This is a genomic window from Arthrobacter sp. TJ-254 (assembly GCF_058269175.1).
Map to the genome: position 1 here is coordinate 1 of NZ_JBZCNF010000005.1, position 57,671 is coordinate 57,671.

Sequence of the window (57,671 nt, forward strand, 5' to 3'; positions counted from 1 at the left end):
GTGCATGCTTCGCCCCAGATTCCCGTACCCGAGGATTCCTACAGATGCGCGGTGCAGCAGGACCGCGTCGGTGTTGGACTCGCTGACGTACTTCTCGTTTCCGGCGCGCATCGCGCCGTCCTGGTTGCTGATGCCGCGGGCGAGGTCGATCGCCAGCCCCAGAGAATATTCGGCGACCGCCTGTGAGTAGGCGGATCCGCTGCCCAGCACGCGCACGCCCTGGGCGAAGGCGGCGGGATAATCCACGTTCGGGAAGAAATTGCCCTCCACGTTGATCAGCGCCTTGAGCCGCCGTGCCTTGCCCAGCCTCCCCGCGTCCAGATCGGGCTGCCCGATGATCGCAAAGGCGTCCGGCAGGTACTTCTCGAATGCCTCGTCATCCTGCGCGTCTTCAAAATCGATCACGGTGAACAGGTCATTGAGGGCTGCGAGGGCTTCTGCGGTGAAGATGCGGTCACGCTTTTGGGGCGCTGGTTGAAGTAGAACAACTGGCTTTGTGGGAGTCGTCATCATTGTGTCCTTGCCACGTGCGGATTCGAGCGGTTCACAGGTGAGTTGTCAGATCTGCGACTAGGGCTGCCCGCGGGTTATGGGAGTGCCGCACGCCGACCGTGAAAGCACCCAGCTCCTGCCCGAGCGCCAGATAGGTGTCGCTGTCTTCCAGCACAACGCATGGGGGAACGCAGAGATCACGGAAGAGTGCTTCCTTGTCACGTCCCGGAGTCCGGCGGGCGACCTCGACGAACGGCTCGAGGTTCCACCCGGCAAGCAGGGCGGCGATCAGGTCCCGGTCGCCATTGGAAACAACGACCTGCTCGTCGGCGACCCCATCGAGCGCGGGCATCAGGCGGGCTGCCAGCCAGGAGGGCTCCAGGCTGCGCAGAGCGACTGCAGCAACAGCGGCTCCCCGCTCCGCGTGAAGATCCTGGATTTCGGCCATGGCGGCGGGGAACCCCTGCGAGATGAGACGCTCCCAGATCCACTGCTCGGTGTGACCCACAAGATCGCCGAAGAAGTCCGGAGCGAACCCGTAGCTTCGACGCTCCGCTAATTCGCGGTAACTGGCCTCGTGCAGGGGCTCAGTGTGGCCGACCACACCGTCAAAGTCCCAAATGACCCGCGCTCCGGCCGCTTTTTCGAGCAACGCCGTGATCAAGGATTCTGCTTCTTCCTCGTCGTCGAGCATGTTCGACCCTCTGCTGGCTTCTTGAGCGTGGACAAATCCGGCGGCGCCTGGCTTCAAGCCATCGTATGGTTCTCTCAACCACTGACGCCAACCGGCATTCGTTTCCTGCGGCGGCTGAATTGCGTGCAGGGGGGCAGCCTCCTCTCCCAGCTTCCCGCCTGAACCCGGTGGCCACGCTCCCTCCGTCTGATCCGCGCAACGAAACTTCGAGCGCGCTGACACTGGCCGTTTCAACGCGGCTTGGTAGTCAATCTACTTCTGCACCAACAGAGGGATCCCCCAGTGACGGGGTCGAAGGGTCTGCCCCCTGGGTCCCACGTGGCCGCTTTCTATGTCTCTGTAGCCGCCCGCGAGCGAACTGAGGTCGCCGCAGGCTAAGTCTGCTCGTGGTGATGGTGCTCATGAGTCATCAACACCAGCTCAAAAACCCTCACCACAGTCATGTACCTAAACCACCGCTACCCCATGAAGTAGAAGAGAGCCCAAACCGGGCTTCGCGACAGAAAGGAACCACCCCGGCCCAGAAGAACTCAAACCCAGCTACCCGAACCGGCACCCGGACCGCAGAATTGCGCCGGCTGTCCACAGTCAGAGAGCAAAAGCACCTCTGACTAGGGGAAACATGTGCCCGAAGTGGGAATCGAACCGGACTCCAGCCCCTGCGAACACTGGACTCCTGAGGAAACATGCGGAATCCAGCCTAGTCCGGCCGATGTACGACCCGATCCGAAGCCCCAAGTGTGGACGCTGTCCACACCCCCACTTCTCCCCGCCAAAGGCCCTCCCCCAGACTGCCGCACGCCGCACTGAAAGGGTCCGGTGCTTCTATGCGGTGACATATTCGATCCTGCTGGAGGGATTCAACCGCGGCCGTGACCGGGTGGTGTTCGCACTTGTTGCCCAATCTCGGGCACGCCGCTTGGCCGATGTGTGGTCTTCGCCGCAGTGCTGCCCGTGTGCATCTAAACCCGGCCCAAAGCGTCGATATCCTCCAGGAATTGCTCGTGGACCTCCTGACTCACCGTGGTCCGGGTCTCGCCGATGGCATCGAGGTAATCTTGGGAAGAGGGCCCTTTCCTGACCGCATCACGGACTGCGGGCTGATCTTTTGAGGCCGAACCGCCGTCGTAAACTGCTTTCTCCAAGGCTCGCTGGGAGGCGCTGCGGGCCGCGTACTCGATGTCGGCTGGGGAGAATCCCTCTGTGCGGTCCACGAGGAGTTCCACGTCTACGGCGTCGACGACGGGCGCCGGGATGAAGCGTACCCAGATAGCCTCGCGGGCCTGACGGTCGGGCAAACCGATGGGAATGACGTAGTCAAACCGGCCATGACGCAGGAACGCGGTGTCCAAGGCGCGGATGAAGTTCGTCGCACATACCAGCAGCCGGCCTTGCTGTTCCCGGAAGGCCGGGATGATTTTGAGCAGCTCATTCGTGACACCCTGCAGCGGCGAGGGCGGTTCACCTGAGCGCTGCGAGGCGATTTCCTCGACCTCGTCGATGAACACTACGGCGTGCTCCAATTCGGCGATGTCCAAGAAGGTCTCACGCAGGGCTCCAGCCAGACCCTGTGGATCCGCCGCGAGCCGGGACGGAAACACTTCCACGAACGGCCACTCCAGCCGGGATGCGATGGCTTTGGCGAAAGTGGTCTTGCCAGTCCCGGGAGGACCGAAGAGTACGACGGCGCGTGGCGGCACGACGCCGAATTCGTCTGCGAGATCGGCCTCGGCGAGTGGCAGGACCAGACGACGCTCGAGGAGTTCCTTCTCACTGCGCATCCCGGCGACCTTCTCCCAAAGGTCCCGGGCCAGAATCCGCCCACCGAGCTGACCCAATGCATCCAGTTCCTGGCGTTGAACGGGAATGGTCCGCTCGAAGTAGCGCAGGTTCTTTTTCAGCACAAAACCACGGCCGAGGAATGCCTCCACCCGCGTTTCGGACTCCGGCATCAACGCGGAGAGTTTGTTCAGCCCGTGAGGGGCCATCCGGTTCTCGACGGCGGCTAACAGAGAAGTGCCTATCCCCCTGCCTCGATACTCTGGAAGGGTCGCCAGGAAAACGATCCATCCTTGGTCATGCGCGGCCCGTCCAATAGCGGCGCCGACCACCGTGTCGCCCTGTACGGCCACTACAGCGTGGTCCTTCTCACTGGATGCGAGGACTTCCGAAAGTGCGTAAACCGGCTCGACGTTATGGGACTTGAGGGTCTCCCAGAGGTGCAGGATTCCGTCCAGGTCTGCCGGATGGAAGTCCCTGATTCGCCAGCCGGTCATGTCGTCTCCTCGGTTGATCGTGCGTAGTGGTTGAGCTGACTGTATGCCTGCCGGGTGGCCTGTTCCCCGTGTGTATCCGTTTCCTGCGTCCAGATGGCCCCGTCTGGGGTCATTCAGGAGAGACCGAAATGTATTGGCACTCCCCTCGCACGTCTGTTTCGCCCGGGCGTGGGCGGCGCGCCGGGGTCGTCAGAGCCGGGCACGGCAGTAATTGTCTCGGTGGTCGCGCATTGGTGCTGCGATGGAGACCCTGGCTTCACCTCGCGGGGCCTTGGACCCGGACGGATGACTCCATCTGTGAGAAACGTTTCAGTGCGGTTTCTGAAACGTGGGTTGTGGTGGTGCGGGGCGCCGAAGTGGACTGCAGAGGATCCGCTTACCCGTGCACGGGAGGGACGGCCAGCACTATGTGTTGCTGGCCGTCCCTCCCGGCCTGGCCCCGAAGCACAGTCGGCTTCAGGAACCCGTCCTAGGTCATGGCTGGTGAAAGAAGTCGCCCAGCGCGTCGGATCTCACGGGACCCGGACTGTCTCGCCTTCGGTGCGGAAGTGACGTTCCAGCTCTTCCAAGGAATGACCCTTCGTCTCTGGGACGTACCTGTGCACGAATGCCAGGGAGATGATGTTCACGACGACGAAGAGGCTGAAGGTGCCGGTGGAGCCGAGGTTCTCGTTGACGATGGGGAAAAGGAAGGAAATGGCCGCGTTGACTGTCCATAGTGCGAAGACAGCCAGGCCCATGGCGAAGCCACGGATGGCCATCGGGAAAATCTCTGACAGCAGGAGCCACACGCAGGTGCCAATGAAGCACTGCACGAACGCGACGAATAGCATCATGGCGACCAGAATCGTGTAACTGACGATGTCCGAGGGGGGCAGGAGGAAAACGACTGCCAGCACTGCCTGGGAGGCAGCCACACCTGCGAACCCGGTCAGGAGCATGCGGCGCCGCCCGACGAACCCGAGGAGCCAGATGCCCAGGATGGTCGTCACCACCGACGTCACGCCCACAGCGATGGTTGCCACCAGGGATGCACTGACACCGAGGCCGCTCTGTTCGAGGATCGTCGGTGCATAGTAGTTGACGGTGTTGATTCCTGTTGCCTGCTGGACGATGGCCAGTCCGATACCGATCCACAACAGCCGGCGCATCCAGGGGTTGTCCCTCAGATCCCGCCACACCTGGCCCCGCTCCTTGCGGGCGACCATCGAGGCGTCGACTATCTCCTGGAATTCACGCTCGGCTTCGACCGGATTCCGGCTCTTTTCAAGGATCCTGCGGGTATCGGTAAGCCTGTCCCGCAGCGCGTACCAGCGCGGGGATTCCGGCAGCAGCAGCATGCCGATCAGGAGTGCGACGGCCGGCACGGAGGCGACGCCGAGCATCAGCCGCCAGACCTGGGGATCATCCAGCAAGGCGTCGAGGAGTGCATTGATGGCAAAGGCGAGCATCTGACCCGTTACGATCATCAGCTCATTGATGGTCACCATCCGGCCGCGCAGATGTGAAGGGGCCATCTCCGCCAGGTAGAGAGGGCAGGTCACGGCAGCCGCACCGACGCCGAGTCCAAGGACGATTCGGGCCACGATCATGAATCCGACGGACGGCGCAAGAGCGCAGCCCAGTGCCCCGATGAGGAACAGGACGGCACAGACCAGCAGCGTGCCTCGTCGTCCGATTTTGTCCGCCAGACGGCCACCTGTCAGGGCTCCGAGTGCCGCCCCTGGGAAAAGGAGGGAACTGACCACCGAAGCTTCTTCGACCGCGTTCATGTTGAAGGAATCATTCATGTAGAGCAGGGCGCCGGAGATTACTCCGGTGTCATAACCAAAAAGAAGTCCGCCCAGTGTGGAGATGGCAGTAAGCCGAATGAGGTACCCGCGGTGATTGACACCGTCTGCCGAAGCAGCGGGCTGTGCAGGACGCAACGACATTGTTGTCTCGTTTCGAAGGAGGGAGCCGGAGGCCGTCCGGCGTTAGGGACGTGCGTAAGCAGGGGCCGGACCCGGCACCCATGGACGTTCTCCGCACGCTGCTCGGCCGCATGAGAAGAAATGGAAAGGCTGGCAATGTATGGCCGGCTAGTGGATCATCACTGTGCCGTGGCTCACATTGTGCCAACTGTAGATCTACGCCGTGATGCACGTCAATAGTTTGACCTAATGACAGGACAAATAGGCCTGCTAGGGCGCATGTCCGTTCGCCGGTTGGATTCCCGGGCCCTAGAAGGGCCTGCGTCTGAATTTCATGTCCAACGCTCCGGGGCGGGGACGATGGGGTATCGTTCACAGGATAGAATGTCCTATGAAAGTTATGGGTTTCGCCGCCGTACGCCTGGTTTCAGCATTCGCGTGCCGGGAGGCCGGAAGCCGCCCATGACCGGAAGGCCCGAAGGATGAGGGGATGAACGCGCTGCGTCTAGACATCGACCGGACCTCACCTGTGCCGCTCTATCACCAGGTGGCTCAGGGGATCGAGGCCGCAATCCGTAGCGGAAAACTCGCTCCCGGAAGCAAGCTGGATAATGAGATCGCCCTTGCTGCGCAGCTGAAACTGTCCCGTCCCACAATGCGCAAGGCCATGGATGAGCTAGTGCGGTCCGGGCTGCTAGTGCGTAAGCGCGGAGTCGGAACCCAGGTCGTTGCCAGCCAGGTCAAACGCCATCTCGAGCTTTCCAGCCTCTTCGATGATCTGCAGGGCTCAGGCAGCAAACCCAGCAGCGATATCCTCTCGTTCGCCCACGTTGTGGCCGATGAGACGATGCGTGAGGGCCTTCATCTGAGCCTGGGCGCCCGGGTGTACCACCTGGTGCGTCTGCGGATGATGGACGGCGAACCCCTGGCGCTGATGGAAAACTGGGTCCGCGACGACGTTGTCGACCTGGAGGAGAGGATGCTGAAGGATCGGGGACTCTACGAGATCCTCCGGAATGCTGGAGTGAATTTCCGCCTCGCCCAGCAACGTATCGGTGCGCGGACCTGTGATGACTACGAGGCCGGTCTATTGAAGATCGCACCGGGCTCTGCGCTGGTGACGATGGACCGCACCGCAGTGGATGACATTGGACGCAACATCGAAGTAGGACATCACGTGTACCGCGCTGATTCATACAGCTTCGAGATGACCCTGGTGAACCGATAGTTCCTGACAGCGACGAGAGAAGGACGCACGATGACCGATTGGGTTTACCCCCTGGGGACGGCGGCGGACGGTGTATGGGATGTCGCCCTGGGTGCTGCGGGATCGGCGGTGAACGTCCCCGGGTGGAAGCATACGGGTATCCGCGTTGCCACCCTCGCCGCCGGCGCTGCCGTGCACCTGCCAGCCGCGGAGGAGGAACGCATAGTGGTGCCGCTGAGCGGGTCTTTCGCCGTCGGTGTGCAGGACAGCAGGTACCTTCTTCGGGGCCGCGAGTCGGTCTTCCATGGTCCGTCGGATATCCTCTACACCGGCGGCAGGGATGTGGAGATTTTTTCGGAGGCCGGAGGCCGGGTGGCTGTCGCAACGGCTCCGGCCCGGGCCGACTACCCGGTCAGGCTTGTTACTGCCGCGGACATCCCCGTGGAGCTGCGTGGGGCCGGGAACTGTTCCCGTCAGGTTCACAACTTCGGGACGCCGGCCGCACTGGAAGCGGACCGTTTTATTGTCTGTGAAGTCCTCACCCCGGCCGGCAACTGGTCGTCCTACCCTCCGCACAAGCACGACGAGGAAAAGGACGGGGAGACGAATCTCGAGGAGATCTACTATTTCGAGACCCGCCGCTCCCCCGGTGGCGGGCCGGACGGTGACACGGATCCTATGGGCTATCAGCGCGTCTACGCCTCTGATGAGCGCCCTATCGATGTGGCAGCGGAAGTCCGGACCGGGGACGTGGTGCTGGTGCCCTACGGCTGGCATGGACCCGCCATGGCTGCACCCGGGTATGACCTGTACTACCTCAACGTCATGGCCGGCCCGGGCCCGGTGCGGGAGTGGCTGATCAGTGACGATCCGCATCACGGGTGGGTTCGGTCCACCTGGGAGGGCCAGGAGGTCGACCCCCGGCTACCGTTCAGCCGGTAGGCACGCACACACGAAGGGCCCGTCCGGATCCGGGCGGGCCCTTCGTGTGGAGGGTGGGGAATCAGGCGCCGACGCGCCCCTTGAATTCCTGCTCGAGCTCTTCGAGGGATTTCCCGCGTGTCTCGGGAATGAACTTGTAGGCGAACAGGATGGCCCCGATGCCGAGCGCCACGAACACGAAGAACGTGTTCGAGATGGTGATGGCGCTGACGAGGATCGGGAAGGTGAAGCTGACGGCGAAGTTGACCATCCACAGGACGAAGACGGAGATTCCCATGCCCATGCCGCGGATCTTCAGCGGGAAGATCTCCGAGAGCATCAGCCAGGTGACCGGTGAAATAGCGCCCTGCTGGAAGGCGAGGAAGGTCACGGTGAAAGCGAGGATCACGAACCCGCGGGCCGTCCCCTCGGGCAGGATCAGCGAGAAGACGCCGATCGCCAGCAGAGCCGCCGTCGTCCCGAGCTGGCCGACCATCAGCATGGGCCGGCGGCCAACCCGCCCTAGGAGCCAGATACCCAGGAAGGTCGCTGCCACGGAGATCACGCCGTTGGCGATGTTCGCCGTCAGCGCCGCCTGCGCACCGAATCCCGCATTCGTGAGGATCTGCGTGCCGTAATACATGATCGAGTTGACCCCGGTGATCTGCTGGATCACCGCGAGCCCCAATCCCACGACGAAGACCCTCTTCAGCCACGGCTCGCTCAGGTCCTTGAACGTGCCCATCTTGGCCTTATAGTCCTCGACGGCGAGCCTCTGCACCTCCTCGAACTCCTGCCGCGCGGCTTCCCTCTCGCGGATCTGCTGGAGAACGGACAGGGTTGCGCCGAAGTTACCGGTGGACGCCAGCCACCGCGGGCTTTCCGGTACGAAGTTCATGCCGATCCACAGCCCGATCGCCGGGATCGTGGCAATGACCAGCATCCAGCGCCATACGCCGCCGGACTCCCCGAAGGTGTTGCCGATGACCGCGTTCGTGGTGAAGGCCATCAGCTGCCCGGTGACGATCATGAGTTCATTGCGCGTCACCATCTGCCCGCGTCGCGCTGCAGGTGACAGTTCAGCGAGGTAGATGGGCACCATGACGGACGCACCGCCAACGGCCAGACCCAGGACGAGGCGTGAGATCACCATGACGGTGATGTTCGGGGCGAAGGAGGCGCCCAACGTTCCCGCAAGGAAGATCATGGCCAGGACGATGATCATCCGCTTACGGCCGTAGCGGTCCGCGAGCCTGCCTCCGGTTACGGCGCCGAAGGCGGCACCGAAGACCAGGGAACTTGCCACCAGGCCCTCCGTGAAGGGAGTCAGACCGAGGTCCTCCTCCATGAAGGGCAGTGCCCCGTTGATGACTCCGGTATCGAACCCGAAGAGTAGACCGCCGAGGGTGGCGATCCACGTCACGCGGCGGAGGAATTTGTCCTGGCTGCCACTGGGGCTCACCGCCCCTGGTGTTACCGATGCGGGCACGGACGATGACGACGTCACGATGAACCCTTCCTCTGTTGCCCGGCGCCCCCGGTCATGCCCGGGCCCGCGCGATCGAAGCCGTGATGGTCTCCAATTGAAAGCGTGAGACCTCATCGGCGCGCTCGTTCTCCGCGAAGACGCTGGAGACTACGACGGAGTCCGCGCGGTCGTAGAAGCCGGTCTCACCGAGTTGCCCGAAGAACATGTCCCAGTCGACATCACCATCACCCATCCGGAGGTGCTGGTGAACCCTGACCGGGTTTCCCGGCGGATTGGTGATGTACCGCAGGCCGTGGGAAGCGGTGTGGTCCATGGTGTCCGAGACGTGCACCAGGCGGAGCTTGTCGCCCGCGGCCTGCATGATCTCCTCGGTGGAGTGGCCCATATGGAAGGTGTGCGAGGCGACGAAGACGAAGCCGATGTTGTCCGAGTTCAGGCCCCGGATCACACGCAGGGCCTCAAGCCCGTCCTCCACGAAGTCATCCGGGTGCGGGTCGATCCGGACGTCGATGCCCTCCCGCTCGATGATGGGCAGCAGCTCCTCCATGGAACGGTAGAACGCGTCCTCTGACTTCTCTGCCTGCTCCGGACGGCCCGAAAACTCGGTATTCATGACCTTGACACCGAGGCCGACGGTCAGCTCGATGGCTCGCTTCCATTTACGGACCGCCGCCTGGCGCTGCTCCTCATCCGGGGAGGCCCACCGGAGCACGGGCAGCACCGATGCGATGCCGACACCTGCCTCAGTGCATGCCTTCCGAAGGTCCGCTACGAGGCCGTCGTCGGCCTTTGGATGGCGGAAAAACGGCAGGAAATCGGGGTGAGGGGTGAGCTGGAGGTATTCATACCCGAGGTCCGCTGCCACACGGGGGAACTCGAGCAATCGGTGCGTTGCATGAAACGGGGTGGGATCGAGTGCAATCTTCATTGATTCTCCAAAATCTTATGGACAGAAGCACACCGCTTTCCCGGAACACGGGCCCCGGGAAGCAGCCGTGTCAGCTGTAGATGGCGGGCTTCTGCTCCAGCTTCACGGTCGCCCGGCCACCGGTCCGCTGGGCTTCGACACCGGCCTCGCAGCAGGCCGCCGTGGCGTAGCCGTCCCATGCGGATGGTCCGCCGAGGCCACCGGCGATTGCGGCGTCGACCCAGGCTTGGACCTCGACGTCGTAGGCCGCACCGAACCGCTCCTCGAACCCGGGGGTGACAGCGCCGCCCCACTTGCCTGCGCTGCGTACGTACGCTCCAGTGTCGCCGCCGATGTCGACAATGCCGTCCTCGAAGGACGCCTGCGTGGTCACCTGGTACCCGAACTTCGCATTGACGAAGATTTCGACATCAGCCAACACCCCCGACTCGGTCTCGATGAGGACCTGCTGGGGGTCGTGCTGGCCTGGGTGGGCGTTTTTCGTTGCCTTGCCCAGGCGGACCTGCACGGAGGTGATCTCCTCGCCGGTGAGGAACCGGATGGCATCGAATTCGTGGACGACCGCATCATTGATGATCATCTCGTTCGTGAAACTGGCGGGGGTTGCGGGGTTGCGATGGGCGCAGTGCAGCAGGAGCAGTTCGCCCAGCTCACCCGAGCGTACGAGGTTCCCGAGGGTGCGGTACTGGGCGTCGAAGCGGCGCATGAAGCCGACCTGGATGCGCGGATGGCCAAGTTCGACTTCGGCTTGGACGATGCGCCAGGAGGACTCGGCATCCTGCGTGAGCGGCTTCTCGCACAGGATCGGCAGGTCCTTGGCGACGGCCTTGAGCAGGATCTCCTCGTGCAGGAAACCTGGGGTGGCGATCAGGACGGCGTCGACGTCCGGACGCTCGAGGGCCTCGTCAGCACTGGTGAGGGCGACCGCGCCGTGGATTCCGGCGACCGCGGCCTCGGCGCGCGCGAGGTCGACGTCGACGACTGCTGCCACGCGGGCACCGGTGATGCGCCGGTTGATACGCTCGATGTGGTCGGCACCCATACGCCCGGCACCGATCACTGCTATTCCAAGGTTCGTGGTCATGGTGAAATTTGCCTTCTATTCGTCGGGGGCGTCAGCTGACGCGGGTGCGGGAACCGCAGGAGAGCAGGTAGTCGCGGGTCCTCGTGGCGATGGGAAGCGGCACGTCGAAGGCGACCGGATACATGTCCTGCTCCACGATGCCGAAGATCGGACGGTTCAGGGCCTCGACCGCCTCGATCACTGCCCGCAAATCCGGCAGCCCGTTCGGAGGTTCAGTCATGACGCCGGCGAGATTCGCTGCCGCCCAGGTCATGTTTTCCGCGTTGACCTTCGCCAGGATCTCGGGGTTGATCTGCTTGAGGTGCAGGTACCCGATCCGCTCGGGGTGCTCCTGAATGAGCTGCAGGCTGGACGCACCGCAGTACTCGGCGTGGCCGGTGTCAAGGCACAGGTTCAGCAGTGCCGGGTCGGTGTTGGCGAGCAGCTTCTCGATGTCCTGCTGGGCGCCGACGTGGGTATCGGCGTGGGAGTGGAACTGCTGGTGCAGCCCGAAGTCCTCCAGCAGGACCTTTCCCAGACGGTTGTGCCCCTCGAAGAGATCGCTCCACTGCCGGTCACCGAGCGTCCCGGCTTCGACGGGCTCACCCGTGACATCATCCCGCCACATGGCAGGGATGACCACGATGTGCTTGCCGCCCATCGCTGCTGTCAGCTCTGCTACTTCCCGGGCAGGCTTCCATGCGGAGTCCCACTGGTCCAGGCCGCGGTGGAATGCCGTGAAGACCGTTCCGGCGGAGATGGTCAGGTTGCGCTGGCGCAGCTCGTCGGCCAGGCGGGTCGGATCGGTCGGCAGATACCCGTAGGGGCCCAGTTCGATGCAGGAGTACCCGGCTTCGACGACCTCATCGAGGAAACGCTGCCACGGTGTCTGCTTCGGGTCATCCGGGAACCAGACACCCCAGGAGTCCGGCGCCGTGCCAATAATGAGCTTGTTCTCTACTTCAGTCATAACGGCGTTTCTTTCTGGTCTGGAGTCATGAGTGATCGGGTGTGGCAGGGGAGATCAGTCACGCTGGTTCCGCCCCGTCGTAGCGTCGTCCGCACGGCCCGGAACTGCCTCTTCACCCTGCCCCAACTGGTCAGGAAGCCCCTGGACGATCCCATCCTGACGCACGGCGTGGTCGTCGGCGTGGGAGGGGAAGTTGAACGAAGCTCCGGAGGCTGCAGATGGTTCGGGCCAGCGGGAGGTGACGACCTTGCCGCGGGTGTAGAAGGAGACACCCTCAGGCCCGTAGATGTGCTTGTCGCCGAACAGTGAGGCCTTCCAGCCACCGAAGGAGTGGTAGGCGACGGGCACGGGCAGGGGTACGTTGATGCCGATCATGCCCACGGTTACGGAGCGCTGGAAGGTGCGGGCGTGGGCGCCCGACGAGGTGAAGATCGCGGTGCCATTGCCGTAGGGATTCGCGTTGATGAGCTTGATGCCGTTGTCCAGGCTGTCGACCCGGACCACGACGAGGACGGGGCCGAAGATCTCCTCGGTGTACGCGGTCATCCCGGTCTTCACATGGTCGATCACGGTGGGTCCGACCCAGAAGCCTTCTTCGTGGCCGGGGACGACGAGGTCGCGCCCGTCGACCACCATGGCCGCGCCGGCTGCTTCTGCTTCGGTGACGATCGTCTTGATCCGGTCCCTGGAGGCGGGCGTGATCACCGGGCCCATCTCCGAATCGGAGGCGGTGCCGTTGCCGACCTTCACGGCCAGAGCGCGCTCCTCGACGTTCTTCACGAGCAGGTCGGCGGCATCGCCGACGGCCACGGCGACCGAGATGGCCATGCAGCGCTCACCGGCGGAACCGAAGGCAGCTGCAGCCAGGTGGTCGGCCGCGTTCTCGAGGTCGGCGTCGGGCATGATGATGGCGTGGTTCTTCGCGCCGCCCAGCGCCTGGACCCGTTTGCCGTGCGCGGTCGCGGTCTCATGGACGTACTTCGCGATGGGCGTGGAGCCGACGAACGAGATGCCGTCCACATCGGGGTGGGTCAGCAGCCCGGTGACTGTTTCCTTGTCCCCGTGCAGCACCTGGAAGACGCCGTCGGGCAGGCCTGCGTCCTTCCAGAGCTTGGCCAGGAGCATGGACGCGGAAGGGTCCCGCTCCGAAGGCTTGAGGATGAAGGCGTTACCGGTGGCAATGGCCATGGGTGCCATCCACAGGGGCACCATGACCGGGAAATTGAACGGCGTGATACCCGCGACGACGCCGAGGGGTTCACGGAAGGAGAAGACGTCGATGCCGGTGGAGACCTGGTCCGAGTAGTCACCCTTGAGCAGTTGCGGGATGCCGCAGGCGAACTCGACGACCTCGAGGCCGCGGCCGATCTCACCCTTGGCATCCGAGAGGACCTTGCCGTGCTCGGCGGTGATCAGCTGGGCCAGTTCGTCGACGTGGGATGAGACGAGTTCGCGGAACTTGAACAGCACCGCGGTGCGCTTCGCCAGGGAGATGTCACCCCAGGTGTCTGCAGCCTTACGAGCGGAGGCGACAGTGGCGTCCAGGTCTTCCCGGTTGGCGAGCCGCAGCTCACCGCTGACCGCTCCGGTGGCCGGGTTGTAGACGGAGGCGGTGCGGTTGCCGGATCCGGCCGCTTCGGCGCCGTTGATGAAGTGGTTGATGGTGTTCATAATGAGTTTTCCTCGTCTCAGCCCAACAACGGGCGCTGGCGGGCTTTGTGGTTTGAGTAGGTGGTGTAGGCGGACTGCGTCGAGTCGAGGTCGGCCACCCCTGTCACGGGGACGTCCCACCAGGATTCCGATGACGGAGCGTCGAGCAGCGGATCGGATTCGATATGGATGAGAATGGGCCCTCCATCTTCGGGAGCGGATCGCGCCCGGCGGACCGCATCCTCCAGATCGGCAATCACGGTGTCGCCAGGCGGGACCCGGAACACCGTGACACCCAGGCTCTCGGCGTTCATGGCGAGGTCGATGGGCAGCCGTTCGCCCTCGTCGAAGCTGTGGGCTTCGACGTCGAGGAAGCGGTACTGCGTGCCGTAGCGCTGGGAGCCCAGCGATTCGGACAGCGCCCCGATGGAGGCGTAGCCGTGGTTCTGGATGAGCACCACGATGAGCTTGATCCGCTCGGCGACCGCGGTGACCAGTTCGGTGTGCATCATCAGATATGAACCGTCCCCGACCATGACGACGACGTCCCGCTGCGCTCCGCCCGCCGCACGTTCGGCGAGTGTTGCCCGCTTCACGCCCAGGCCGCCCGCGATTTCGTAGCCCATGCAGGAGAACGCGTACTCGACGTGGTAGCCATGGGTGTCCTTGATGCGCCACATCTTGTGGAGGTCACCGGGAAGGGAACCCGCGGCACAGACGACGACGTCCTTTCCGCCCATGGCGCGGTTGGTGGCGCCGATGATCTCGTTCTGCGAGGGCAGGGGCGTGTGGCGTGTGTCGAAGACCGCGTCGACGGTTTCGTTCCACCGCTGCTTCTCGGTCTCGACCTGCCCGAGTAAATCGGCTCCCACCCGGTACCCGCCGAGTGCCTGTGTCAGCTTGATCAGACCCTTCCGGGCGTCGGCGACGATCGGCAGGGAAGTGCCGTGCTTGTAAGCGTCGATTGGGGCTATGTTGATGTTCACGAACCGGACCGAGTTGTTCTGGAAGGCGGTGCGGGAGGCTGTGGTGAAGTCCTCGTATCGCGTACCGATGCCGATCACGAGATCGGCCTCTGCCGCAAAAGAGTTAGCAGCGGTCGTGCCGGTGGAACCGATGGCACCCAGGCACAATGGGTGGTCCCAGGGCATGGACCCTACACCTGCCTGGGTGTATCCCACGGGTATGCCGGTGGCCTCGGCGAAGGCACGCAGTTCCCCCGTAGCCAGCGAGTACAAAATCCCGCCGCCGGCGATGATGAGCGGGCGCCTGGCACCCGCGATGACGGATGCCGCACGGCGGATGTCCTCCTCCTCGGGCTCCGGCCGGCGGATCCGCCACTCGCGGTCCTCGAGGAACTCCAAGGGAACGTCGATCGCTTCGGCCTGGACGTCCTGGGGAAGGGCGATCGTCACAGCGCCCGTCTCGGCGGGGTCGGTGAGCACCCGCAGTCCGTTGAGCAGGGCCGAGTACAGCTGCTCCGGCCGGGACACGCGGTCGAAGTACTTCGACAGCGGCCGGAACGCGTCATTCACGGAGATGTCGTAGGCGTATGGCTGCTCCAGCTGCTGCAGGACCGGGTCCGCTGCACGGGTGGCGAACGTGTCGCTGGGAAGCAGCAGCACGGGCAGTCGGTTGGTCGTCGCTAGCGCGGCTCCGGTGAGCATGTTCGTGGATCCGGGTCCTACCGAGGCGCTGACCGCGAACGTCGCTCGACGCCGGGTGTGGCGGGCGTAGCCCACGGCCTGGTGCACCTGGGCCTGCTCATTACGGCCCTGGTAGTAGGGCATCCTGGACGGGTCGGCGGCCTGCGCCTGCTTCAGCGCCTGACCGATACCGGCTACATTGCCATGACCGAAGATGCCGAACATGCCGGGGATCAGGCGCTCATGGTAGTCCTCGCTACCCACCCGGTCCACGGTGTACTGGTGGCTGAGAAACTTGACGACGGCCTGCGCCACGCTCATCCTGTGTGTCTGCATCAGTTGGTTCCCCCCGTGCTGGTCGAACGCGTACCGGCGGGTGCGGCGAGAAGCGACGCCGCGGTCTGGACCGCGACCTCGACGTTGCCATCCGGCGGGTAGAGAAGGGTCCGGCCGACTGTCAGGCCCTGAACGCCAGGCAGACGCAGAGCGGCCTGCCAGCTGGCAAAGACCTCGTCGGGGGCTCCCGTCGGGTCCCCGCCGAGGAGGACGGTCGGCAGGGTAGTCGATGCCATGACCTTTTCCATGTCAGCCACGACGGGCAGTTTCATCCACGTGTAGGCGCTACTCGCGCCGAGGGCCTCGGCGATGACGACGGACTTGATCACGGCTTCCGCGCTCAGGTCGTTGCGGACACGGCCCTCGTCCCAGACCGAAAGGAAGGGCTCTACCATGGCGATGAGTTTCTGCTCGGCGAGGCTGTCGATAGCGCGCGCCGTCGCCTCGAGGACCGATGCCGTCGCAGGGTCCCCCAGGCAGATCCGTGTCAGCATCTTCCCGCCGCTGGCCCCGAGGGCTTTCAGCGCAGCAGCGGTATGACCGGTGAAGCGGTCGTCGATCTCGTTGACGAGACCTGAGAGGCCTCCGCGGTTCATCGACCCGAAGATCAGCTTGCCTTCCAGGGCGCCGAGGAGCAGCAGGTCGTCGAGGATGTCGGGAGACGCCAAGACGCCGTCCACGGCGGGATTCGCCAGAGCGATGAGGAGCCGGTCGAGCAGCTCCCGGCGGTCTCCCATCGCGGTCACGTCGCCCCGGACGGAGAGCGCACCGCGGGCGGGGTGATCGGCGGCGAGGATGAAGTTCTGCGACCCCGCGGCGAGGCCCGGGTGAGGCCTGCGGGCAGCAGCGGCACGAGCCACGGCTTCGGGGTCCTCGAGCCGGATCGCTGTCAGGTGCTGGTAGCGGGCCGGGTTGGCTGTATCGATGTCAGTCACAGGGAGACCTCTTCGGGTAAGGCGCGGCCGCGCTCGGCCAGCAGGGAGAATACCTCCGCGGACGTAGGCATTGCATCGGCGCAGGAGAGCCGTGAGGCGACGATGGCGCCGGCGGCGTTCGCGAAATCGAGGACCTGCTGCAGGGGCCAACGTGCGAGCAGACCGTGGCAGAAGGCTCCCCCGAAGGCATCGCCTGCACCGAGCCCGTTGAGGGTCTCTACGGGCACTGGAGCGGAGACCACGCGCTCGGTGGCCGTCTTCGCCATGACGCCATCAGGACCGAGCTTGACAACGGCGATCCTGACACCGGCGGCGAGCAGACGGTCGGCCTGCTCATCGGGCGTACCCGCTCCGACAGCGACCGAGCATTCCTGGTCGTTGCCGATAGCAATGGTCACGTGACGGAGGACCTTCTGGACCTGCTCCCGGGCCTCCTCCTCGGAAGCCCAGAACATGGGCCGGTAGTCGAGGTCGAGGATCGTGTGCTGTCCGTCGCGCAACTGTTCAACGGGCCGGGTCTCGAAAGCCGCGAAATGGGCGCTCCTGCTCGGATCCTGCGAGAGCCCGGTGACGGTGGACCAGTAGACCTGTGCGTCACGGACGGCACCAAACGGCACCTCCGCGGCGTCGATCTGAAGATCCGGTGCCGTCGGCGTGCGGTAAAAGTACAGCGGGAAGTCGTTCGGCGGCTTGATCGCGCAGAACGTCACCGGGGTGGGCAGGGTTTGAACCGGGGTCACGTAACGGTCATCCACACCGAACCGCTGGAGCTGCTGGTGGAGGTAGTTGCCGAATGGGTCCTCCCCGGTGCGTGTGATCAACGCTGCGCGACGCCCGTGCGTCGCGGCCGCCACCGCGACGTTGGAGGGCGATCCGCCCAGATACTTGCCGAAGGAGGTAACCTCCTCCAGATCCACACCGATGTCGTTCGGATAGATATCAACGCTGATGCGTCCGATCGTCAATACTTCGTGAGTCTCCATCAACCCTGACCTTTCATTTCTCTACGTCGTGGCGAACGCCGAGACACGTCACCCTCGGTTTGTTAGAACATTGAAGTTTTGGTGCGGGCTCGTTGCTCAGTGGCTGGGAACGGCGAGTTCACCGTTCATGTACTGACTGCGTCCAAAGCCGAACGACCAATCCCCTGGCCCGTTTTCCACGTAGCCGATGAAAACGTTGGCACCTTCGACGCCCACTTCTTCGAGTGCCTCCGCGATGCGGGCGAACAGGGCGGTTTTGGCCTCCTGGGAGCGGCCCCGCTGCGTGAAGATCTGGATCATCACCACATCATCCGTACGTTCGAAGCCGAGCCCCGCGTCCTGCGCGCGGATTTCACCCTCGCCGTGTTGGGTGACGATGTGGAATAGGTCGCGTTCCGGAATACGGTACTCCGCGAGGATTGCCTGATGTATGGCGTCGCTGATCTGGCGACGCTGCTCGGCTGTTCTACCGTGATTGACATCGATACGGACGAGTGGCACTGTTCCTCCTTGAAAAGTTTGTCCTAACATACTCTCCAACTGCGACGAGTACAACAACCTTCGGAAGCGGGAGTCGACGCCGCGTACTCGTCCGGGCGCCGATAAGGTACGGAGGAACCTCGCACTGACATCGGAGCAGTCAGTACAGGGGCAATAACGATGCGCTTCGTCCTGGAAGGGCGCGGCTCACCTTCCATCCAGCCCTCTGGGCCCCAACCTGTTCCCATCACCCCGATTCCACCCAGACGAGAGGAACGATTTGTTACTCCATGGAAGCTCCGAAGGAGACTCGGCATGACCGGTTGGCGGATCAGGGACTTCCACTTGGCGGACCTGGGGTTGAGGAGATCGCTTCCCACCGGTCCGGCGAGCCGCCCTCGCCCCTGCAGGGTGTCACGAACGAACTCCTCAAGATCATCCCAGCCGTCCGAGAGCAGCCCGGGGGCTGCTGGTATGTGCCACCAATTTCATCCGAGCCTTGGACACGGCGTTCTTACGGCACGGCCGATCCGACTGGCCACATGAACTTCGGGGTCCTTGCAGCAACTGCGGGTCTGGCAGTCCTGCTGCCCGTGCTGCCCTTCGCGCTCGAGATGCTGGCGCTACGCCGCATGACCGCCACATCCTTCGGAACCCTCATGTTGCTGGAGCCTGCCATGGGGCTCCTGCTCGGACTGATCGTTCATCATCAGCAGCCCTCCCCCATCCAGTTCGTAGGGATCCTGCTGGTCGTCCTTGCCGGCGTGGCAGCCCAGAGCGGAGGCCGCCGAACCCCATCCTTCGAACCAGCACGCAGCACACCCGAACTCGGCCCCACCCCCTAGGCATGTACCACACAGGACCTGCCACGCGTCCTGCACCCCGCCCGCATCTCACTTCCCGGAGTCATCACATGTTCACTGGGCTCAGCGCCTTTCCCCTCACACCCCTTCACCAGGACGCCCTCGACGAAGAATCCTTTGCCCGTCTGGTCGACCGACTCGCGGCGGCCGAGGTTGATTCGATCACGGCACTCGGATCGACCGGGTCCTACGCATATCTCACCACCGGGGAACGACACCGCGTCTCCGAACTAACTGTTAAGCATGCCGCCGGGATCCCGGTCTTCGTCGGCATCGGAGCATTACGGACCTCCCACGTCCTGGCCAACGCGGTTAACGCGGAGAAGGCCGGCGCATCAGGCCTGCTGTTGGCGCCGATGACGTACCAGCCGCTCACCCCTGACGATGTGTTCGAGCTGTTCCGGACCGTCACCGAACACTCGTCGCTGCCCGTCATCGTGTATGACAACCCCGGCACCACGCACTTCACGTTCACCCCTGAGCTCTACGGTCGCATCGCCGAGCTGCCCGGCATCGCATCCCTCAAGATCCCTGCCGTACCGGCGGACCCCGGGCAGGCACAGGCCCACATCGAGAGCATCAGGGCTGTCCTCCCCGACCACGTGAGCATCGGCATCTCCGGGGACGCCAGCGCTGTTGCCGGTCTGGCCGCCGGATGCGACACCTGGTACTCGGTCATCGGCGGGACCCTGCCGGTCCTCGCCTCCAGAATCACCCGGGCAGCCCGGGAGGGGCGGATGTCCGACGCCGCAGCCCAATCGCACCGGCTCGCCCCCTTGTGGGAACTGTTCACCGAGTTCGGAGGAAGCATCAGGGTCGTGGCCGCCATCGCAGAACATTTGGGGCTGGTGCCCACCGCGAGCCTGCCACTACCCATTCAGGGACTGACCGAGGATCAGCGTCACCGGGTCGCCGGGGTCATTGATGAGCTCGGCCTTGACCAGTAGGCACGGGCCTGCCGCCCCGGGTAAGACGGGTGATGAGATGAGTCAGCGACGCGGCGCGCTTAGCCGGTACGTCTTCGCCGCGACGCTGGTACGCAGCGCCGACGGCGGTGCGGTCGTCGCCATCGTGCTCCTGGCGCATGCTGTCGGTCTGCCGGGCTGGGTCGCCGGGCTCCTCGGTGCGTCCATCACCGCACCCCATCTCCTCGGGCCCTTTATCGCCCGCCGCCTGGACACCGCCCGGGACGGACGCAAAGTCATTGCCGTGTCCGCGGTCCTCCATGGGGTCCTGCTCGGTGCCGCAGCACTGCTCATGCCGATCACCTGGGCGCTCTGGCCCGCCCTCCTGCTGTTCGTCTCCGGGGTCTTCGGGCCGATGCTCACCGGCGGCGTCAGCAGCCGCCTGCCCTCCATCGCCGGACCCGATCAACGCGCCCAGCGCCGTGCTCAGAGCTGGGACGTGGCCACGTACGGTTTCAGCGGCACGCTCGGACCGGCCGCGGTGGCATGGATCGCGGCAGTAGCGCACCCCTTGACCGCAACCCTTGTCCTGGCCGCAGCAGCCATCCTCGGCGCGGCGGCAGTGCTCGCACTCCCCCGCCAGGAAGCACCCGACCCGGCGATCAATGTTCCGTCGCCCATTCAGACTCTGGCGAGTATCTGGCGGCACGGCCCACTCCGGCGCACCCTGGGTCTGACCGTCACGGTCGCGTTCTCGGTCGCGGCGCTACCGATTTACGCGGTCACGGTCGCCCCCGCGATGGGCGGCGCGTCAGTGGCCGGCCTGCTGGTTGCCGCGTACGGCGTCGGTAACCTGCTGGGATCAGCGGGCCTGATGCTCCGACCGCTGCGCGGTGACGCCGATCGGCTGATGACGTCCCTGTCTGTTCTCGTCGCGGTAACGTTGATCCTGGTCGTCCTCGGCCCGAACCTTCCGGTATCGCTGGTCGCGTTTGGTCTGGCCGGAATCGCGAACGCGTTGTTCTTCGCAGCGACGTTGGCGGCTCGCAGTGAGTATGCGCCTCGCGCCGCGCGCGGCCAGGTGTTCATCTGGGTGGGAGCCCTTAAAATCGCGGCGGGGTCAGCCGGTACCGCAGTCGCCGGCGCGACCATAGGTTTTGCCAGCTGGTCAGCGCTCGTTTTCGCGACAGTGTTCACCGTCCTGGCCGGTGCCGCCAGTGCCGTTGGGCGGGCCCGTGGTCGTTCACCCCGATCCGGTTAGTCGATTTCTGCGCCGGCGCAGAAAGCTCAAGCGCCTGAGAATCGAGACGATGCCAGGCAAGGAACGGTCGCCCACACAGGGCAATCACGATGATGAGTGGTGGCGTTTTGCTGCGTTAGGTGGCGGTGGCGCACTTGGTGCGTGCCTTCTGCCCGGGTCAGGACGCGCCGGTCGCCGTCGGCATGCTGAGATAGCGGTACACCGTGGCCCGGCTGGCCCCAGTGATCTTCCCGATATCAGCCTTTGCGCACCACCGCCGCGCATCTAAACTCCTGCATCCTCAGTGGTATGCCCATTCATCCCGAGCACAGGTATGAAGCCCGCTTCGTCGCGGTAGAGTATCCGCGAATGCGGCACTTGCCGTACTCACTGCGTTGTGGCGCTACAGCTCTTTCGGAATCCGCTCTCGACGCCGGCGCCTTAGGTGGTAGGTGATCATGGACCACAGCATGAAACACGACTTACCGCTTGTTCACCGGTTGGTCGGCTCAATCATGACGCCGGTACGGCTGGACGAAGGGCACGACGTCACGGTGGCGTCCCGGCGTGGCCAGCGCTCCGGGAGGTACCCTGCCATGAACGCAGTGCGTGGCTCTCCTCAACTTCGGCGGTGGGAGGTCAGAGGTAGGTGGAGCCGGAGAGGATAACTTCGGCCCGTCCTCCAACCCACTGTTTGCCGTCGTCGGTGCTGATGTGGATTCGGCTTTGTCGGCCCATTGCGGTTCCCTGGGCGGCAACATAGTTAGCTGGGGCGCGGCCCGAGGCGATGAGCCATTCGGCCGCCGCTGCGTTCAGGCTCCCTGTCACAGGGTCCTCCCGCAGGGGCTCGGCGCCTTCGGTGAAGAACGTTCTGAGCTCGAACGCGGCTTCGAAGCCTTGTTCGTGAGGTCCGATGACGCCGATGTCCCAGCGGCCGGGAAATGCTGACGCGTCAGGGCGCAGGCTGAGGACTGTGTGCGCGCTGTCGAGGAGTAGCCCTACCCATCCTGGTCCGTTGTCGAGCCATTCGGCAGCGGTGACGCGCCGCCGGTCGACCCCAAAAATCTTAATCAGGGCAGTCAGGGTCTGACCATCAGCTGGGCCTGATCGCTGCCTCAGCGGCGCGGTGAAGGCGAGCCGTTCGCCATCAATGCGCACAGGCACCCGGCCTGCGCCGCATTACTGCATTACTGCATTACGACGCATGCAGTCTTCGGGATGCCCCCGGCGTCCCGCCAGGCGCACGTGGTGCCCAGAGTAGGATGCCCGGTGAAGGGCAGTCCGATACTGAGGCTGAAAATGCGCACGCGGTAGTCCGCCCTTGGAGCCTCTGGCCGCAGCACAAAGGTGCATTCCGACAGATTTGACCACACCGAGAACCGGCACAGCGTTTCGTCATCGAGTCCCTCCACCTCCAGCAACACGGCCACCGGGTTACCCAAGCACGACTCACTACCGAACACATCAACCTGTCGAAACGCACGATTCATAAATCGAGCTATATACATTCCACCGCAGTGCAGTCGCTGTCCCTCGCATCCCTCCTAGTCCCACGGTCGTTTGTTCATAATCGGGGTCCATGAAACGGCAGGTGAAGATCCACTTGCGGATAAGAATTCACCGTTTGTCTGGGGGGGGTAGCTACCGGGCTAGGGTGGGTGCATGGATCCAGCGACCGCGGTGATGCAATTTCTGATGACGAAGGAAAACGCAGGGTTGGTGATGGACTTCGACGGTGTTCTCTCCCGAATCACCGACGACCCGGATGCTAGCGAGCTGCTGCCCGGTACCGAAAACATCTTGGCGAGCCTGGCGACCAAGCTTTCTATCGTCGCCCTCCTCTCGGGACGGCCGGCCAGCTTCCTCGCTGACCGGGCCGCCATTCCAGGAGTGGACCTCTATGGTTCCTACGGTCTTGAACACCTCACCGGCAACGGCATCGAAGCCCTTCCGGAAGCCCAGCGGTGGATGAGCGCCGTTCAGCAAGCCACCAAGCTTTTGCACCGGGAGCTGGACGATGTCGACGGTATATACGTCGAGGACAAGTCCCTCGCCGTCGCCGTCCACTGGCGGCGCGCACCCGACCCTGACGGCGTGACGATGCTTATCGCTCCGCTCATCCGGGAAGTGATGGAGATTCACGGATTGCGCCGGGAGCCAGGGAAGTTCGTGGAGGAACTCCGGATGCCTTTAGATCAGGACAAGGGCACCGCTCTTCGAAGAATCATCAGCACAAGCAATCTTCAGGCGGTCGCGTATGCGGGTGATGACCGTGGTGACCTGCCGGCCTTCGAAGCGGCAATAGCCGCCGGCGGTCACACACTGGTCATCAACGGCCCTGACATCGCCCCGGAAGTGAGCAGAATATCTGGCGCCCACTTCGATGGACCCGAGCAGTTCCAGTCCTGGCTGCAGCAGCTGAACGACGCCATGCGCTAACCAGACGCGTTGCGGTAAGGGATCGGCTTAGGGAACGGGAGGCAGTGGGTGACGGGTGTGCTGATGAGGAGTCGGGCGCGTTAGCTGCAGGCGAACCGGGGAACCGGAATTGCGAGTGATCTTCCCGAACTTCAGAGCTCCGGCGACATGGTGAATCGAGAGACCTGCGTGACGGTTTACGGAAGCGGCCCACTGCTCGAACGGGTTTGTCTGAACACTTTTAGCCGATTCTTTATGGAACCTGGGGCTTAGAGCTGATCTGCGACGGCTGGGTCCAGCCCGCCGTTGTCACAACTCGCGGCCCAGTGTCATTGCCTGCGGTAGGTCTGGATCACCTGGGAGTCATCCCTCATCTCCCAGCCGGCCTCTTTGGCTGCCCGGTATTTCGCCTGTGCTGCTGTGATCATCGGTGCGTCGAATTCGATGTCGTCGGCGATCTCCTTCACCAAGGTGGAGTCTTTCACGAAGATGCCGATTGTGCTTGTCACCTCAGCTTCAAGGCCTTGCAACATGCGCGGGCCACGGTCGGAGAGCATCCACGATCCCCCCGCGCCGCCGGAAACGGCAGAAAGCACCTTCTTTGGATCCAGGCCCAGTTCCTCTGAGAGGGCTAGTGCTTCGGCCGCCGCTGCGATGTGCACTGAGCACAGCAGCTGGTTGACCGCCTTGTACGACTGGCCCTGGCCAACCTCCGAACCGCAGTCGATGATTGTTCCCAGCGCTTCGAGGACCGGCCATACGTCCTCGATCGCTGTCGGGGAACCCGAGGCGAACATTATGAGTTCCCCGCTGACGGCCCGGGCGACGCCCCCGGTGACGGGGACGTCGAGCATGCGCACGGCCGGCGGGGCTTCCTTAGCCACCTCGCGTACCGCGCGGGGTCCGACGGTGCTCATCACTACCAGGACGCTACCGTCCTGCATGTGTTGGAGGACTCCGTGCTCGCCCAGTGTCGCCGCTCGTAGTTGCTCTGGTGTGGCTACCATGCATATGACGACATCCGCATCCGCCGCGGACGTCGGTGTCTGTTCGGCGCGCAGTCCTCGCCCGGTCGCCTTCTCCCGTTGGTCGGCGAACGGGTCGACGCCGGTGACGTCGAATCCCGCTCCGAGGAGTTGCTCTGCCATCGGCAGGCCGATGGCACCGATACCGATAAAGGTGATGCGGCGTGGTGGAACAGGTGACATGACGCTTTCCTGACGGTGTCTGGGACTGGTGCTGGTATCAGAGGAAAAGCTCGAGCAGGAGGCACACGGCCAGCCCAATGACGGCGAAGGTGGACTGCGCCAGGGTGTAGATCTTGAACGTTCCCTTGGTCGTGAATCCAAGCATTTGCTTGAAGATCCAGAACGTGTTGTCGGTGACGTGCGCCCCGAACGCCGCGCCGGTACCGGCGGCCAACCAGATCAGAATCGGTAGGGCATCGATTGAGCCCAGAATGGGGGCAAGCAAGGTAGCTGCGGTGATCGCGGCTACCGATGCCGATCCCTGAGCGATGCGCAGGACCGCGGCCACGGTCCAGGTGAGCAGGATCGGTATCGCGGCGTTGGCCTCGAACAGGGCTGCCAGCATGTTGCCGACACCAACCTCGGTGATCACCTGCCCCAGGGACCCGGCAACGCCGGTGAAAAGGAGGATCGAACCAGAGGTCTGGGCGCCTCGGGTGAGCAGGTCATCAATGCCATCACGCTTGACCACGGGAATCGCGAAGGCGATGCCGACGATCAGGCCGATGAGTAGGGCAACGACGGGGCTGCCGAGGAAACCGAGTACGGCGATTTCCTGACCCAGCAGGCCTGTGATGGTGTCCAGGATGATGAGCATGATCGGCACGATGACGGGAAGCATCGCGATGACCAACGGCAGCTGGCGGGCTGGTGTGGTCAGGACTACTGGGCCCGCCGAGCTGCCGGCGACCTCGGTGGTGCCCTTCGTGGTGAGACCAGTCTCGCGCTGAACTTCGAGGCGGGCGCGCTCCTGCTCGATCGATTCTCCGAAAATGGAGTCGTCGAAATTGGGGTCCCGGTCCGTCGCCGGATTGAACATCCTCCGCATCATCTGATCGTGCACAAAGATGCTGGAGATGATGAAGAAGATGCCCAACGGGACGCCCCACAGCAACATCGTGCCAATCTCGACGCCGAGAGGTCCGGCGACTGCGATCGCCGCAACGCCGGGAACGACGATGAGTAGGCCGACCTCTAGACCGATTGCCAGCGAGCCGGCCAGGGTCGCGATGCTCTTGCCGGTTCGCTTGGCGATAGCGCCGGCGATCGGCGCAAGGATCACTAGGGCGACGTCGAAGTAGATCGACGGGAAGATGATGCCCGAAGTGAGGCCCAAGACGTAGGGCGACCGCTTCGGTCCGACGAGTTTCAGCAGGCCGTCGACGACGCGCTGCATCGTGCCGGTCGCCGACAGCGTGGTGCCTATCATTACGCCGAAGCCGATGATCAGGCCCACTTCTGCCATGAGATTTCCGAAACCGACATTGACGGCTGCTACTGACTCGTCAAAGCCGAGCCCGGCCGCAACACCGAGATACAGCGCGCCGACGACAAGAGCGACGACGGGATTGATCTTCACCCAGACGATCATCAGTACGATACCGATGACCGCGACAGCGAGATGGACCAGGACGATCGTGTCCATATCTTCTCCATTACAGGTAGCGCCGGATGTGCCGGCGGACGTTGGTCGGGCAGGGCAGGGAGCGGCCGCTCAGGCGACAGGGTCCTCAGCGGGTGAAAGCTAAGCCTGTTCTGCGCCTTCTCGTCCGGAGCCCCTGTGCTCATTGAGACGATCGGCCAGCGGGAAACACTTGGCGATGGAACCCGACCTGTGGATAAGAAGGAGTGCCCATCCGTGGTCCAGTCATATTCCTAAACGGCTGGGATTGCACGTTGACCGTTGACAGTTAACGATCTGCTTCGTGAAGTGTGTCACATCATCCGTCGGTGATGCAAGAGTGTGCGACAATCCCTTCAACACCTCCTCTCAACCCGGATCGGTGCCCCGTTTGAGTATTTCCGCAGAGATGTTGCGAATGGACCTAGGTTTAGCTACGCCCGATCCATGGAGCTGTCAATGTGGGAGCACAGACCGGTTACGACGAAACTGAGTGCCCCAGATGGCGCGTTGATCCATCGCCGGAGCATCCATGAGGACGATTATCAGGGACACTGTTCGGCGTAGATCCCCACCGGCGGCGGTCCAACGTGGCGTCGGTGTTAGTTGAGTTGTTCCCTGACGGCGTGGTAAATCGCGAGATGGCCTGCGCTGTCAGGATGTAGTCCATCCATAAGCTGATCCAGGTGATCGTCGAACTGGTTCCACAGATGTACCCGCGGTACGGCCAGTTCTTTGCATACGTCAGCCAGGCGCGTCTCGAGTTCCAGTGCCGAACTGTAGTCGAAGTAGGCTCCCAGGAGCGGCATTGTGCGGGATGTGTCCGGGCTGATCAGTCCGATCGTCTGCACCTCGCTACCCAGTGATCTGATGTCTTCAATATTGGCAGTGAAGAGCTCGACGCACTGGTCCATGGGCATAGGTAACGGCCCGGACCGCGACCCTATCCGCCTTGTGTCATTGATGCCGTAAGCCAACAGCACAAGGTCGGGGTTTCGAAGGGGAACTTCCAGCTGAATGATTCTGCGCACTTCAGCCGACCCGATGCCAGGTATCGACAGATTGTAGTAGTGGTTGTTTTCAGGGTCCTCAAGAAAGTGCTCCCGCTGCAGCAGTCCGCTCCAGCCCACACTTCGTTCGACTCCATAGCCGTAAGCGATACTGTCTCCGACCAGGACGATTTGCTGAGCCCGCATGTCAGCCATCATCCGTTGCTGCTCGGACTGGACCTTCAAAGGGTGGCAGGTCTTGAGGTGATACTTCAACTCCTTCATTGATCCATGCATGATTCCACACGGAATTCTGACTACCCATCCGTGGTCCGAGGCAACTGTTCCTGCTGCTCGTAAGGGGTCATCCACCCTCCGGTGTGATTTCGAGGAGGAGGTCTCCGCCTTCGACCTGCCGGGCGCCTTGGGCCGAAACCCGCTTGACGGTGCCGGCGACCGGTGTGGTGATGTTCGCTTCCATCTTCATCGCCTCGATGGTTGCCACTGTGTCGCCTGCACCGACCGCGGCGCCTTCCTCAACGGTGACCGTCACGGCGCCCGCAAAGGGAGCGGCAATGTGGCCGGTGTTGGAAGGGTCGGCCTTCTCGGCGGCCTTGACGTCGCTGGCGATGCTGCGGTCGCGCACGGGCACCGGGCGCATCTGCCCGTTGAGGGTGCACATGACTGTGCGCACACCTTTTTCGTCGGCGTCGGAGGCGGCCTCGAGGGTGGCGATGAGCCGAACGCCCTTCTCGAGCTCAATGACGTGCTCCCCGCCCTGCTGGAGCCCGTAGAGGTAGTCGGCGGTGCTCAGCACCGAGACATCCCCGTAGGTTTCGCGGATCCTGGTGAACTCGGCGGCCGGGCCGGCGAACAGCAGCCGGTTGAGGGTGGCACGGCGCTGGGCGGAGTCCCCGGCGAGGCGTTCCTCGTCCGCGGCGTCGAGGTCGACGGTCCGCGGCTTGACGGCCCTGCCCTGCAGGGCCTTGGTGCGGAAGGGCTCGGGCCAGCCCCCGGGCGGGTCACCGAGTTCCCCGTTGAGGAAGCCGATGACCGAGTCGGGGATGTCGTAGTTCTGCGGGTTGGCTTCAAACTCGGCCGGATCCGCGTTGGAGCCCACGAGCTGGAGCGCCAGGTCCCCGACCACCTTCGACGACGGAGTCACCTTCACCAGCCGGCCGAGAATCCGGTCGGCGGCCGTGTACATGTCCTCGATCGCCTCGAAGCGTTCCCCGAGCCCCAGGGCGATGGCCTGCTGTTTCAGGTTGGAGAGCTGCCCGCCGGGGATCTCATGCCGGTACACCCGCCCGGTCGGCCCGGGCAGCCCGGCTTCGAAGGGCGAGTATGTCCGACGCACCGCCTCCCAGTACGGCTCAAGCGAGCTGACCGCGTCGAGGTCGATCCCTGTGTCCCGGGGGGTGTGGGCGAGCGCGGCAACAAGGGCCGAGGCGGAGGGCTGGCTGGTGGTGCCCGCCAGCGGAGCGCTCGCGACGTCCACGGCGTCCACGCCGGCGTCGACGGCGGCAAGGAGCGTCGCGAGCTGCCCGCCGGCGGTGTCGTGCGTGTGGAGGTGCACCGGCAGGTCGAAGCGTTCCCGCAGGGCGGTGACGAGCTTCGCGGCCGCTGCAGGACGCAGCAGCCCCGCCATGTCCTTGATCGCGAGGATGTGCGCCCCCGCGTCGACCATCCGCTGCGCCAGCCTGAGGTAGTACTCAAGCGTGTAGAGCGTCTCCTTGGGATCGAGCATGTCGGCGGTGTAGCACAGGGCGACCTCGGCCACCGCTGTTCCGGTGGCCCGCACGGCCCGGATCGCCGGCTCCATCTGGGAGACGTCATTGAGCGCATCGAAGATCCGGAAGATGTCGATGCCCGAGGCTGCGGCCTCCTTCACGAAGGCCTCGGTCACCGCCTCAGGGTACGGGGTGTAGCCGACGGTATTGCGCCCGCGCAGCAGCATCTGCAGGCAGATATTGGGGATCTCGCGGCGCAGCGTATCGAGCCTGTCCCACGGGTCCTCGCCGAGGAAGCGCAGCCCGACGTCGTAGGTCGCCCCGCCCCAGGCCTCCACCGACAGCAGGCCCGGGGTGAGCCGGGACACCGGGGCACCGGCCGCTGCCAGGTCCCGGGTGCGCACCCGGGTCGCGAGCAGGGACTGGTGGGCGTCGCGGAAGGTCGTGTCGGTGACCGCGACGGCTTCCTGGGCGCGCAGGCGCGCGGCGAAGCCCTCGGGTCCGAGTTCCTGCAGGAGCTGGCGGGAGCCGGCCGGCAGCTCCTTGTCCTTGGCGTCGTCCGGGATGGTCGGGAGTTTTTCCCGCGGATCCAGGTGCGCGGGCCGCTCTCCGTGGGGCTTGTTCACCGTCACGTCGGCGAGCCAGCTCAGCAGCTTGGTGCCGCGGTCCGCCGGCACGCGCGCGGTGAGCAGTTCGGGGCGTTCATCGATGAAAGACGTCGCGACATTGCCGGCGATGAAGTCCGGGTCATCGAGCACCGCCTGAAGGAAGGAGATATTCGTGGAGACCCCGCGGACCCGGAACTCGGCAAGGGCCCGCCGGGCCCGGGTTACGGCCGTGGGGTAATCCCGTCCCCGGCAGGTGAGCTTGACCAGCATCGAGTCGAAGTGCGGGCTGATCTCGGCACCGGCGTAGACAGTTCCGCCGTCCAGGCGCACCCCTGCGCCGCCTGCCGAACGGTAGGCGGTGATCCTGCCGACGTCGGGCCGGAAACCGTTGGCCGGGTCCTCGGTGGTGATCCGCGACTGCAGTGCCGCCCCGCGCACGTACACGGTGTCCTGGCTCAGCCCGAGGTCGGCGAGAGTCTCCCCCGCGGCGATCCGGAGCTGGGACTGCACCAGGTCGACGTCGGTGACCTCCTCGGTGACCGTGTGCTCGACCTGGATGCGCGGGTTCATCTCGATGAACACGTGCTGGCCGGCCCGCTCCCCTACCGTATCGACGAGGAACTCCACGGTTCCGGCGTTCACATAGCCCAGGGCGGTGGCGAACTTCACGGCATCGCGGTGCAGCGCCTGCCGGATCGAATCGTCAAGGTTCGGAGCCGGGGCGATCTCGATGACCTTCTGGTGGCGCCGCTGCAGGGAGCAGTCACGCTCGAACAGGTGCATCACGTTGCCTTCGGCATCCGCGAGGATCTGCACTTCGATGTGCCGCGGGCGCAGCACCGCCTGCTCGAGGAACATTGTGGGATCCCCGAAAGCGGACTCGGCCTCACGCATTGCCGCCTCGAGGGCCGCGGGCAGCGCCTCCCGCGTATCGACCCTGCGCATCCCCCTGCCGCCGCCGCCGGCGACGGCCTTGGCGAAGACCGGGAACCCGATCTCGTCGGCGGCCGCCGTCAGCTCCGCGACGTCCGCGCTGGGCCGTGAGGACTTCAGGACCGGAATGCCTGCCTGCCGGGCGGCGTCAAGGGCCTTGACCTTGTTGCCGGCAAGTTCGAGCACGTCCGCCGGCGGTCCCACGAAGGTGATGCCCGCCTCGGCCGCCGCCCGCGCCAGCTCGGGGTTCTCGGAGAGGAACCCGTACCCGGGGTAGATGGCGTCACACCCTGATTCCTTCGCGACCCGAACCACCTCGGCGACGTCGAGGTACGCCCGCACCGGGTGTCCCTCCTCCCCGATCAGGTACGCTTCATCGGCCTTCTGCCGGTGGATCGAGTTGCGGTCCTCATACGGGAACACCGCAACGGTCTTCGCACCGGCCTCATGGCCTGCACGAAAAGCGCGGATGGCGATTTCACCGCGGTTTGCTACAAGAATCCTCGAGAACATGCCGTACTCCTTTGTTGATGCCGGTCTTCTGTGTCGGGGCCGACCGGCAGGTAACAGGAGTTACATGTTGGCGCCGATCAGAGTCTGTGTTGTGTCGCGCATGTGCTCCTCAACCGCGCGCATGGCCTCGATTGAATTTCCGGTTTTGATGGCTTCCACAATGCCTACGTGCCGGTGGGCACTCATGTTGCTCAGAGCCTGGTCAACTCCGGCATACATGATGCTCATCCGGATGGATCCTTCGAGCGATTTCCACGAGTGCAGCAGTGTGTCGTTGCCGGTAAGTGTGCAGAGCGTCTGGTGGAAATGCAGGTCCGCTTCGATACGCTCCTCAAGATCACCGTCGGCGGATGCCTCCATCCGTCGGATTCCTCGTTCCAGTTCCTTGATTGCCGCGTCCCGGTTGCTTTGGTCGGAGAGCAACCGGGCGGCCAATGCTTCCAGTGCTGCGCGGACCTGGAAGATGTCATGTACGTCACCCGAGTCGAGGCGACGGACAGCAAGTCTTCCCCGGGCCCCGGCTGAAATCAGACCTTCCTGCTGCAACTGCCGCATGGCTTCCCGGAGCGTTCCCCGGCTGATTTGCAGTTTGTCCGATAGATCGGTTTCGACCAGGTGGGTTCCCGGGGTGAGCTCCCCTGTCGTAATGGCCCGCCGCAGCGCTGCCAGGGCTTGCTCACGTAGGTTGCTTCTTTCCAGTCCGCCCAGAAGTGATGCAGGTGGTGTCGTCATAACGTGCTGAGTCCTTCATTGTTGAAAACTGTCGACTTTTAGCTGTCAACAACGATCTTACGGAAGGAATCCTCTTGGTAAAGGGCTGAGCCCCCGGGAAGGGGCTCGGCCGGGAAACGTTATGAAAGTTCGCGTAGAACTTTCTGCACGATCTGGTCGGTCGAGAGCCCGTACTTCTCATGGAGGGTCGGCAGCGCGCCGGCATCAAGGAAACGGTCCGGAAGCGCGATGGGAACGATCCGTCGGCCGACTCCGTGCCGAACAGCGACGCCGGCCACGGTTTCGAATAGACCGCCGATCTCGGTGTGGTTCTCGAGAGTGATGACCAGGCGGTCCTGGCCCAGTTCCTTGAGAATGGTTTCACTGTCGAAGGGCTTGATGGTGGGCGAATGAATCACGGCGACATCCACGTGGTGGGAAGCCAGTTCCTGGGCTCCCTGCAAGGCCCTCATCGTCATCAGGCCGCTGGAGATGAACAGGACGTCCCGGCCCGGGCGCAGCTCTTTGGCCTTGCCAAGTTCGAACGTGTAGTCGTACTCATCAAGAACAGTCGGCACGTTGCCTCGGAGCAGCCGCAGGTAGGTCGGTCCCTCTGATGCTGCCAGCTGGGGAACGGCTTGTTCAATGTCGAGTGAGTCGCACGGGTCGACGATGGTGAGATTAGGCATCCCGCGGAAGATCGTCATGTCCTCGGTCGCCTGGTGGCTGGGCCCGTACCCGGTGGTCAGGCCCGGAAGCCCACCAACGATGTTGACGTTCAGGTTGGGCTCGGCGATGTCCAGGCAGAGGAAGTCGTAGGCCCGGCGGGCAGCGAACACTGCATAGGTGGAGGCAAAGGGCACCATCCCGGTTTCGGCCATTCCTGCAGCTGACCCGAAGAGAAGCTGCTCGGCCATTCCCATCTGGAAGAATCGTTCGGGGAACGCCTTGGCGAAGATGTGCATGTCAGTGTACTTGCCAAGATCCGCGGTCAACCCGACGATTCGCGGATCTGCCTCGGCAGCCTTGACCAATGCATGGCCGAACGGTGCGGAGGCGGTTTTCTGGCCCGGATCGGCGAAGGAGGCGATCATTGCCGAGGTCTTCAACTTCGGTTTCGTGGCTGTTGTGGTGTCGGGAGCCTCGCTGGTGTTGCTCATGCTGGAGCCTTTCCTTCGTATCCTGCGGTCAGTTGCTCGCGGCAGATCTGCCACTCGTGTTCCTCGATGCGCATGAAGTGCGCCTTCTCCCTCTGCTCCAGAAGCGGAACGCCATTGCCGACCTTCGTGTCACACAGGATGACCGAAGGCCGCCCGGCAGGGCTGGCTTCACGGGCAATATTGTCCAGCGCTTCCAGGAGCGCTGCGGCATCATTGCCGTCCACCCGCTGGGTGAACCAGCCGAAGGACGCCCATTTGTCGGCTGCTGGCTCAATGTTCAGCACGGTCTTCGTGGCGCCGTCGGCCTGAAGCGCGTTCATGTCCACCAAAGCGGTCAAATGGCCCAGCTGGTGGTGGTGGGCGCCCATGGCCGCCTCCCAGGTCGAGCCTTCATCGAGTTCCCCGTCCGAGAGGAAGTTGAAGATCCGGGCGGACGAGCCCTGCAGCCGCAGCCCCAGGGCCATCCCGACGGCAACGGTCAGGCCGTGCCCTAACGACCCGCCGGAAATCTCCATGCCCGGCGTGTACGAGGCCATCCCCGACATCGGCAGCCGCGACTCATCCGAACCATAGGTACCAAGTTCACTGACAGGAACGATCCCCGCCTCAGCGAGAGCGGCGTAGTGACCGATGGCGTAATGCCCGGTCGAGAGCAGGAACCGATCCCGCTCGCCCCAGTGTGGGTCTTCCGGTCGGTACCGCAGCTGGTCCGCATAGACGGAGGCAAACATCTCCGCCGACCCAAGGGCCTGGCCAACATAGCCCTGCCCCTGAACCTCACCCATATCTAAGGCGTGGTGGCGGGCCCGGTAGGCGGATTCCCGCACTTTGTTCACCCGAGCAGTGAACTGAGCGGGAGACGTGGTGGCACTCGATGTATTGGATTTTGTCAAACTCATAGCTCACTCTTTCTGGAGAAGATTGACCGAACAGTTACGGCTAGGCGATCACTGGCACGGGTGCGAATTTGGCTGTTTGATTGGCCAGCCGGCATTCATCACCTGAGGCCCGGCGTTTGTCTGGAGAAGCTCGGTGGATCATGAGCCGTGGGCGCCTGCGAGGTAGTGCTGGCACATCGCGTAGGAGATGGCGATCGCCTTGGTGATAGGGATAAGCGGGCCCCTGCTGGTGAGCAGGGACATGGATGCCAAATAGGGCCTCGCATCTGCCGAGCGACGGTGCTCACTGGAAGTCCTTACGGGGAGATGGTTCGTTGCTGTTGACAGTCAGCAGAGTACTTCCGCTATTGTGATCCAGTGCACACATCATTGTCAACAGTCGACAGGATTGCACGAGGTGGTTGGTGAAGGCTCCTACCACCTCCGGTCTCGACGTCAATAAGCTGCATCTAAGGAGCATCATGCGTGTCACCCAACGCACAGCAGTCATCACCGGGGCTACTTCCGAGCGGGGAATTGGAGTCACCACAGCCCGTCGGTACGCCAGGGAAGGATGGGCTGTGGTCATCCTGGATCTCGATCAGAACAAGTCCGTCGAGACGGCGGCGGTCATAGGACGCGAATTCAACGTTCCGGTCTTCGGTCATGCCGTTGATGTGGCCGATGAAGCATCAGTTGAACGCGCCCATCAGGCCGTGTCGGCACAGGTATCCGCTGGAGAACTCCCCCCTGTGGGTGTGTTGGCGAATATCGCCGGCATCACCTCGCCGGTGCCCTTCCTCGAAACGACACTGGAGCTGTGGAACAAGGTGATGGCCGTCAACGCGACCGGCACCTACCTCGTAACCAGGGCGTTCCTGCCCGAAATGTTGGAGAACAAGTGGGGACGAATCGTGAACATGTCTTCCGTATCCGCCCAGCGCGGTGGTGGCGTATTCGGCAAAGTACCCTACTCCGCCGCCAAAGCAGCGATCCTGGGTTTCACCAAGGCCCTCGCCCGCGAACTGGGTGACAGCGGAGTCACCGTCAATGCCGTAACCCCCGGAGCCGTAGACACCAACATCCGCGTAGGCAGTACCTCCGATCAGGAAGCAGCGCTTGCCAAAGACATCCCCCTGGGAAGAACAGCAACCACCGAAGAAGTAGCTGCCGTCATCACTTTCCTGTCCTCGGATGACGCCGCATACCTCACCGGCACCACCATCGACATCAACGGCGGAAGCCACCTGCACTAACTTCCCATTCAGGTTCCTCCCCTCCAATCCGATTAGCCTACGCATCCCGTTGCGCCATGGCATCCAGGGTGCTCAACAGGCCACATCGCTGCGCCCTGCGCCGACTCGGCCACCCTTGGGCCCGGTTGGAGTGGCGCCTTCATAACAGGTGCCACGGTAACAACGAAACATTGAGTAGAGGTCAGCATCACGACGCCGATAGCGGCCCCGTACAGGGCGTTGCGTTCTCCGGCATCGGACCCAGCCAGGGATACGACCAACTCCTCGTTATCCGGCCCACCCAGTACCAGCCGATGACCGACTTAGGAAGGGACTGCACTGAATAATGCAGCAACGCATACGGCGACGAGTAAGGCCCGGCCCACCATCGCAGCCCATCTTCCGCCCACGGCGCACGGAACAATTGGATTGATCTACTGCCGCCCGACCGGCTGATCGTGCAGGAAGGAAAGGGAAGGCCCTACAAGGCCGTCATCGATGTGATGACAGACGACGCGACCGTGATTTGGGTGCTACCACTGACCCATGGAGACCGCCGTGCCTTCCACTGCAGGGACGACGTCGAAATCACCATGTCCTGTGCGACGCTGTGGGAATGACTGCTGGGTTCGAGGCACGCTTCAAAATGACGGTGGAAGATGCCTTCCTGCGCGTCCGCTATGCACCAGGAGCCACCATTTACGGTCGTCGCCTGCGGGCCACCATTAGTGCCGTCGATGCTGTGTCCACGGCACGGAAACGGCCGCTGCTGGTCCATATCGGATCAGTCCCGCGGATCACTCCTACCGCGCGGCACTTGCTCATCGACGACACCGGCTCCTGCCTGACCGCCGTCCTGGGCATGGATCCCATGGCATGGTGATCACCACATTCGCCTACACCTCAGCTACGCCCATCCAGTACTTCACCTCAGAGCCCGACGCGATGAGCTGGCTCCTGGAAAGCATCCACTAAACAGGCACACACCCAAGCCAGTGCTCTCACAGTGGTCATCCCAGACAGTTCAGAACGGTGCCTTCCCCATCGGCACGATACTCGGCGCCTCCCCGCATCGGTCTACAGATACTCATATAAGTTGCGCGGCAAGAAGCTTTGAGTATGTCAACGCTATTCAGGACCACTAGGACGGCCTGGCTCAAGACCACCCTGCGACTCGTCGGTACCGAGCAGAGTTGCCTCCTGCCCACCTGGGCACGGCACAACCTCCCCAACGCTTCGCTGCCCGTCCCGCACACACCTGGCCACCATAAACCAGTAGACCGCCTTCACGTACCCACCTAAGTCACCCGACATGCTCATCATGGAGATGCTCAACTGCGGCCGCAACATGCCTGCCGTCCATATCTGAACCAACACACGGTCTCCAAAGGATCACGCCGCTGCCGCGGTGGACCCACGCACAGAAGCGCGCGCTAAGGGCTTCATCACGTAAGCCATCGGCATGATCAAGATCCTCCCATGAGCCCACGCTCGCTAGGTTAGGAGTCAAAACCGGGGGCAGTCCCTGTTGTCGAAAGCCCAGCAATACTCATCGACGTCATGCCGCGCCACTTAGAACCACCCATGAACGAACAATTGCATCTCCGCAGTATGTCATTCTGATACCCATCATCGCTGGGCGGGCCCTTCGCGCAACCAGGGCGCACTGCGCCGGTTTCCATCCAAAAGTTGCACTCGGCGCTCCTTCGTCGCTTGTTTCCTCGCGAACTTTTGAATCGCTCCCGGTTCCCCAAGTTGCACTCCGGCCCCTCATACCCAGCGGCGATTCCTCTATCAGAACGACGCCCAAATGTGACAGGCGCGGCCGGCGTCCGCCGGTCGCTGAAGGAGAAGGACCATGGAAAGGTTCACGATCGAAACGCCTGCAGACGTACTCAGCTTCATCGGACACACCCTGGGGTTTTGGCCCCACGAAAGCCTCGTTTGCATCACCCTCGTCGACAACCACGTCGGGGCCACCCTGCGCGTCGACTAGCCGAAGCTCGGAACAGAAATCAGCTACGCACGAACCATCATTGAATACTTGGCACACGACGGTGAGGCCGCGAGCAAACCGACCAGGGGTCGCCGCAGCCTATATTTACTCGTGGTGAAGGTGCGCACAGGACTCGCCGACTCCAGGCAGCGACTTAGCCTGAGTTGCTCAGCGAGGACGATGACCGGGTCAACACCCTCACAAAGTCATGTACCTACCCCACCACTCCCCCATGAAGTAGTAAGAGAGCCCGAACCGGGCTTCGCGAAAGAAAGGAGGCACCGAGCCCCTCGAAACCCCTACCCAGCCACCGAAACCGGCACCTGGACCGCAGAATTGGGCCGGCTGTCCACAGTCAGAGAGCAAAAGGGCCTCTGACTAGGGGAAACATGTGCCCGAAGTGGGACTCGAACCCACACACCTTTCGATACTGCATTTTGAGTGCAGCGCGTCTGCCAATTCCGCCATTCGGGCCCTCGGCGCGCCCGGCAGGTGTGGATGAAGCAGTCACAATGCTGCCGGTGCGCGAAACTACTCTACATGCCGATAGGCTGTTTTAGAGAACCGGTGGGTGCCTCCGACCGGCGTAGGAAGTAGTGATCGAGGAGCAAGTAGTGTCTGAATCCAAGGAATCCCCCGCCCGTCCAGCCAAGCGGGTCATTGTCGCTGAGGATGAGACCCTGATCAGGCTGGACATCGTCGAAATTCTTCAGGGCGAGGGCTACGAAGTGGTTGCTGAGGCCGACAACGGGGAGAAAGCAGTTGAGCTGGCGCAGCAGCACAAACCCGATCTCGTGCTCATGGATGTCAAGATGCCGGTCATGGACGGCATTTCCGCCGCCGAGCAGATCGTCAAGGCGCGCATCGCCCCCGTGGTGCTCCTGACCGCGTTCAGCCAGAAGGAACTTGTGGAGCGCGCGCGCGACGCCGGAGCGATGGCGTATGTGGTGAAACCTTTCACTCCGGCGGACCTGATGCCGGCGATCGAGATCGCGATGTCCCGCCACGAAGAGATCAAGGCCCTTGAAAGCGAGGTGTCGGATCTCAAGGAGCAGTTCGCAACCCGGAAGCTCGTTGAGCGTGCCAAGAGCCTGCTGACCACCAAAATGGGGCTGACGGAGCCCGAGGCGTTCCGCTGGATCCAAAAGACCTCGATGGACCGCAGGCTCAGCATGCGTGAAGTGGCCGAGACGATTATCAACCAGGTAAACTGACCGGACCTGCTTCACCGACACAACCCGCCGCACGACCTTAACGAGGAAGGACCCCGCCCACCGGGCGGGGTCCTTCCGTATTTCAGTCTCTGCAGCGGTGCGCCGAGGGCTACTTCCTGCCCTTGACCGGCCAGGGACCGACCTTTTCCCTGTTCGGTGACGTGTGCTCGTCGGGGCGCTGACCGGCGTCGGTGATGTCACCGACGCGGTGCACCTTGATCGAGTTCGTCGAGCCGGCCTGCCCGGGAGGCGACCCGGCTGCGATCACCACGAGGTCGTCCACCTCGACGAGGCCCGAATCGAAGAGCGTGCGGTCGACCTGCGCCGTCATCTCATCGGTGTGCGCAACGAACTCCACAAGCAGCGGCTGGATGCCCCAGATCAGCGACATCGTATTGAGCGTCGACTGGACGGGGGTGAAGGCGAACAGCGGCTTCTTGGGGCGCAGGCGGGAAAGCCGGCGCGCCGAGTCGCCCGACTGCGTAAAGGTGCAGATGTACTTGGCGTCGAGCTGGTCGGCGATCTCCACGGCCGCCCGGGTGATGGCTCCGCCGCGGGTCTTCGGCTTGCTGCCCAGCGGAGGAACCCGCTCCAGTCCGTGCTTCTCGGTGGATTCGATGATGTCGGCCATGGTGCGCACGGTCTCGATCGGGTACTTGCCCACGCTCGTCTCGCCGGAAAGCATGACGGCATCCGCGCCGTCGAGAACGGCGTTGGCGCAGTCGGAGGCTTCGGCGCGGGTGGGTCGGGGGTTGTCGATCATCGACTCGAGCACCTGCGTTGCCACAATGACCGGCTTCGCCCAGCGGCGGGCCAGCTCGACCGCGCGCTTCTGCACGATCGGGACGTCCTGCAGGGGCAATTCAACGCCAAGGTCCCCGCGGGCAACCATGATGGCGTCGAACGCGTCGATGATTTCCTCGAGCGCCTCGACGGCCTGGGGCTTCTCGATCTTCGCGATGACCGGAACGCGGCGTCCTTCCTCGTCCATGATCTCGTGGACCCGGTCGACGTCGGAGGCGTTGCGCACGAAGGAAAGCGCCACCATGTCGACGCCGATCTTGATGGCCCAGCGGAGGTCTTCCTCGTCCTTGTCGCTCAGCGCGGGCACGTTCACAGCAACGCCGGGCAGGTTGATGCCCTTGTTGTTGGAGACCATGCCGCCGACGACGACCTCGGTGACGACCTTTACGTCATCGACGGCCGTTGCCCGGAGGGAGACCTTGCCGTCGTCGATGAGCAGCAGGTCGCCGACCTTGACGTCCTGGGGCAGCCCCTTGAAGGTGGTGGAGCTGATCTCCTGGGTGCCCTGGATGTCCTCGGTGGTGATAGTGAACACGTCGCCGCGGGACAGTGCGTGAGGTCCGTCTGCGAACCTGCCCAGGCGGATCTTGGGTCCCTGCAGGTCGGCGAAGATGCCGACGGGGCGTCCCAGCTCGGCCGACGCCTTGCGGACATTCTCGTACGTCTGGGCGTGGACCTTGTAATCCCCGTGGCTCATGTTCATCCTGGCCACGTCGACACCGGCCTCAAGCACAGCCAGAGTGTTCTCATAGCTGGCGATCGCCGGTCCGAATGTTGCAACAATTTTCGCGCGTCTCATAAACCTAGCCTAGTCGTGAATTGGTGGTGGAAAGTCCTGTAGTTGCCTAGAGCACCGCGAGTGAACGGTCCGTGGGCGCCACTGGTGCCGGCAGCCGGGTGGATCCCATGAGCCACTGGTCCACCGCTGCGGCGCAGGCGCGCCCTTCCGCGATGGCCCAGACGATCAGGGACTGGCCGCGTCCGGCGTCGCCGGCGGCGAAGATGCCCGGCGTGTTCGTCATGTAGTACCCGTCGCGCGCAACATTGCCGTGTTCGTCGAACTCGGCGTTGACCTGTTCGGTGATGCCGGCCGGTTCCGGGCCCGTGAAACCGAGGGAGAGCAGCACCAGGTCGGCCTGGATGACCCGCTCCGTTCCGGCCTTGGGCAGCCTGCGGCCGTTGACGTACTCGGTCTCGGCGACGCGGATTCCGGTCAGCTTGCCGTTCTCGCCAAGGAACTCGACGGTTGACGCGAGGTACGTGCGCTCGCCGCCCTCCTCGTGGGCGCTTGCGACTTCGAACAACGTGGGGAACGTGGGCCAGGGCTGGTGCGCGGCGCGCTCGGCCGGCGGCTGCTTGCCAATGGCGAGCGTTGTCACCGACGCCGCCTTGTGGCGGTGGGCGGTGCCAAGGCAGTCGGCACCGGTGTCGCCGCCGCCGAGGATGACGACGTGCTTGCCCTCGGCGGAGAGCTGGTCCTCGACCGTGTCCCCCGCGACGACCCGGTTCGCCTGGACGAGGTAGTCCATGGCGAAGTGCACGCCGTCGAGCTCGCGGCCGGGGATCGGCAGGTCCCGAGGAACGGTCGCCCCGGTGGCGACGACGACGGCGTCGTACCGGCGCCGCAGCTGGTCCCAGCTGATGTCCTTGCCGACTTCGACGCCGGTGCGGAACCGGGTTCCCTCCGCGCGCATCTGGTCAAGCCGGCGCTCGAGGTGGATCTTTTCCATCTTGAAGTCCGGGATGCCGTACCGCAGCAGCCCCCCGACGCGGTCGTCCCGCTCGTACACGGCGACGGTGTGCCCTGCCCGGGTCAGCTGCTGGGCGACGGCCAGCCCGGCAGGGCCGGACCCGATCACCGCGACGGTCCGCCCGGTGAGGCGCTCGGGAGGGTGGGGCTCAACCCAGCCTTCGGCGAACGCCAGGTCCGCGATGGAGACCTCAACCTGCTTGATGGTCACCGCGGGCTGGTTGATGCCGAGCACGCAGGAGGATTCGCACGGCGCCGGGCACAGGCGCCCGGTGAACTCAGGGAAGTTGTTGGTGGCGTGGAGCCGTTCAACAGCTTCACGGCCCTTGTCCCGGTAGATCAGGTCGTTCCACTCAGGGATGAGGTTGCCCAGGGGGCAGCCCTGGTGGCAGAACGGGATGCCGCAGTCCATGCAGCGGCCCGCCTGGCTCTTGAGCACCCCCTTCTCCTGGGCCTCGTAGACCTCTTTCCAGTCCATGATGCGCACGGGAACGGGCCGGCGCGGCTGGGTCTGGCGGTCGCGTACCTTCAAAAATCCGCGTGGGTCAGCCACCGGTTACCTCCAAGATTTTGGTCCACACTTCTGCGCCGTCCGGGTCGAGTCCCTGCTCGACGGCGGCCGCCCTCGCGTCCAGGACCGCGGCGTAGTCGCGCGGGAGCACCTTCGTGATGCGCTCCACGGTGTCCTCGAACCGCTCAAGCAGGGTGGCGGCGAGGGCGGATTCGGTCTCCTCGTAGTGCTGGATGAGCAGGCGGCGGACGATCTCGACGTCTTCGGCGTCGGGCTCCAGGAGCCGGAGTTCGCCGCTGCTGAGGCTCTGCGTGTTGACCTTGGCCTCGTCGAGGTCCAGGACGTACGCCGTGCCACCGGACATTCCGGCACCGAAGTTGCGCCCGGTCCTGCCGAGGATCAGCGCCTGACCTCCGGTCATGTACTCGCAGCCGTGGTCGCCGATGCCTTCGGCGACGGCGGTCGCCCCGGAGTTGCGGACGAGGAACCGCTCCCCCACCTGGCCGCGCAGGAACATTTCCCCGCTCGTCGCGCCGTACCCGATCACGTTTCCGGCGATCACGTTGCGGTCGGCAGGGAAGACGTTGGACCGGTCGGGGCGCACGATGATGCGTCCGCCCGAGAGTCCCTTGCCGACATAGTCGTTCGAGTCCCCGAGCAGCCGCAGCGTGATGCCGACGGGCAGGAACGCGCCGAGGGACTGGCCGGCCTGCCCGGTGAGCGTCACGTCGATCGTGTCGGTGGCGAGGGTGTCGAGGCCGAAACGGCGCGTCACCTCGTAGCCGAGCATCGTTCCGACGGACCGGTCGGTGTTGACGACGTCCACAGAGATCCTCACCGGGGACCGGTGCTCGAGGGCGTCGGCGCTCATGCTGATCAGCTTGTTGTCGAAGTGCTGGTCAAGGTCATGGTTCTGCTTGTACAGGTTGCGCCGGGGGGCGTCGGCGCCGAACTCATTGCCGCGGAGGATCGGTTCGAGGTCGAGCCCGTCGGCCTTCCAGTGGTTGATTGCCTGCTTCATGTCGAGCAGTTCACTGTGGCCGATGGCTTCCTCGAGCGTGCGGAAGCCAAGCTCGGCGAGGATTTCGCGGACCTCCTCGGCGATGAACTCGAAGAAGTTGACGACGAACTCGGGTTTGCCGGTGAACCGGCTGCGAAGCTCGGGGTTCTGCGTCGCGACGCCGACGGGGCAGGTATCGAGGTGGCACACGCGCATCATGACGCAGCCCGAGACAACGAGCGGGGCCGTGGCGAAGCCGAACTCCTCGCCGCCGAGGAGGGCGGCGATGACGACGTCGCGGCCGGTCTTCAGCTGCCCGTCGACCTGGACGACGACGCGGTCGCGCAGCCCGTTGAGCATCAGGGTCTGCTGGGTTTCGGCGAGGCCGAGCTCCCAGGGGACTCCGGCGTGCTTGAGCGAGTTCAGCGGGCTCGCCCCGGTGCCGCCGTCGTGCCCCGACACCAGGACGACGTCGGCCTTGGCCTTCGTGACCCCGGCGGCAACGGTGCCGATGCCGACCTCGGAGACGAGCTTGACGTGCACCCGGGCCGAGGGGTTCGACCGCTTGAGGTCGTAGATCAGCTGCGCGAGGTCCTCGATGGAGTAGATGTCGTGGTGCGGCGGCGGGGAGATCAGGCCGACGCCCGGCGTGGAGTGCCGGGTGCGGGCGATCCACGGGTAGACCTTCTGGCTCATCAGCTGCCCGCCCTCGCCGGGCTTGGCTCCCTGGGCCATCTTGATCTGGATGTCGTCGGCATTGGTCAGGTAAAGGCTGGTGACACCGAACCGGCCTGAGGCAACCTGCTTGATGGCCGAGCGGCGCTCGGGGTCGAGGAGCCGGTCGGTATCCTCGCCGCCCTCACCGGTGTTGGACTTGCCGCCGAGGCGGTTCATGGCAATCGCGAGCGTCTCGTGGGCTTCCTTGGAGATCGAGCCGTAGCTCATCGCACCCGTGGAGAAGCGCTTGACGATGCTCGAAACGGGCTCAACCTCGTCCAGGGGTACCGGCGGGCGGCCGCCGCCGCTCAGGTTCAGCAGCCCGCGGAGGGTCATGAGCTCCTTGGACTGGTCGTCGACGCCCCGCGTGTAGGCCTTGAAGATGTCGTACCGGCGCTCCCGCGTGGCGTGCTGGAGCCGGAAGACGGTCTCCGGGTTGAACAGGTGCGGCGGTCCTTCACGGCGCCACTGATACTCGCCGCCGTTGTCCAGGCCCCGGTGCGGATCGTCGATGCCGTCGTCGGGGTAGGCGCTGGCGTGCCGGGCCGCGTTCTCGGCGGCGATGACATCGAGCCCCACGCCGCCGAGCTGGGTCTGCGTGCCGTGGAAGTACTCGTCGACGAAGTCCTGGGCGAGCCCGAGCGCCTCGAACGTCTGGGCGCCGCAGTAGGAGCTCACGGTGGAGATGCCCATCTTCGACATGATCTTCAGGACGCCCTTGCCGAGGCCCTTGATAAGGTTGGCAACCGCGGCCTCGGAGCTCACGCCGACGATGTCGCCATTGCGCACGAGCTCCTCGCAGCTCTCCATGGCGAGGTACGGGTTGACCGCCGAGGCGCCGTAGCCGATCAGCACGGCGACGTGGTGGACCTCGCGGACGTCGCCCGCCTCAACGACGAGCGAGGTCTTGGTACGGTTCGCGCTGCGCAGCAGGTGGTGGTGGACGGCGCTGGTGAGCAGCAGCGACGGGATGGGCGCCCACTGGGCGTTCGAGTCGCGGTCGGAGAGCACGACGTACTGGACGCCGCGGTTCAGGGCGCTTGAGACCTGCTCGCAGATTTCGGCGAGCCGGGCGCGCAGCGATGCCTCTCCGCCGTCGTGCCGGTAGAGCCCGCGCACCCGGACGGTAAGGCGGTCGCCCTCGTCGGATTCCAGGTTGGCGATTTTCGCGAGTTCGTCGTTGTTGATGACGGGGAACTTCAGCGCGACCTGCCGCGAACGGACCTGCCCGGTGGACAGGAGGTTCCCGTCGGGGCCGATCGAGACGCCCATCGAGGTGACGAGCTCTTCGCGGATCGCGTCGAGGGGCGGGTTGGTGACCTGTGCGAAGGACTGGACGAAGTAGTCGAACAGCAGGCGGGGGCGCTTTGACAGCACCGCCACCGGAGTGTCGGAGCCCATGGCGCCGAGTGGTTCGGCACCGGCCTTCGCCATTGGCCCGAGCAGGATGCGCAGTTCCTCCTGCGTGTAGCCGAAGGTGCGCTGCCGGCGGTTGATGGACGCCTTGGTGTGGACAACGTGCTCGCGGTCGGGCAGGTCTTCGAGGGAGATCAGGTTCTCCTTCACCCAGTCCGCCCACGGGTTCGCTGCGGCGACCTCGGCCTTGATCTCCTCGTCCTCGATGAGGCGGCCGGCCTCGGTGTCGACGAGGAACATCTTGCCCGGGGACACCCGGCCCTTCCGGACCACCTTCGAGGGTTCGATGTTGAGGACTCCGACCTCGGAGGCGAGGACGACGAGACCGTCCTCGGTGACCCAGTACCGGGCGGGGCGCAGCCCGTTGCGGTCGAGGACGGCACCCACGAGGCGCCCGTCGGTGAAGGAGACCGCTGCGGGCCCGTCCCAGGGCTCCATGAGCATCGAGTGGTACTGGTAGAACGCCCGGCGTGCGGGGTCCATGGTGGTGTGGTTCTCCCACGCCTCGGGGATCATCATCATGATCGAGTGGGTAATCGGCCGGCCCGAGAGGGTCAGCAGCTCGGCGACCTCGTCGAACGACGCCGAGTCCGAAGCTCCGGGCGTGCAGATGGGGAACAGTTCCTCCGGAGAATCCCCGAGCAGCGGGTTGGCGAGCTGGGACTGGCGCGCCCGCATCCAGTTCCGGTTGCCCTTGACTGTGTTGATTTCGCCGTTGTGGGCGATGGCCCGGAACGGCTGGGCCAGGGGCCAGGACGGGAAGGTGTTGGTGGAGAACCGGGAGTGGACGATGCCGAGCCGGGTCTTGAACCGGAGGTCGGAGAGGTCGGGGTAGAACGGTTCGAGCTGCGCGGTGGTGAGCATTCCCTTGTACACCATCGTCTTTGAGGAAAGCGACGGGAAGTAGACGCCGTACTTGTTCTGTGCGCGCTTGCGGACCCGGAACGCCGTCGCGTCGAGGTCGGTGGGCCCGTCTCCGGCGGGGGCCAGGAACAGTTGGACGAAGTGGGGCATGCAGGCACGTGCCATGGCTCCGACAAGGTCCGCAACGACCGGCACGACCCGCCAGCCGAGGACGTTGAGTCCTTCGGATTCGGCGATCGCCTCGATGCCCGCGCGCGCCGTTTCCTCTTCCTTCTTCTCCGACGGGAGGAAGGCAGTGCCCACCACGTAGGAGCCGGCGGGAGGAAGCGGGAAGTCGACGACGGCCCTGAAGAACTCGTCGGGCACCTGGGTGAGCAGCCCGGCACCATCCCCGGTGCCCTCGTCGGCGCCAACGGCACCGCGGTGTTCGAGGCTGCGCAGCGCCGTCAGCGCGGCGTCAACGATGTCGTGGCCAGGCTCGCCGCGCAGGGTCGCGATGACGGCGAGGCCGCACGCGTCCTTCTCGTTCTCCGGGTTGTAGAGGCCGGTGGCGGGCGGAAGTGCGGCAAAGCGCTGGAATGGTGATTGCACGCCGGTTTCGGTGCCGGCGGCTGGCTCCGGAGTTGTTCCGGTAGTACGAGCAGTCATCAGAAGAGTCCTTCCCCCATAACGGAGCGTCGGGAGGGGACGGCCTTGGCCCCGGGGGCGCCCGGTCGGAGAACTCGGGGCGCCGATTGTGCAGCTGCAGCGGCTGTGCCTTGACCACCCGGTGAGGTGGTGGGCGGTGGAAGCGGAACGTCAAGCGTTCCGCGTCCTGGCACTGTGCGGTACGGACTGGAATGGTGGCCCGGTCGGTGTACCGTGCGGGCCACCACAGCGTGGTCCTTTGTCGTCCTTTAAGGGCGGTGACCCGGGGACTGCGTCCGGGAGTCCGAGTCCCGAGGCTCCGCGAGTGCGGGGTCCTGCGACCCGGGGGTCGCTGAGGAGCCTTGTGTTTCGGAAAGATTACCACGATCATTTTCGGTGGCTACTGAGGCGCCCGCCCCGTGGACATTCGCGGCTGATCCGTTATCTACGGCCGCCTCCCCGGATACGGGCTTGGCCCCCGCCGTCTCCCCATCCTTCTCGCCGTCCTTTTCACCGGGCTGCTCCCCGGCGGAGTCCTTCGGGGCCCGACCGGGCAGGTAGACGCTGTCGGAGGCGCCTGGGCGCCGCCGCACCGAAAGGTAGACCAGGACCGCGACGGAAAGCAGGAAGACGACGATGCTTGTCCACACGTTGAGCCGCTGCGTAATCCCAAACAGGGTGATCATTTCGGCGTCGTCGATGCGCAGCGCCTCGATCCAGACCCTGCCCAGCGTGTAGTAGGCGGCGTAGAGCCAGACCATGCGGCCCCCGCGCAGGCGGAAACGCCGGTCAAGGAGGAGCAGCAGGGCCACTCCGGCAAGGTTCCACAGCGATTCGTAGAGGAAGGTCGGATGGAAGAGCGTGCCGGGCGCCTCCGACGCCGGGAAATTGGCGTTCGCGGCGTCGATCTCAAGGCCCCAGGGCAGGTCGGTGGGCGCACCGAAAAGCTCCTGGTTGAACCAGTTTCCCCAGCGGCCGATCGCCTGGGCCAGGAGCAGTCCTGGCGCGGCGGCGTCGGCGAAGGCGGCAAGCCGCACCCCAGCGCGGCGGCAACCGATCCAGGCTCCAACGGCTCCGAGCGCCACCGCCCCCCAGATGCCTAGGCCGCCCTGCCAAATCTGCGGGATCCGGGCGAGGTCTCCGTCCGGCCCGAAGTAGGCATCCGGTGAGGAGAACACGTGGTAGAGCCTGCCGCCGATGATGCCGAAGGGCACCGCCCAGATTGCCACATCCCACACGACCTCGGGTTTGCCCCCGTAGCGCTCGAAGCGCTTCTGCGTCAGCCACAGGGCGACAATGATGCCCAGGAGGATGCACAGCGCGTACGCGTGGACGGTGAGCGGGCCGAGGCTGAAACTCGCCCATTCCGCAGGAGGGCTGGGGATTGACGCGGGCACGAGGGCCGTGGCGCCGGGAAGGCCTGCCGGGATCATGGGGTGGTCTTTCTCGTTCCGGAACGAAGTTCCTTGGTAAGGGCGGTGACGGCGGGCACGCCGCCGTCACGCAGGGCGGCAACGAGGGCGGTGCCGACGATCACGCCGTCCGCGTATTCGGCGATCTCCTGGACCTGGGCGGCTGTTGAGACGCCGAGGCCCACGCAGGCGCGCTCCGCGCCCGCGGCGTGGGCGGCGTCGACGACGGCACGCGCGGCGGCACCGACCGAGGTGCGGGCCCCGGTGATGCCCATGACGGAAACGGCGTACACGAAGCCGCGGCTTGCCTCAACGGTTCGCCTCATGCGCTCCGGGGAGGTGGAGGGTGCAACGAGGAACACCCGGTCAAGGCCGAATTCGTCGGAGGCCGCCATCCATTCGCCTGCCTCGTCGGGGATGAGGTCGGGGGTGATGAGCCCGGCACCGCCCGCGGCGGCGAGGCGTCCGGCGAACTCCCTCACGCCCATGCGCATGACCGGGTTCCAGTAGGTCATGACAAGGACAGCGGCGTCGGTTTCGCGGGTGATTGCCTCAACGACGTCGAAGATCTGGGAAACGGTGAAGCCGTCGGCGAGGGCCTGGACGGTGGCGTCCTGGATGACCCGCCCGTCCATGACCGGGTCGGAGTAGGGGATGCCGATCTCGATCAGGTCGACGCCGTTGCGGGCCATCGCGATGCCCGCCTCGATGGTTGTCGCGGCGTCGGGGAAGCCCGCCGGCAGGTATCCGATGAGGGCCGTGCGGCCTTCGGAGCGCGCCTTCTCGATCGCTGCGGCGGCCTTCGATGAAAGCGTCTTCACAACTGCTCACCTTCCTTTGCGATTTCCTGTTCGGCGCTCTCGTCGGGGAGCAGGTCGAAATATTCCGCCGCAGTCGCGACGTCCTTGTCACCGCGCCCGGAAAGGTTGACGATGACGACCTTGTCCTTGAGGCTCTCGCCCGGGGAAAGCTCCGCGGCGAGCCGCTGGCCGACCTTGATCGCACCGGCAAGGGCGTGCGCTGTCTCGATCGCGGGAATGATTCCCTCGGTGCGGCAGAGGAGCTTGAACGCGTCCATCGCCTCGCGGTCGGTGATCGGCTCGTAGGAGGCCCGGCCGATATCGGCGAGGTGGGCGTGTTCGGGGCCGACCCCCGGGTAGTCAAGGCCGGCGGAGATGGAGTGGGATTCCATGGTCTGGCCGTCTTCGTCCTGCATCAGGTAGGACCGTGCCCCATGGAGGACGCCGGTGCGGCCCAGGGTGATGGTTGCCGCGTGGCGTCCCGATTCGACACCGTCGCCGCCGGCTTCGAACCCGTAGAGCCGCACCGCCGGGTCGTCGAGGAAGCCGTGGAAGATGCCGATGGCGTTGGATCCCCCGCCCACGCAGGCGCACACGGCGTTGGGCAGCTGCCCGGTCTGTTCGAGGATCTGCTCCCGCGCTTCTTCGCCGATGACTTCGTGGAAGTAGCGCACCATGGCCGGGAAGGGGTGGGCTCCGGCGGCGGTGCCCAGGAGGTAGTGGGTGGTGTCGACGTTGGCCACCCAGTCGCGCAGGGCGTCGTTGATGGCGTCCTTGAGGGTCTGCGAGCCGTTGGTGACGGAGATGACCTCCGCCCCGAGCAGCTGCATGCGGGCAACGTTCAGTGCCTGGCGCCGGGTGTCTTCGGCGCCCATGTAGACGACGCATTCGAGGCCGAGAAGGGCGGCGGCGGTCGCGCTCGCCACCCCGTGCTGGCCTGCTCCGGTCTCGGCGATCAGCCGGGTCTTGCCCATCCGCTTGGCGAGGAGGGCCTGGCCGAGGACGTTGTTGATCTTGTGCGAACCCGTGTGGTTCAGGTCCTCGCGTTTGAGGAACACCCGGACCCCGCCGGCGTGCTCGGCGAAGCTGCGCGCCTCGGTGAGCAGCGACGGCCGGCCGGCGTAGTTGGCGTTGAGCTCGCGGACCTGCGCGACGAACTCCGGGTCGGCCTTGGCGGCCTCGAACGTTTGCTCGAGCTCGTCGAGGGCGGCGATGAGCGATTCGGGCATCCAGCGCCCGCCGTACTCGCCGAAGTAGGGGCCCGGTGCGTGGCGCAGGCTTTCGCCGGCGCCGAGAAAGGCATCCGCCGTTCCATTGTCGAGACCGCCGCCCGGTGCAGCGGTCCGGTCTCCGGCAGTGCGGTGAGTCTCGGTCATTGGCTTTCCTGTTCTGTGGAAATCAGGCGGACCGGCGGGCAGCCGGCCATTTCGGAGGTGCGGCGCAGCGGCCGGCGGCGCTTTCAGCTTTGGCGCAGGGCCTGCCGGGCGCGGCGTCCGGCCGCGGTGAACTCGGTGATCGCCCGTTCGGGCTGGTCCCCGCGGACGAGGGCTTCACCGACGAGCACCGCGTGGGCGCCAAGGGAGGCGAACTCTTCGACGTCCTCGACACCGCGGACCCCCGACTCCGCAATTGTCACTGCACCGGTCGGGATGCGCTCGACGAGGTCGGCGAACACGCTGCGGTCGATGTCGAGGGTCTTCAGGTTGCGTACATTGACGCCGATGATTTTCGCCCGGACGGCGGCGGCACGGTCCACTTCCTCGGCCGTGTGCGTTTCGACGAGGGCGTTCATGCCGAGCTCGTGGGTGAGCCCCAGGAAGTGTTCGAGCTGGGCATCGGACAGCGCGGCGACGATGAGCAGGACGAGATCGGCGCCATGAGCGCGCGCCTCCCAGATCTGGTACTCGTCAACCGTGAAGTCCTTGCGCAGCACCGGGATGCCGACGCGGGCGCGGACGGCATCGAGGTCGTCGAGGGATCCGTTGAAGCGCCGCTGCTCGGTGAGCACGCTCACCACAGCTGCTCCCCCGGCCTGGTAGCGGGCGGCCAAGGCTGCGGGGTCGGCGATCCCGGCGAGGCTGCCCTTGGAGGGGCTGCTCCGCTTCACCTCGGCGATGACCTCGAGGCCGCCGTCACCGCGCAGCGCGGCAAGGGCATCGAGCGCGGCCGCGCGCCCTGCAGCGCTTTCGCGCAGCTGTGCAAGGGGTGTGTTCCGGACCCGCGGGGCAAGATCCTCGCGGACGCCGGAGATGATGTCGTCGAGAACGCTCACCTAGTGCCCGTTGTTCTTCAGCTTTGAACCGCCGACTCCGTACCCGATGCGGCGCATGATGAATCCGACGAGCAGCCCGATAAACATGACGAGCACTCCGACCCAGAACAGCACGGTTCCGCTGTCACGGTTGCCCTCGGTGCTGGCGAAGATGAAGGCGAACGAGGAGACCGCGGCCCCCAGGAGCATGATCAACACGCAGGTCCACGCCGCCGGGCTGTTGCCGTGGCCGATGGTTTCATCGCCCATCCTGGCGTGGGTCGCCGACGAGTTCTTGTCCGTGACTGCACTGGTGTTCTCTGCCATTGTGCTTCTCCTTCGTGATGTCTAGCTACATTCTGCCATTAGTGGCGGCCGGTCATGTGCCTGTGATGGGACCGATCCGCCGTGCCGCCCTAGCGGGTTGGGTCGTCGCCGTGGGTGAGGCGGTCCCAGCTGTCGATGTCCTGCCCATGCGCAGTGGTGGGCGCGGGGGCCGGCTTTCCCGGGGCTCCCCCTGCAGCGGGATTTTCGTAGCGGCGGCTGCGTCCCCAGCCCGTGCCCGCGACGGTCATCCACACCGATGCCAGCGCAAGGAGCACCCCGGCCAGGGCGGCAAACCACGGCAGGAGCGTCGGCGTGGCGACGGCTCCGGCGCCGCCGCTGATCCCGATTGCCTCGCCGATGGCAGGGGCCGCGGCGGCAAGGGGGTCGGCGAGCACGGCGGAGCTGGCCAGGGTGATTCCCGCTCCCGCTATCAGAAGGATTGCCGCGATCACCCACCGGGCCGTGCGTCCGGCGATGGATACGGCCAGGGCGGCGGCGAGGGCAACGAGGGCGAGGGCTGTCACCGGAGTTGCAGCGTCACTTCCGGGGACAGCGAGGTCCGGGCGCTGCACGGTGTCCTGGGGCAGGCGGACGTCGAGCCACGTCTGGGTGGTTGTGCCGAAGGCGAGGGCGGCGACGAGGACGATGCCGAGCACGACGACGCCGCGGCGGCGCCAGCGCGGCTGCCTTGGATCGGTCACTTCGCCTCCACCGGGGCGGGGACTGACGGAGTCGACGCGGGGCGGAGCCCGGAGGCGATCAGCGCAGCGCGCAGCGGTGCGGCGGCCTTGTTCACCGTTTCGAGCGCTTCCGCTTCCTGGACCGAATCGGCGACGATGCCGCCGCCTGCCTGCACGTAGGCCTTGCCGTCCCGCAGCAGCGCGGAGCGGATGGCGATGGCCAGGTCCATGTCGCCGGCAAAGTCGAGGTATCCGACCACCCCGCCGTAGATGCCGCGCCGGTGGGGCTCGAGCTCATCGATCAGCCGCAGCGCACGCGGCTTGGGCGCCCCCGAGAGCGTTCCTGCGGGGAAGGTGGCAGCGAGTACGTCGTACGCCGTGCGTCCGGGCGTGAGGCGCCCGACGACGGTTGAGACGAGGTGCATGATGTGGCTGAACCGCTCGATCTCCATGAACTGGCTCACGTCCACGCTGCCGGGGCGGCAGACCTTCGAGAGGTCGTTGCGGGCGAGGTCGACGAGCATGAGGTGCTCGGCTTTTTCCTTCTCGTCGGCGCGCAGCTCCTCCGCGAGGGATCTGTCCTCCTCAGGGCCGGCACCCCGGGGGCGTGATCCGGCGATCGGATGGGTGATGACCTCGTCCCCGGTCACCGTCACCAGGGCCTCGGGTGAGGATCCGACGATCGAATACTGCCGGCCGTCGGCGTCCTCGAGGCTGAACAGGTACATATAAGGACTCGGGTTGGTGGTGCGCAGGATGCGGTAGACATCGAGCGCCGAGGCTTCGGTGTCGAGTTCGAACCGGCGGGATATCACCACCTGGAAGACCTCGCCGTCGACGATTGCCCGCTTGCCGCGCTCAATCGCCGCGAGGTACTGCGTCTCGTCCCACCGCTCCCGAACCCGTGCCATGAGTTCGCGCCCTGGTGGGAGTTCCGCGCCGAGAACGGAGACTGGAAGGTCGCTGGGGGCGCTGAGCTTGGCCAGCATTCCCTCGATCCGGGCGACGGCGTCGTGCCAGGCCTCGTCAACCCGTTCGTCGGATCCGTCGAAGTTGATCGCGTTGGCCACGAGGGTGAGCGAGCCCTCGGAATTGTCGTGGATGGCCATGTCGGTCACCAGGCACATTGCCAGCTCGGGAAGCTGCAGGTCGTCTTCGGGCGGGCTGGTCAGGCGTTCCCAGTGGCGCACCGCTTCCCAGCCGATGAACCCGACGAGCCCGGAGGTGAAGGGCGGCAGGTCCGGGAAGCGTTCGGTCCGCAGCGCCGCTACGGTGTCGCGCAGGGCGTCGACGGGATTGCCGGAAACGGGGACGCCTGCGGGCGGCTGGCCCAGCCAGTGCACCACGCCGTCGCGCGTGGTCAGGGTGGCCCGGGACGCCGCCCCGATGAAGGAGTACCGCGACCACACTCCCCCGCCTGCTGCCGACTCCATGAGGAACGTGCCCGGCTGGCCCTGGGCGAGCTTCCGGTAGACAGCGATCGGGGTTGCGGCGTCGGCCAGGACCTTCAGGGAGACCGGGATGACCCGCCGGTCGCGTGCCAGGACCCGGAACTCCTCGAGGGTGGGGCTGAGTGCGCCGAGCTGGTGCATTGACCTACTTCCCTTCGTCCTGTGCTTGCTCAAAATCCTGTGCTTGCTCAAAATCCTGTGCTTGCTCAAGATCCTGTGCGGGCTGGAGGTTCTGCGCATTGCCGACCACCACGGGTACGTCCCCGGCGTCGAAGCAGGTGCGGGTGCCGGTGTGGCAGGCCGCCCCGATCTGGTCGACGCGCACGAGCAGCGCGTCGCCGTCGCAGTCGAGCGCCACCGACTTCACCCATTGGGTGTGGCCGGAGGTGTCGCCCTTGCGCCAGTATTCCTGCCGGGAGCGGGAGAAGAACGTGACCCGTCCGGTGGTGAGGGTGCGGCGCAGCGCCTCGTCGTCCATCCAGCCGAGCATCAGCACCTCAAGGGTGTCGTGCTGCTGGATCACCGCGGCGACGAGCCCGGCGTCGTCGCGCTTGAGCGCGGCGGCTATGGCGGGGTCGAGCCCGGGAAAGGGCGTGGGCGCTGGCTCGGAGGGGCTCACTGATTCAAGGGAAGGCATCGCCCCTAATTCTAGTGTGCCCCCAACCAATGTCCGCACACGCCCAAGGCTGCGGAGATCGTGCTAGTTTCAGCAGTGATGCGCTACGTAACTCTGTCCCGGGAGGTTTTGGCCGAAACGCTGATAGCAGCGGGGCCGAACTGCCCCACGCTCTGCGACGGCTGGCAGACCCAGGAGCTCGCGGCACACCTGTACCTGCGCGAGCACAACCCCGCTGCGGGCCTGGGAATGTTGGTCAAGCCGCTGGCCCGGATCTCGGACCGGGCGGTCCGACGCACCGCTGAGAAGGCCGCAACGCCCGAGGAATACGCGGAGCTGGTGCGTAAGTTTTCCGCCGGGCCTTCTGCGGTGTCGCCCTTGAAAATCAGCGCGGTGGACCGGAACGCGAACCTGATCGAGTACTTCGTCCACACCGAGGACATCCGGCGCGCCGGAACCCGGTGGGCACCGCGCGCCCTCGACAGCGACTATTCCGATGCCCTCTGGGCGGAACTGATCAAGCGGGCTGCAATCCTTTACCGCGGAGTCGACCTGGGGATTGTGCTCGTCCGCCCGAACGGGCCGCGGCATGTCGCCAAGCGCGCCCCGGTCTCGGTGGCGATCATCGGTGACCCCGGCGAGCTCGTGATGCACGCCCACGGCAGGACCTCGCACGCCCTTGTGACCTTCGAGGGCCAGCCCGACGCGGTGGCCCTCCTCGAAAGCGCCGAGGTCGGGCCCTAGCCGTTTCGCCCGCGGAATTCCGCCCCCAGCCGTCAGCGGACCGGGAACCCGGCCTCCCGGATCGCCTGCTTGACCTGGGCGATCATTTCGACGGGCCCGAAGTGGAAGATCGACGCGGCGAGGACGGCGTCCGCCCCGGCGATCACCGCAGGCGGGAAGTGTTCCGGCGCCCCCGCACCGCCCGAGGCGATCAGGGGTACCGAGACCGCCGCGCGCACCGCCCGGATCAGTTCGAGGTCGAACCCCTTCTTGGTCCCGTCGGCGTCGATGGAGTTAAGGAGGATTTCCCCGACACCGCGGTCGGCGGCTTCCTTTGCCCACTCGATTGCATCGATTCCGGTGCCCTGGCGTCCGCCGTGGGTTGTCACCTCGAATCCCGAAGGGGTTGACACGTCCCGGGTCCGCCGCGCATCCAGTGAGAGGACAAGCACCTGGGAGCCGAAGTGGCGGGTGATGTCGTCGATCAGGGTCGGCGCGGCGACGGCCGCCGTGTTCACCGAGGCCTTGTCGGCGCCGGTGCGCAGCAGCCGATCGACGTCGGCGATCTCCCGCACCCCGCCGCCGACGGTGAGGGGGATGAAGACTTCCTCGGCGGTGCGGCCGACCACGTCGAAGGTGGTGGCCCGGTTGCCTGAGGAAGCCGTGACATCGAGGAAGGTGATCTCGTCGGCACCGGCGCGGTCGTAGCGGTGGGCGAGCTCAACGGGGTCGCCTGCGTCGCGGAGGTCCTCGAAGTTGATGCCCTTGACGACGCGGCCGGCGTCGACGTCGAGGCAGGGAATGACGCGCACTGCAACTGTCACTGCTGGCTCCTAGATTCTGCAGGCGTGGATCGTGCTCACCAGGATCGCCCGCGCCCCGAGGTCGTAAAGTTCATCCATGATGCGGTTCGTCGAGTTCCGCTTGACCATCGAGCGCACTGCCACCCAGTCGGAATCCCTTAGGGGAGACACGGTGGGCGACTCAAGACCCGGGGTCAGCGCCGCTGCCTCATCGACGAGTTCCTTGCGGATGTCGTAATCCATCATCACGTACTGGCGGGCCACGAGCACCCCCTGGAGCCGGCGGATCAGCACGTCCAAGCCGGCCGGGGCCTCAACGCCGGCACGGCCGATGAGCACAGCCTCGCTCTGCAGGATCGGGTCTCCGAAGATCTCCATTCCGGCCGCCCGCAGCGTGCTTCCCGTTTCGACGACGTCGGCAATGGCGTCGGCGACGCCAAGGCGCACCGACGACTCAACGGCGCCGTCAAGGCGGACCACCGTCGCGTCGATGCCGCGCTTGCCGAGGAAGTGGCGCAGCAGCCCGTCGTAGCTCGTTGCCACCCGCTTGCCCTCGAGCTCGGCGATGTCGTAGAAATCCCCGACCGGGCCGGCGAAGCGGAAGGTTGAGGCGCCGAAGCCGAGCTGCAGCAGTTCCTCGGCGTTGACCTGCGCGTCGAGGAAGAGGTCGCGGCCGGTGATGCCGACATCGAGGGTGCCCGAACCGACGTAGACGGCGATATCGCGCGGGCGCAGGAAGAAGAACTCAATATCGTTTTCGGGGTCAACCATGACCAGTTCGCGGGGGTCACGGCGTTGGCGGTAGCCCGCCTCGGTGAGCATCGCTGATGCTGACTCGGAAAGGGCACCCTTGTTGGGAACTGCTACACGAAGCATGAAAGTAGTCTTTCGCTCTGAATTCAGGATCGGGGCAGGGTTCCGGCCGCGCTCGGACGTCGTCCGTGGGCGCGGCTACAAATGCTTGTAGACGTCCTGAAGCGTAAGGCCTTTGGCGAGCATGAGCACCTGGAGGTGGTAGAGCAGCTGGGAGATCTCCTCGGCGGTTTCCTCAACCGATTCGTACTCGGCGGCCATCCACACCTCGGCGGCCTCCTCGACGACCTTCTTGCCGATCCCATGCACGCCCGAGTCAAGCTCGGCGACCGTCCGCGAGCCGTCGGGGCGCGCCGCAGCCTTGGCGCTGAGCTCCTCGAAGAGGGAATCAAAGGTTTTCACCATGCCAACGTTACTGGGTCGCTGCAAAAGTACCCGCACTGGCCCCGGCCGGTGTGATGGATGCCTCTGCTCAGGACTGCCACTGCCGCAGCGCGGCGGCGGTGGCAACGGCCGCGCTGAGTGCCTCATGGCCCTTGTCCTCGCTTGATCCGGGCAGCCCGGAGCGGTCGAGCGCCTGCTGTTCGTTGTCGCAGGTAAGCACGCCGAAACCGACCGGAACCCCGGTGCGGACGCTGACCTCGGTCAGCCCCGATGTCGCAGCCGAGCACACATAGTCGAAGTGGGGGGTTCCGCCGCGGATCACGACGCCGAGGGCGACAACGGCGTCGAAGTGCGGGGCCAGCCGTGCGGCGGCGACGGGAAGTTCGAAGCTGCCGGGGACCCTCAGCTCGGTGGTTTCAACACCGGCTTCTGCGGCCGCCCGCCGGGCGCCGTCGAGCAGCCCGTCCATGACCACCGTGTGCCAGCTGGCTGCGATTACCGCCACCCGCAGCGGGGCAGACCCCTTGTTCACGTCGCTGATGTTGATGCTGGGTGCTCCGGTCCCGCTCATGGGGTGCTCCTTCGTGTTGATGCCGGCTGCGCTGGTGCGAGCCGGAGGATGAGGTCTTCGATGGTGATCAGGGGAAGGCCGTGCTCGTCGGCGAAGGCGCGCAGCGCGGGCACGCGCATCATGCCGCCGTCGTCGTGGACGAGTTCGGCGATGACGGCGGCCGGGTGCATCCCGGCGAGCCGGCACAGGTCGATGCCGGCCTCCGTGTGGCCGGGGCGTTCGACGACCCCTCCCCGCGCGGCGCGCAGCGGGAACACGTGGCCGGGCCGGGTCAGCTCTCCCGGGGCGCTGCCCGGATCGGCGAGCACGCGTGCGGTGCGGGCGCGGTCGGCGGCGCTGATGCCGGTGCTGACACCGGTGGCCGCGTCGCAGGAGACGGTGTAGGCGGTCCCCTTCGCGTCCTCGTTCACTGCGGTCATCGGCGGAAGCAGGAGCCGGTCGGCATCAGCCGCCTCAAGGGGAACGCAGAGCACCCCGGAGGTGTGCCGCACCGTCCAGCCGACGAGGGCGGGGGTCGCTGCCTGCGCGGCGAAGATGATGTCTCCCTCGTTTTCGCGGTCGGCGCTGTCGACAACCACCACCGCCTTGCCTGCGGCGATCGCGTCGACGGCGTCCTGGACGGGGTCGAAGCGGATCTGCGCTCCCCCGGGCATGACGCTCACCGGCCGTCGTCCGCCCCGGCGGCGCTGCCCGGCCCGCCGGTGGCCGCTGCGAACCCGAGCAGGCGCTCCGTGTACTTGGCCAGGACGTCCATTTCGAGGTTCACGGCGTCGCCGGGCTCCTTGGAGCCCAGGCCGGTTTCGGCGAGCGTCGTGGGGATCAGGCCCACCTCGAACCACGGTTCGTCCTCCTCGGGAGGGCTGACGGCGGTGACGGTGAGGGATACGCCGTCGACGGCGATCGAGCCCTTCTCCGCCGCGTACCGGGCGAGCCCGGCGGGGAGCCCGAAGCGCAGCCGGTGCCAGGCGCCGAGGTCCTCGCGCTCGCGCAGCGTGCCGAGTCCGTCGACGTGCCCCTGGACCACGTGGCCGTCGAGGCGCGCACCGGCGGTGACGCACCGCTCGAGGTTCACCGGGCTGCCGGGGAGCAGCTGGCCCGTCGTCGTGCGACGCAGGGTCTCGCCCAT

At 65.1% G+C, this 57,671-nt stretch carries 49 protein-coding genes, 1 tRNA gene and 2 pseudogenes (1 of these 52 running past the window's edge); 12 read left to right on the forward strand and 40 right to left on the reverse strand.

The genetic code is table 11. From position 1 onward, the window contains the following. The 4 genes from AC4D14_RS14265 to AC4D14_RS14280 form a co-directional block, all read right to left on the reverse strand. Positions 1–510: Rossmann-fold NAD(P)-binding domain-containing protein (locus AC4D14_RS14265; RefSeq protein WP_490903322.1), on the reverse strand; the 510-nt coding region annotated here is incomplete at its 3' end. A gap of 34 nt (positions 511–544) precedes the next feature. Further along, positions 545–1,186, reverse strand: a complete 642-nt coding sequence (locus tag AC4D14_RS14270) for an HAD family hydrolase (RefSeq protein WP_490903323.1) — start codon at positions 1,184–1,186, stop codon at positions 545–547. A 962-nt stretch (positions 1,187–2,148) separates the two neighbouring features. Beyond that, on the reverse strand, positions 2,149–3,462 hold the full coding sequence (locus AC4D14_RS14275; RefSeq protein ID WP_490903324.1) for an ATP-binding protein: 1,314 nt from the start codon (positions 3,460–3,462) through the stop codon (positions 2,149–2,151). A gap of 512 nt (positions 3,463–3,974) precedes the next feature. Further along, entirely contained in the window at positions 3,975–5,396 is a 1,422-nt protein-coding gene (locus AC4D14_RS14280) for a sugar porter family MFS transporter (protein WP_490903325.1), read from the reverse strand. A 469-nt stretch (positions 5,397–5,865) separates the two neighbouring features. Between AC4D14_RS14280 and AC4D14_RS14285 the strand changes: the two genes are divergently transcribed. Both AC4D14_RS14285 and iolB read left to right on the forward strand, forming a co-directional pair. Next, the gene (locus AC4D14_RS14285; protein WP_490903326.1) at positions 5,866–6,603 is read left to right on the forward strand and encodes a GntR family transcriptional regulator; all 738 of its coding nucleotides are present in this window, start codon (positions 5,866–5,868) and stop codon (positions 6,601–6,603) included. 30 nt (positions 6,604–6,633) lie between these two features. After that, positions 6,634–7,524: a 5-deoxy-glucuronate isomerase gene (gene iolB / locus AC4D14_RS14290; protein ID WP_490903327.1), complete on the forward strand. Its 891-nt coding sequence runs from the start codon at positions 6,634–6,636 to the stop codon at positions 7,522–7,524. A gap of 61 nt (positions 7,525–7,585) precedes the next feature. Here the strand turns inward: iolB and AC4D14_RS14295 are convergent, their stop codons facing one another. The 9 genes and pseudogenes from AC4D14_RS14295 to AC4D14_RS14335 form a co-directional block, all read right to left on the reverse strand. Further along, on the reverse strand, positions 7,586–8,965 hold the full coding sequence (locus AC4D14_RS14295) for a sugar porter family MFS transporter (protein WP_490903328.1): 1,380 nt from the start codon (positions 8,963–8,965) through the stop codon (positions 7,586–7,588). Between the two features lie 79 nt (positions 8,966–9,044). Then, on the reverse strand, positions 9,045–9,920 hold the full coding sequence (locus AC4D14_RS14300) for a sugar phosphate isomerase/epimerase family protein (RefSeq protein ID WP_490903329.1): 876 nt from the start codon (positions 9,918–9,920) through the stop codon (positions 9,045–9,047). A gap of 70 nt (positions 9,921–9,990) precedes the next feature. Then, a complete protein-coding gene (locus tag AC4D14_RS14305; RefSeq protein ID WP_490903330.1) occupies positions 9,991–11,004 on the reverse strand; it encodes a Gfo/Idh/MocA family protein in 1,014 nt (337 codons plus the stop codon). 31 nt (positions 11,005–11,035) lie between these two features. Beyond that, entirely contained in the window at positions 11,036–11,953 is a 918-nt protein-coding gene (locus AC4D14_RS14310) for a sugar phosphate isomerase/epimerase family protein (RefSeq protein ID WP_490903331.1), read from the reverse strand. 180 nt (positions 11,954–12,133) lie between these two features. Continuing rightward, positions 12,134–13,624, reverse strand: a pseudogene (locus tag AC4D14_RS14315) (CoA-acylating methylmalonate-semialdehyde dehydrogenase); the annotation flags it as partial. Positions 13,625–13,641: 17 nt separating this feature from the next. After that, on the reverse strand, positions 13,642–15,570 hold the full coding sequence (gene iolD, locus AC4D14_RS14320) for a 3D-(3,5/4)-trihydroxycyclohexane-1,2-dione acylhydrolase (decyclizing) (protein ID WP_490903687.1): 1,929 nt from the start codon (positions 15,568–15,570) through the stop codon (positions 13,642–13,644). A 14-nt stretch (positions 15,571–15,584) separates the two neighbouring features. Continuing rightward, on the reverse strand, positions 15,585–16,520 hold the full coding sequence (locus AC4D14_RS14325; RefSeq protein ID WP_490903332.1) for a Cgl0159 family (beta/alpha)8-fold protein: 936 nt from the start codon (positions 16,518–16,520) through the stop codon (positions 15,585–15,587). Beyond that, on the reverse strand, positions 16,517–17,503 hold the full coding sequence (gene iolC, locus AC4D14_RS14330) for a 5-dehydro-2-deoxygluconokinase (protein WP_490903333.1): 987 nt from the start codon (positions 17,501–17,503) through the stop codon (positions 16,517–16,519). The genes AC4D14_RS14325 and iolC overlap by 4 nt, the downstream gene beginning before the upstream one ends. A 96-nt stretch (positions 17,504–17,599) precedes the next feature. After that, positions 17,600–18,004 carry a tautomerase family protein gene (locus AC4D14_RS14335; protein WP_490903334.1) on the reverse strand — a complete coding sequence of 135 codons (405 nt, stop codon included), beginning with the start codon at positions 18,002–18,004 and terminating at the stop codon, positions 17,600–17,602. 338 nt (positions 18,005–18,342) lie between these two features. Between AC4D14_RS14335 and AC4D14_RS14340 the strand changes: the two are divergent. The 4 genes and pseudogenes from AC4D14_RS14340 to AC4D14_RS14355 all read left to right on the forward strand — a co-directional run. Next, positions 18,343–18,521 (forward strand): annotated as a pseudogene (locus tag AC4D14_RS14340) (P-loop NTPase family protein); the annotation flags it as partial. Positions 18,522–18,525: 4 nt separating this feature from the next. After that, a complete protein-coding gene (locus AC4D14_RS14345; protein WP_490903335.1) occupies positions 18,526–18,828 on the forward strand; it encodes an EamA family transporter in 303 nt (100 codons plus the stop codon). 68 nt (positions 18,829–18,896) lie between these two features. Further along, on the forward strand, positions 18,897–19,793 hold the full coding sequence (locus tag AC4D14_RS14350; RefSeq protein ID WP_490903688.1) for a dihydrodipicolinate synthase family protein: 897 nt from the start codon (positions 18,897–18,899) through the stop codon (positions 19,791–19,793). 37 nt (positions 19,794–19,830) lie between these two features. Then, positions 19,831–21,012 (forward strand): MFS transporter, encoded by a 1,182-nt coding sequence (locus tag AC4D14_RS14355; protein ID WP_490903336.1) that lies wholly within the window; start codon positions 19,831–19,833, stop codon positions 21,010–21,012. 618 nt (positions 21,013–21,630) lie between these two features. Here the strand turns inward: AC4D14_RS14355 and AC4D14_RS14360 are convergent. Together AC4D14_RS14360 and AC4D14_RS14365 are read right to left on the reverse strand one after the other, a co-directional pair. Continuing rightward, complete coding sequence (locus tag AC4D14_RS14360) at positions 21,631–22,149, reverse strand: PhzF family phenazine biosynthesis protein (RefSeq protein WP_490903337.1); 519 nt, start codon at positions 22,147–22,149, stop codon at positions 21,631–21,633. A gap of 29 nt (positions 22,150–22,178) precedes the next feature. Next, a complete protein-coding gene (locus AC4D14_RS14365; RefSeq protein ID WP_490903338.1) occupies positions 22,179–22,499 on the reverse strand; it encodes a PhzF family phenazine biosynthesis protein in 321 nt (106 codons plus the stop codon). Positions 22,500–22,686: 187 nt separating this feature from the next. Between AC4D14_RS14365 and otsB the strand changes: the two genes are divergently transcribed. Next, positions 22,687–23,430, forward strand: coding sequence for a trehalose-phosphatase (otsB, locus tag AC4D14_RS14370; protein WP_490903339.1), 744 nt, complete (start codon positions 22,687–22,689; stop codon positions 23,428–23,430). A 308-nt stretch (positions 23,431–23,738) separates the two neighbouring features. Here the strand turns inward: otsB and AC4D14_RS14375 are convergent, their stop codons facing one another. The 7 genes from AC4D14_RS14375 to AC4D14_RS14405 form a co-directional block, all read right to left on the reverse strand. Then, positions 23,739–24,617, reverse strand: a complete 879-nt coding sequence (locus tag AC4D14_RS14375; protein ID WP_490903340.1) for an NAD(P)-dependent oxidoreductase — start codon at positions 24,615–24,617, stop codon at positions 23,739–23,741. Between the two features lie 37 nt (positions 24,618–24,654). Next, entirely contained in the window at positions 24,655–26,082 is a 1,428-nt protein-coding gene (locus AC4D14_RS14380) for a GntP family permease (protein ID WP_490903341.1), read from the reverse strand. A gap of 578 nt (positions 26,083–26,660) precedes the next feature. Next, complete coding sequence (locus AC4D14_RS14385; RefSeq protein WP_490903342.1) at positions 26,661–27,332, reverse strand: SGNH/GDSL hydrolase family protein; 672 nt, start codon at positions 27,330–27,332, stop codon at positions 26,661–26,663. Between the two features lie 79 nt (positions 27,333–27,411). Beyond that, positions 27,412–30,831: a pyruvate carboxylase gene (locus tag AC4D14_RS14390; RefSeq protein ID WP_490903343.1), complete on the reverse strand. Its 3,420-nt coding sequence runs from the start codon at positions 30,829–30,831 to the stop codon at positions 27,412–27,414. Positions 30,832–30,891: 60 nt separating this feature from the next. Then, positions 30,892–31,563 (reverse strand): GntR family transcriptional regulator, encoded by a 672-nt coding sequence (locus AC4D14_RS14395; RefSeq protein ID WP_490903344.1) that lies wholly within the window; start codon positions 31,561–31,563, stop codon positions 30,892–30,894. Positions 31,564–31,682: 119 nt separating this feature from the next. Then, positions 31,683–32,702 (reverse strand): transketolase family protein, encoded by a 1,020-nt coding sequence (locus AC4D14_RS14400; protein WP_490903345.1) that lies wholly within the window; start codon positions 32,700–32,702, stop codon positions 31,683–31,685. After that, complete coding sequence (locus AC4D14_RS14405) at positions 32,699–33,538, reverse strand: transketolase (RefSeq protein ID WP_490903346.1); 840 nt, start codon at positions 33,536–33,538, stop codon at positions 32,699–32,701. The genes AC4D14_RS14400 and AC4D14_RS14405 overlap by 4 nt, the downstream gene beginning before the upstream one ends. A 524-nt stretch (positions 33,539–34,062) precedes the next feature. Here AC4D14_RS14405 and AC4D14_RS14410 point away from each other — a divergent pair. The 3 genes from AC4D14_RS14410 to AC4D14_RS14420 all read left to right on the forward strand — a co-directional run bounded on the left by AC4D14_RS14410 (position 34,063) and on the right by AC4D14_RS14420 (position 36,811). After that, positions 34,063–34,836, forward strand: a complete 774-nt coding sequence (locus AC4D14_RS14410; RefSeq protein ID WP_490903347.1) for an SDR family NAD(P)-dependent oxidoreductase — start codon at positions 34,063–34,065, stop codon at positions 34,834–34,836. A gap of 595 nt (positions 34,837–35,431) precedes the next feature. Then, positions 35,432–35,698, forward strand: a complete 267-nt coding sequence (locus AC4D14_RS14415) for a hypothetical protein (RefSeq protein WP_490903348.1) — start codon at positions 35,432–35,434, stop codon at positions 35,696–35,698. Between the two features lie 975 nt (positions 35,699–36,673). Further along, complete coding sequence (locus AC4D14_RS14420; RefSeq protein WP_490903349.1) at positions 36,674–36,811, forward strand: DUF4192 family protein; 138 nt, start codon at positions 36,674–36,676, stop codon at positions 36,809–36,811. Positions 36,812–37,203: 392 nt separating this feature from the next. On the opposite strand, the gene AC4D14_RS14425 is transcribed toward AC4D14_RS14420, so the two are convergent. After that, positions 37,204–37,285, reverse strand: a tRNA-Leu gene (locus tag AC4D14_RS14425). A gap of 140 nt (positions 37,286–37,425) precedes the next feature. Here AC4D14_RS14425 and AC4D14_RS14430 point away from each other — a divergent pair. After that, on the forward strand, positions 37,426–38,025 hold the full coding sequence (locus AC4D14_RS14430; protein ID WP_490903350.1) for an ANTAR domain-containing response regulator: 600 nt from the start codon (positions 37,426–37,428) through the stop codon (positions 38,023–38,025). A gap of 109 nt (positions 38,026–38,134) precedes the next feature. Here AC4D14_RS14430 and pyk read toward each other — a convergent pair whose 3' ends face one another. The 11 genes from pyk to hisI all read right to left on the reverse strand — a co-directional run bounded on the left by pyk (position 38,135) and on the right by hisI (position 53,272). Further along, entirely contained in the window at positions 38,135–39,628 is a 1,494-nt protein-coding gene (pyk, locus tag AC4D14_RS14435) for a pyruvate kinase (RefSeq protein WP_490903351.1), read from the reverse strand. Between the two features lie 46 nt (positions 39,629–39,674). Continuing rightward, positions 39,675–41,132 carry a glutamate synthase subunit beta gene (locus AC4D14_RS14440; protein WP_490903352.1) on the reverse strand — a complete coding sequence of 486 codons (1,458 nt, stop codon included), beginning with the start codon at positions 41,130–41,132 and terminating at the stop codon, positions 39,675–39,677. Beyond that, positions 41,125–45,735 carry a glutamate synthase large subunit gene (gene gltB, locus AC4D14_RS14445; protein WP_490903353.1) on the reverse strand — a complete coding sequence of 1,537 codons (4,611 nt, stop codon included), beginning with the start codon at positions 45,733–45,735 and terminating at the stop codon, positions 41,125–41,127. Before gltB ends, AC4D14_RS14440 begins: the two co-directional genes overlap by 8 nt. A gap of 248 nt (positions 45,736–45,983) precedes the next feature. Then, a complete protein-coding gene (gene lgt / locus AC4D14_RS14450; RefSeq protein ID WP_490903354.1) occupies positions 45,984–47,147 on the reverse strand; it encodes a prolipoprotein diacylglyceryl transferase in 1,164 nt (387 codons plus the stop codon). Next, positions 47,144–47,947 carry a tryptophan synthase subunit alpha gene (gene trpA / locus AC4D14_RS14455; RefSeq protein ID WP_490903355.1) on the reverse strand — a complete coding sequence of 268 codons (804 nt, stop codon included), beginning with the start codon at positions 47,945–47,947 and terminating at the stop codon, positions 47,144–47,146. The genes lgt and trpA overlap by 4 nt, the downstream gene beginning before the upstream one ends. After that, positions 47,944–49,302: a tryptophan synthase subunit beta gene (gene trpB / locus AC4D14_RS14460; RefSeq protein WP_490903356.1), complete on the reverse strand. Its 1,359-nt coding sequence runs from the start codon at positions 49,300–49,302 to the stop codon at positions 47,944–47,946. The genes trpA and trpB overlap by 4 nt, the downstream gene beginning before the upstream one ends. Before the next feature lie 83 nt (positions 49,303–49,385). Continuing rightward, entirely contained in the window at positions 49,386–50,198 is an 813-nt protein-coding gene (trpC, locus tag AC4D14_RS14465) for an indole-3-glycerol phosphate synthase TrpC (protein WP_490903357.1), read from the reverse strand. Then, positions 50,199–50,447, reverse strand: coding sequence for an HGxxPAAW family protein (locus tag AC4D14_RS14470; protein WP_490903689.1), 249 nt, complete (start codon positions 50,445–50,447; stop codon positions 50,199–50,201). Between the two features lie 146 nt (positions 50,448–50,593). After that, positions 50,594–51,205 (reverse strand): Trp biosynthesis-associated membrane protein, encoded by a 612-nt coding sequence (locus tag AC4D14_RS14475; protein ID WP_490903358.1) that lies wholly within the window; start codon positions 51,203–51,205, stop codon positions 50,594–50,596. Then, positions 51,202–52,776, reverse strand: a complete 1,575-nt coding sequence (locus tag AC4D14_RS14480) for an anthranilate synthase component I (RefSeq protein ID WP_490903359.1) — start codon at positions 52,774–52,776, stop codon at positions 51,202–51,204. The genes AC4D14_RS14475 and AC4D14_RS14480 overlap by 4 nt, the downstream gene beginning before the upstream one ends. A 4-nt stretch (positions 52,777–52,780) precedes the next feature. After that, positions 52,781–53,272, reverse strand: a complete 492-nt coding sequence (hisI, locus tag AC4D14_RS14485) for a phosphoribosyl-AMP cyclohydrolase (RefSeq protein ID WP_490903360.1) — start codon at positions 53,270–53,272, stop codon at positions 52,781–52,783. A 78-nt stretch (positions 53,273–53,350) separates the two neighbouring features. Between hisI and AC4D14_RS14490 the strand changes: the two genes are divergently transcribed. Then, positions 53,351–53,995: a TIGR03085 family metal-binding protein gene (locus tag AC4D14_RS14490; protein WP_490903361.1), complete on the forward strand. Its 645-nt coding sequence runs from the start codon at positions 53,351–53,353 to the stop codon at positions 53,993–53,995. Positions 53,996–54,027: 32 nt separating this feature from the next. Here AC4D14_RS14490 and hisF read toward each other — a convergent pair whose 3' ends face one another. The 6 genes from hisF to AC4D14_RS14520 all read right to left on the reverse strand — a co-directional run. Beyond that, positions 54,028–54,798: an imidazole glycerol phosphate synthase subunit HisF gene (gene hisF, locus AC4D14_RS14495; protein WP_490903362.1), complete on the reverse strand. Its 771-nt coding sequence runs from the start codon at positions 54,796–54,798 to the stop codon at positions 54,028–54,030. A gap of 9 nt (positions 54,799–54,807) precedes the next feature. Further along, positions 54,808–55,653, reverse strand: a complete 846-nt coding sequence (gene hisG / locus AC4D14_RS14500; RefSeq protein ID WP_490903363.1) for an ATP phosphoribosyltransferase — start codon at positions 55,651–55,653, stop codon at positions 54,808–54,810. 75 nt (positions 55,654–55,728) lie between these two features. Beyond that, on the reverse strand, positions 55,729–55,992 hold the full coding sequence (locus AC4D14_RS14505; protein ID WP_490903364.1) for a phosphoribosyl-ATP diphosphatase: 264 nt from the start codon (positions 55,990–55,992) through the stop codon (positions 55,729–55,731). A 70-nt stretch (positions 55,993–56,062) separates the two neighbouring features. Further along, positions 56,063–56,545 carry a 6,7-dimethyl-8-ribityllumazine synthase gene (gene ribH / locus AC4D14_RS14510; RefSeq protein WP_490903365.1) on the reverse strand — a complete coding sequence of 161 codons (483 nt, stop codon included), beginning with the start codon at positions 56,543–56,545 and terminating at the stop codon, positions 56,063–56,065. Further along, positions 56,542–57,198, reverse strand: a complete 657-nt coding sequence (ribB, locus tag AC4D14_RS14515; protein WP_490903690.1) for a 3,4-dihydroxy-2-butanone-4-phosphate synthase — start codon at positions 57,196–57,198, stop codon at positions 56,542–56,544. The genes ribH and ribB overlap by 4 nt, the downstream gene beginning before the upstream one ends. Before the next feature lie 5 nt (positions 57,199–57,203). Beyond that, positions 57,204–57,671, reverse strand: partial view of a riboflavin synthase gene (locus tag AC4D14_RS14520; protein WP_490903366.1) — the 3' portion only. 192 nt of this gene lie beyond the right edge of the window; the window shows 468 of its 660 coding nt (coding positions 193–660); its start codon lies off the right edge, out of view; its stop codon occupies positions 57,204–57,206.

Excerpts from the sequence above, each read along its gene's own strand:
- AC4D14_RS14270 (WP_490903323.1), bottom strand. The coding sequence starts at position 1,186 with ATGCTCGACGACGAGGAAGAAGCAGAATCCTTGATCACGGCGTTGCTC.
- AC4D14_RS14275 (WP_490903324.1), bottom strand. The coding sequence starts at position 3,462 with ATGACCGGCTGGCGAATCAGGGACTTCCATCCGGCAGACCTGGACGGA.
- AC4D14_RS14280 (WP_490903325.1), bottom strand. The coding sequence starts at position 5,396 with ATGTCGTTGCGTCCTGCACAGCCCGCTGCTTCGGCAGACGGTGTCAAT.
- AC4D14_RS14285 (WP_490903326.1), top strand. The coding sequence starts at position 5,866 with ATGAACGCGCTGCGTCTAGACATCGACCGGACCTCACCTGTGCCGCTC.
- iolB (WP_490903327.1), top strand. The coding sequence starts at position 6,634 with ATGACCGATTGGGTTTACCCCCTGGGGACGGCGGCGGACGGTGTATGG.
- AC4D14_RS14300 (WP_490903329.1), bottom strand. The coding sequence starts at position 9,920 with ATGAAGATTGCACTCGATCCCACCCCGTTTCATGCAACGCACCGATTG.
- AC4D14_RS14305 (WP_490903330.1), bottom strand. The coding sequence starts at position 11,004 with ATGACCACGAACCTTGGAATAGCAGTGATCGGTGCCGGGCGTATGGGT.
- AC4D14_RS14310 (WP_490903331.1), bottom strand. The coding sequence starts at position 11,953 with ATGACTGAAGTAGAGAACAAGCTCATTATTGGCACGGCGCCGGACTCC.
- iolD (WP_490903687.1), bottom strand. The coding sequence starts at position 15,570 with ATGAGCGTGGCGCAGGCCGTCGTCAAGTTTCTCAGCCACCAGTACACC.
- iolC (WP_490903333.1), bottom strand. The coding sequence starts at position 17,503 with ATGGAGACTCACGAAGTATTGACGATCGGACGCATCAGCGTTGATATC.
- AC4D14_RS14345 (WP_490903335.1), top strand. The coding sequence starts at position 18,526 with ATGAACTTCGGGGTCCTTGCAGCAACTGCGGGTCTGGCAGTCCTGCTG.
- AC4D14_RS14350 (WP_490903688.1), top strand. The coding sequence starts at position 18,897 with ATGTTCACTGGGCTCAGCGCCTTTCCCCTCACACCCCTTCACCAGGAC.
- AC4D14_RS14355 (WP_490903336.1), top strand. The coding sequence starts at position 19,831 with ATGAGTCAGCGACGCGGCGCGCTTAGCCGGTACGTCTTCGCCGCGACG.
- AC4D14_RS14365 (WP_490903338.1), bottom strand. The coding sequence starts at position 22,499 with ATGTATATAGCTCGATTTATGAATCGTGCGTTTCGACAGGTTGATGTG.
- otsB (WP_490903339.1), top strand. The coding sequence starts at position 22,687 with ATGACGAAGGAAAACGCAGGGTTGGTGATGGACTTCGACGGTGTTCTC.
- AC4D14_RS14375 (WP_490903340.1), bottom strand. The coding sequence starts at position 24,617 with ATGTCACCTGTTCCACCACGCCGCATCACCTTTATCGGTATCGGTGCC.
- AC4D14_RS14380 (WP_490903341.1), bottom strand. The coding sequence starts at position 26,082 with ATGGACACGATCGTCCTGGTCCATCTCGCTGTCGCGGTCATCGGTATC.
- AC4D14_RS14385 (WP_490903342.1), bottom strand. The coding sequence starts at position 27,332 with ATGAAGGAGTTGAAGTATCACCTCAAGACCTGCCACCCTTTGAAGGTC.
- AC4D14_RS14390 (WP_490903343.1), bottom strand. The coding sequence starts at position 30,831 with ATGTTCTCGAGGATTCTTGTAGCAAACCGCGGTGAAATCGCCATCCGC.
- AC4D14_RS14395 (WP_490903344.1), bottom strand. The coding sequence starts at position 31,563 with ATGACGACACCACCTGCATCACTTCTGGGCGGACTGGAAAGAAGCAAC.
- AC4D14_RS14400 (WP_490903345.1), bottom strand. The coding sequence starts at position 32,702 with ATGAGCAACACCAGCGAGGCTCCCGACACCACAACAGCCACGAAACCG.
- AC4D14_RS14410 (WP_490903347.1), top strand. The coding sequence starts at position 34,063 with ATGCGTGTCACCCAACGCACAGCAGTCATCACCGGGGCTACTTCCGAG.
- AC4D14_RS14415 (WP_490903348.1), top strand. The coding sequence starts at position 35,432 with ATGACTGCTGGGTTCGAGGCACGCTTCAAAATGACGGTGGAAGATGCC.
- AC4D14_RS14420 (WP_490903349.1), top strand. The coding sequence starts at position 36,674 with ATGGAAAGGTTCACGATCGAAACGCCTGCAGACGTACTCAGCTTCATC.
- pyk (WP_490903351.1), bottom strand. The coding sequence starts at position 39,628 with ATGAGACGCGCGAAAATTGTTGCAACATTCGGACCGGCGATCGCCAGC.
- gltB (WP_490903353.1), bottom strand. The coding sequence starts at position 45,735 with ATGACTGCTCGTACTACCGGAACAACTCCGGAGCCAGCCGCCGGCACC.
- lgt (WP_490903354.1), bottom strand. The coding sequence starts at position 47,147 with ATGATCCCGGCAGGCCTTCCCGGCGCCACGGCCCTCGTGCCCGCGTCA.
- trpB (WP_490903356.1), bottom strand. The coding sequence starts at position 49,302 with ATGACCGAGACTCACCGCACTGCCGGAGACCGGACCGCTGCACCGGGC.
- AC4D14_RS14470 (WP_490903689.1), bottom strand. The coding sequence starts at position 50,447 with ATGGGCGATGAAACCATCGGCCACGGCAACAGCCCGGCGGCGTGGACC.
- AC4D14_RS14480 (WP_490903359.1), bottom strand. The coding sequence starts at position 52,776 with ATGCACCAGCTCGGCGCACTCAGCCCCACCCTCGAGGAGTTCCGGGTC.
- hisI (WP_490903360.1), bottom strand. The coding sequence starts at position 53,272 with ATGCCTTCCCTTGAATCAGTGAGCCCCTCCGAGCCAGCGCCCACGCCC.
- AC4D14_RS14490 (WP_490903361.1), top strand. The coding sequence starts at position 53,351 with ATGCGCTACGTAACTCTGTCCCGGGAGGTTTTGGCCGAAACGCTGATA.
- hisG (WP_490903363.1), bottom strand. The coding sequence starts at position 55,653 with ATGCTTCGTGTAGCAGTTCCCAACAAGGGTGCCCTTTCCGAGTCAGCA.
- ribH (WP_490903365.1), bottom strand. The coding sequence starts at position 56,545 with ATGAGCGGGACCGGAGCACCCAGCATCAACATCAGCGACGTGAACAAG.
- ribB (WP_490903690.1), bottom strand. The coding sequence starts at position 57,198 with ATGCCCGGGGGAGCGCAGATCCGCTTCGACCCCGTCCAGGACGCCGTC.